Below are 57,671 nucleotides of genomic sequence, written 5' to 3'. Positions count from 1 at the left end.
GAGCGAAAAATCGTTCATGAAAGGCTTAAATCCGTTTCAGGTGTTGTAACAGAATCAGAAGGAAAAGGGGCAAACCGACATATTGTCATTAAGCCTCAATAGAAGAAAAAGTCCTCGAGGCTGTTGAAAAGGGAGAAGTTCATCCTTTTTCAACAGCCTCTCTTTTATGGAAGCCATTGAAAAAGGTATAAACCAACCCTTTTCAATGCCTCGATTCAATAGCAATGGCTCCTCGTGCTGCGAGCAAGTTATGAAGAAACCATTCATAGCTTGCTCTTTAAAAAAGGCAGCAGCTCCGCACATTGCTTCGAGGAAACTGAAAAAGAAAAAAGACTTTTTCTTTTTCAGTTTCCTCTCTTTCATGGTAGAGGATTTTTGTATAGAGAGTATAATGGAACTTAGCTTATCTCTTTTTATTTGCTATATCTTCTTCTATAATAAAGTTTTTATTTAAAATAAAAGAACCGTCGTTTATAGGCTATATGAATTGTAAAGTAAGTCGATACTAATAAAAATAAGAACAAGTTCGTGACAAATGAGGTGAGAGGTAATGGAGTTTGATACAATAGCAGCAATATCAACTGCGCTTGGGGAAGGGGCTATTGGAATAGTTCGATTAAGTGGTGATGACGCTATTCGAATAGCTGACAAACTGTATAGTGGAAAAGATAAGCTTTCTAATGTTCCGAGTCATACAATTGTTTATGGACATATCGTTGACTCATCATCAAATGAGCAGGTAGAAGAAGCGATGATCTCGGTTATGCGAGCACCAAGAACATTTACTCGTGAGGATGTAGTTGAAATCAATTGTCATGGTGGGTTGCTTTCTGTTAATCGAGTTCTTCAATTGGCACTAAGACACGGAGCTAGACTTGCCGAGCCAGGGGAATTCACAAAGCGGGCTTTTTTGAATGGAAGAATAGACTTATCTCAAGCTGAAGGGGTTATTGACTTAATTCGTGCAAAAACAGATCGCGCGATGAATGTCGCACTAAAACAGGTAGACGGGCGTTTGTCGAAAAAAATTGGCGTTTTGCGTCAAGCTTTGCTAGAGACTGTTGCACATGTCGAAGTCAATATTGATTACCCTGAATATGATGCTGAGACGATGACACATGGTATGTTACAAGAAAAAGCTACTTTTGTTATAAATGAAATTGATAAGCTGCTCGGAACGGCCAAACAAGGGAAAATACTGCGTGAAGGTCTATCTACAGTTATTATCGGGCGTCCAAATGTAGGGAAATCATCATTATTAAATAGTCTTGTTCATGAAAACAAGGCGATTGTGACAGATGTGGCAGGAACAACAAGAGATATTATTGAAGAGTATGTAAATGTAAAAGGTGTGCCATTAAGGCTTGTTGATACAGCTGGAATTCGCGAAACAGAAGATATTGTTGAACGTATCGGTGTTGAACGGTCGAGAGAAGTGTTAAAAAAAGCAGATCTTATCCTATTAGTGTTAAACTATGGAGAGGAGTTGTCTTCAGAAGACGAAGCGCTGTTTGAAGCGGTAGAAAAAATGAACGTCATTGTCATTGTTAATAAAACGGATGTTGAGCAAAAGATTGATCTAGAGAAAGTGAAAAAGCTAGCAGCAGACCGTCCGTTAGTTACTACCTCACTCCTTCGCGATGAGGGAGTCGATCAGCTTGAACAAGCAATTGCTGATTTGTTTTTCGAAGGTGAAATTGAAGGTGATGATGTTACGTATGTATCCAATACAAGGCATATTGCTTTACTAGAACAAGCGAAGTCAACAATTGAAGATGCGGTTGGTGCAATCGAAATGGGTGTTCCTATTGATCTCGTTCAAATAGATGTTACAAGAACATGGGAACTGCTTGGTGAAATAATTGGTGACAGTGTTCAAGAGAGTCTAATTGATCAGCTGTTCTCTCAGTTTTGTTTGGGGAAATAGCTGGGTGTGTTTGAGTTAGTGCAAGTGAACAACTTTACAATTTTTAAGCATAAAATATATATTTGATTCAAAGTGAAAGGTGCCAGGACAACTGAGCATTCTTACTAAGGAGGTTAGTTTTGTGAATTATCAAGGGGGACAATTTGACGTCATTGTTGTTGGTGCTGGGCATGCAGGGGTTGAAGCTGGACTTGCAGCAGCAAGAATGGGAGCAAAAACGTTAATGTTAACGCTGAACTTAGATGCAGTTGCTTATATGCCTTGTAATCCATCAGTTGGTGGTCCTGCAAAAGGTATTGTTGTACGGGAAATTGATGCATTAGGTGGTGAGATGGGAAGGAATATCGATAAGACCCATATTCAAATGCGAATGCTCAATACAGGAAAAGGACCTGCTGTCCGTGCATTACGTGCACAAGCAGATAAATACCTCTATCAACATGAAATGAAGAAAACAATAGAGGAAAATGAAAATCTTCTATTACGTCAAGGAATGGTTGAACGATTAATTATTGAAGACGGTGTTTGTAAAGGGGTTATAACGAATACCGGTGCTGAGTACAAAGCTAAAGCAGTCGTTATTACGACGGGGACTTACTTAAGAGGGAAAATCATAATAGGTGATCTAAGTTATGAAAGTGGACCTAATAACATGCAGCCATCTGTGCAGTTATCATATCATTTAAAAGAGCTTGGATTTGATATGGTTCGTTTTAAAACAGGGACACCTCCTCGTGTGAATGGAAGTACGATTGATTATGATCAAACTGAGATCCAACCAGGTGATGATAAGCCGCGTGCATTCTCTTATGAAACGACAAAATATATTACAGATCAGCTTCCTTGTTGGTTAACATATACAAGTGAAGATACGCATCAAATTATCAACAATAATTTAAGTAGATCACCAATGTATTCAGGTATGATTGAAGGAACAGGGCCGCGTTATTGTCCCTCAATTGAAGATAAAATTGTCCGTTTTAATGATAAACCGCGCCACCAAATTTTTCTGGAGCCAGAAGGAAGAAATACTTCAGAAGTGTATGTTCAAGGCTTATCGACAAGTTTACCTGAGGATGTGCAGTTAGAAATTTTAAAAACGGTTCCTGGTCTTCAAAATGTAAGAATGATGCGCCCTGGTTATGCGATTGAGTACGATGCGATGGTTCCGACACAACTATGGCCAACTCTTGAAACGAAGAAGGTTCCTGGTTTATTCACAGCAGGGCAGATTAATGGAACTTCTGGTTACGAGGAAGCGGCAGGTCAAGGTATTATGGCAGGAATCAATGCTGCAAGAAAAGCACAAGGAAAAGAAGGAATCATCCTTGACCGCTCTGAAGCGTACATTGGTGTACTCATTGATGACCTTGTAACAAAAGGTACAAATGAGCCGTATCGTTTGCTTACTTCACGTGCAGAGTATCGATTGCTACTCCGTCATGACAATGCGGATCTACGTTTAACGGAAAAGGGCCATGAAATCGGTCTGATTTCAAAAGAGCGTTATGAGCGTTTCTTGAAGAAAAAAGAACAAATTGCAAATGAGAAGAATCGCTTAGAAGGAATTATTGTTAAGCCTTCCGAACAGGTGAAAGAAATACTCGAACAGGTTGGTTCTGCGCCAATGAAAGAAGCAACAAGTGCCGCGCTGTTGTTAAAAAGACCAGAGATAACTTATCCAGATGTAGCCAAAGTAATTGAAGCTCCTTTAGAACCACTACCTGAGGATGTGACAGAGCAAGTGGAAATTCAAGTGAAGTATGAAGGGTACATTGGCAAACAACTTCAGCAAGTAGAGCGCTCGAAAAAAATGGAAAACAAAAAGATTCCTGAGGATCTAGATTACTCTGCTATTAATGGTTTAGCTACAGAAGCCAGACAGAAGTTAGCTGAAGTCCGCCCACTTTCAGTAGGGCAGGCCTCAAGGGTATCAGGTGTAAATCCTGCTGATATTTCTATTCTCCTTGTGTACCTAGAACAAGGGAAGTTAGCGAAAACCCAATAAGTGAATATGGAGAGTCGTTATGAGTAAAAAACAATTCAGTTCTTTATTGCAAGCAAAAGGAATTCAGCTTTCGGCTAAACAAGAGCAACAGTTTCAATTGTATTATCAACTGTTAGTTGAGTGGAATGAAAAAATGAACTTAACAGCCATCACAGAAGAAGATGATGTGTATTTAAAACATTTTTACGATTCAATTGCAGCGAGTTTTTATTATGATTTTGAGGATGGAAAGAAATTAATTGATGTAGGTGCAGGTGCTGGGTTTCCAAGTATTCCCCTGAAAATAATCTATCCAGAAGTGCATGTTAGCATTGTTGATTCTTTGAAAAAACGGATTGGTTTTTTAGAGCATTTAGCAAATGAACTTGGGTTAGAAAAGGTTTCGTTTTACCATGATCGAGCAGAAACGTTTGGTCAAAATCCGCAGCATCGAGAACAATATGATATAGCAACTGCACGTGCAGTTGCTAGACTTTCCGTACTTACCGAACTATGTTTGCCCTTAGTAAAAGAAAAAGGCGACTTTATTGCATTAAAGGGTGCAGGGGCATCTGAAGAATTAAAAGATGCTGAAAAAGCAATAAAAGTACTAGGCGGGAAAGTAAAAACAGATGACTTATTCTTATTACCAATTGAAGAGAGTGAGCGCCACATTATTCAAATATCAAAAGTGAAATCAACTCCTAAGAAATACCCAAGAAAGCCAGGGACACCAAATAAATTGCCTTTATAAGCTATGTTCCACGTGGAACATAGCCCTAAGGCTATACTTAAGACAGTAATAGTTTGGATAATGAGGCTTTGTTAGAAGTCTAGTAAAATAGTATAATGTTATTAGTTTAGTAGCTTCACCTATTTTTTGGAACAGAACGTTCACTTGACGATGTATGGTGTGCAGGCTATAAATGAAGTATGACTAAAAGAAGGACTAAAGCACGTGAATGTCGAATTAAATTTTAGACGGTTACTATCAGAAGGTGGTGTCAGGCGATGAGGCAACCGTTTTCACGCCTTTTTGGCTTTAGTGACAAGCAGGCGGAGGTTGAAGTTAGTGGAAACGAAGAAGCAAATGAAGGAAGCAGCAATGAAGAGGTTAGGGAAATAACTGTTTCAGATATAGTACCAAATCGTTTTCAGCCGCGAACAGTATTTGATGAAGAACGAATTGCTGAACTGGCTCAAACGATCCGAACACATGGAGTTATTCAACCGATTGTGGTACGGGAGAGGGACGGTAAGTTTGAAATCATTGCAGGTGAACGTAGATGGCGAGCGGTAACAAAGCTCGGTTGGGGGAAGATCCCTGCGCTCGTTAAGGAATTCAATGATTCTCAAACTGCATCTGTTGCATTAATTGAGAACCTTCAAAGAGAAGGATTAACAGCAATTGAAGAGGCGATTGCTTATGCAAAACTAATAGACTTGCATGGCTTAACACAAGAGAGCTTAGCTCAGCGTCTCGGAAAAGGTCAGTCAACGGTTGCTAATAAATTGCGCTTGTTGAATTTACCAGAAGCTGTCCAAAATGCAATACTGGAACGCCTGATTTCTGAACGGCATGCACGTGCATTGCTATCATTAAAAAACGAAGAACTACAAGTGAAATTGTTAGAAGAAATTGTAGAAAAACAATTGAATGTAAAGCAGACAGAAGAAAGAGTAAAGTTTCTTCTAGAAGGGCAACCCAATCAGAAAAAGAAACCAACACGCAAATCGTACTCAAAAGATATGCGTATTGCGATGAATACCATTCGTCAGTCAGTTGATATGGTAGTAAAGAGTGGGTTACATGTAGATACAAATGAAGAAGAGCATGATGAATTCTATCAATTTACAATACGAATTCCTAAAAAATAATAATCTATCTGCAATGTTATACTGTTGCGTGCCCTATTATGGGAATATGAGTCATATATTATTGTCTTGTGTTTTTAACGTGAGTTCTTTTGAAACACTACTCATAACGGTCTTTAAAAGCATGCGACGGCTTAGCTCATTGCTTCTGAGGATCTATCAAAAGGTTAAAAACGAACCTTTTGATAGATCCTCTTTGTTTTTTCGATATTTTTATAAAAAAGATTGCGACAAATTGTGTTAAAATAAAAGAGTTCGAGTTATGGATGGAAAGTAGGTGACAGCGTGGCCAAAATCATTGCTGTAGCAAATCAAAAAGGTGGCGTCGGCAAAACGACGACAGCTGTCAATTTAAGTGCTTGTTTAGCGCATATTGGTAAAAGAGTTTTGCTTGTTGACATTGATCCACAAGGAAATGCAACAAGTGGGGTAGGTGTTGAAAAAGGTGATGTCGATGAGTGTGTCTATGACATTCTTGTCGAAGATGTTGAAGCGATTGATGTGGTCAAATCAACATCTGTGGAACGCTTAGATGTTTTACCTTCTACCATTCAATTATCAGGTGCAGAGATTGAACTTGTTCCAACAATTTCACGAGAAGTTCGTTTGAAACGAGCTCTGTCAACAGTATCAGAAAACTATGATTTTATTTTTGTTGATTGTCCACCTTCTTTAGGTTTATTGACAATTAATGCTTTAACGGCGTCAGATTCAGTTTTAATACCCGTTCAGTGTGAATACTACGCACTAGAGGGTTTGAGCCAATTACTAAATACAGTTCGTCTTGTTCAAAAACATCTAAATACAGACCTTGAAATTGAAGGGGTTTTATTAACGATGTTAGATGCACGAACGAACCTTGGAATACAAGTTATTGACGAAGTGAAAAAGTATTTTCGTGAAAAGGTGTTCGATACGATTATTCCTAGAAATGTTCGCTTAGGTGAAGCGCCAAGTCATGGACAACCAATTATAACGTATGATGCTAAGTCACGAGGTGCAGAAGTGTATTTAGATCTAGCAAAGGAAGTGGTGGCGAGTGGCGAAAGGGTTAGGTAAAGGGTTACAAGCGTTTTTTCCTGAACCGGACGAGGAGATCCAAGATAAGGTTGAACAAATTGCAATGTCGCAGTTACGTCCAAATCCTTATCAACCTCGGAAAACTTTCACAGAACAGGCAATAGTAGAGCTTTCAGAATCTATTGCTGAGCATGGTATTTTGCAGCCGATTATTGCGAGGAAAAGCATAAAAGGCTATGAAATTGTCGTTGGTGAAAGGCGCTTTCGTGCAGCAGAGAAAGCTGGCTTAAAGGAAGTTCCTGTTGTCATTAAAGACTTAGATGAACAAAAGATGATGGAGCTAGCTCTTATTGAAAATCTTCAACGCGAAGATTTAAATCCTATTGAGGAAGCAACTGCCTATGAGAAGTTAATGGAGCATTTATCGCTGACTCAAGAACAGCTTGCAGCTCGCTTAGGGAAGAGTCGACCTCATATTGCTAACCACCTACGTTTGTTGAATCTTCCTAAATTAGTTCAAGAGTTTATTTCAGATGGCAAACTTTCAATGGGACATGGACGAGCTTTATTGGGCTTGAAAGATAAGCAGAAGTTGTCAGCTCTTCTTGAGAAAATATTGAAAGAAAAGTTAAGTGTCCGTGAAGTTGAAGAGATAGTCAATCAAATCAATGAGAGAGTTCCACGTGAAACAAGTCGTAAAAAAGTGACGCTTACTCCTTTTCTAAAAGAGAGACAAGATGTACTTAGAACTCGTTTAGGGACATCGGTTGCTATTAAACCAGGTAAGAAAAAAGGGAAAATAGAGATTGATTATTTTTCAGAAGAAGATTTGGAACGGATAGTTCAATTGTTAGATTCTGAGAACCGTTCATAACAGTATAGAAGGGATCTTAGATTCTGTTCTACGATAATACAAGAAAGTGGAAACTTTGGAGGGCACTGAAATAGTCTCTTTTAGCAAATTCGAGGAAGCAACAATGGCTCCACTCGTTGCGCGCCTGCTATGAGAAACCCACTCATAGCAGGCTTAAGACAAAGCAACGGTTCCTCTCATTGTTTAAAGACCACTGAAAAATAGGTAAAAACCCTACCTTTTTCAGCGGCCTCGAAACTTGGTGCTTCTTGTATTATCGTAGAAGAAGGTGACTTGTCGGGTCACCTTCTTTTTATATGATTAAATGGTAAAGTGTGCTACTGTTAGTGCGTTCACTTGATTAATGGAGGAAAGGACAAAAGCAAATGATATATTTTGATCATGCTGCATCATCATATCCGAAGCCAGAACAAGTGGCTATAGCTATGCATGAAGCTGTTACTAGCTATAGCGCGAATCCTGGTCGTGGCGGGCATAAGCTCGCTGAACAAGCGAGACAGGTTATCGAACAAGCGAGAAAGAAAATAGCGACGATGTTTAGTGCGCCAAATAAAAAACATGTTTGGTTTTATCAAAATGCAACAATGGCTCTTAATCAGGCAATACTTGGTTTCCCCTTTAAAGAAGGAGACCATGTTGTAGCAACGATGTTTGAACATAATTCCATTATAAGGCCACTTGAAAAACTAGCTTCAGAAAAAGGGATTACTATTACATATGTTGAGCCTAATGAAGAAGGGGTCATTTCAGTAGAAGAGTTTAAAAAGGCTTGCACTGAGAAAACACGTATGTTTGCTATTTCTCATGCATCCAATGTAACTGGTGCTGTCGTTTCAGTAAGTGAGGTGACGAAGATTGCTAAAGAGCAAGAGATTGTCGTTTTGCTAGACGCTTCTCAAACAGCTGGAACGATTCCTATTGATATAGAAAAGGAAGGAATTGATTTACTAGCTTTTGCTGGACATAAATCTTTATTAGGGCCACAAGGGACTGGGGTTTTAATATCAAAAGACGATTATAATCTATCTCCATTAGTGGTAGGAGGGACGGGAAGCGAATCTGAGCTTCTTCATCAACCACAAAGTTGGCCTAATCGGTATGAGGCAGGTACGTTGAATACACCAGGAATTGCTGGTCTTTCAGCCGGAATTGATGCAGTCGTTGAGATGGGAATAGAGGCTATATGGAAACATGAAAAAGAGCTTATGGATCACTTCTTAAAAGGACTTGCGGGCATTTCGGGATTAACTAGCTATGGACCATCTGATTCGTCAAAGAGAGTTGCAGTCATTTCACTTGAAATAGATGGGATTGATAGTCATGAAGCAGCGATGATCTTAGATGAACATTATCAAATTGCTGTTCGAGCTGGAATGCACTGTGCGCCAAAAACTCACCAAGCATTACAAACAAGCGAGAATGGACTTATTCGCGTAAGTTTTGGCCCGTATAACACGATAAAAGAAGTGGATACACTTTTGGAAGCTATAGAAGAGATTAGAATGGCATTTTTGTAGGCTAGGAGAAGAGAGAATGGTTTTAACGGGAACACTTGTCAATGGTCTTGCTATTGTGGTAGCGGCTGTTGTAGGATTATTAGTTCGAAACATACCAGAAAAAATGAAAACAACGACAATGCAGGGAATTGCTCTTGCTGTTGTCGTTTTAGGAATTGGAATGGCTCTTAAAAGCGAACAGTTTCTCATTGTCATTGGTAGTCTTGTTATTGGTGGTATTATTGGGGAGAAAATAGATATAGAAGAACGTTTAAATCGAGTAGGCGCTTGGATTGAGACGAAAGTAGGAGCAACAGAAGATGGAGCGATTGCGAAAGCTTTTGTCACAACAACATTAATTTACGTTGTTGGTGCGATGGCAGTTCTCGGTGCATTAGATAGCGGTTTACGTGGTGATCACTCTGTTCTTTATACGAAGTCATTGCTTGATGGGTTCTCAGCTCTTATTTTCACTTCGACATTAGGAATAGGTGTGATCTTCTCAGCTATACCAGTTGTACTTTATCAAGGTGGAATTGCACTACTTGCAACTCAAATCAACCAATTTGTACCGACCGTTCTAATGGACAACTTCATTGTTGAGATGACAGCTACTGGAGGAGTCATGATTATTGCAATTGGTTTAAATATATTAGGGATTTTGCAAATAAGGGTAGCAAATCTACTACCTAGCATTGTAATTGTAGCAATTCTTGTTATCGCTATGCATTACATTGGTTATTAGCCTAATAAAATGAAACGCCTCTGTAGACAAATTCCTACAGAGGCGTTTCATTTTTGGAGCGCAATAAAATTTGTGGCTTTAAACGTAATGATTGCAAAAGAGATGTAGAAGCAATTTGTTCAGGAAGGCGTTGGTCAGTTGCTACGATCGTCTCTGCCATTGTCTCTGCCATTTGCATCACGGTGTGCAACCTTGTATTTTGTAAGACAAAATACTCCATCATCCCCCCGATGTTGACAATACCTGTCATATGAATATCACCAATAGAAGGGAGTTTCTTTTGAACAGCAGCACCTGGTTGTACAGGGCCGTCCGCTAGTGAGATCTTTCCAACACTATTCATCCTGCCAAGACATGCATCAATGGCTAAAATAAAAGGTCTGGAATGGTTTTCTTTTATTTCTGCTAAACGCTTTTCTAAATTAACAGCATGCACTGGATTTTCTAACGTTCCATAAACATGGAATCTCTTCAAGTGAGCAGATTCTAACTTTGTTCCAATTAATGGACCTAGTGAATCACCAGTAGATCGATCAGTACCGATACAAACAACGACGAGGTCGCGCTTACTATGAATTTCCGTCATATTAAAAAGTTGATCAGATAATTGCTTAACCGCTGTTGCATCTTCCATATGAACACGGATGGGAGAACTTTTTTTTCCAAACAGACGATGGTTTGTACTCATAACCTCGCCTCCTTTGCCATAGTAGTAACAGTATACGGAACTTTTTTCCTTTCTATACATAAATAGTTCACAATATCCTACATACACTTTTATACAGCACTTAGTAGAGGACGAGGAGAGGATTTTATATGGTGGGAAATGGGTTAAAATGGATGTTTCTTATAATAGGTACAATGATTGGAGCTGGTTATGCTTCTGGAAGAGAGCTATGGGAATTTTTTGGTGCTGAAAGTGGACTAGCAATTATTCTTTTTGCCGTTCTTTTTATTATTTCAGTGAAAGTTATCTTAAACATTAGCTATGAAAATAAGTCGAAACATTATTTACCTGTGTTACAAGTATTGATGGGAAAGCGTCTCTCTCAGATGTATGACGTCATGATTATCATTTATTTATTTTCAACAACGGTTATCATGCTCGCTGGTGGTGGGGCGACGTTAGAAGTTATTCATATCCCGTATTGGCTAGGTACTCTTATTATAGGTGGAATGGTGGTCATACTTTTTCTATGGGATACGAAGGGAATGACATCGATGAATGCTTTCATAATCCCTATTCTCATCGTTTTTTTAATTGCTATTTTACTAGCATTTCAATATTTAAAAGGATTTCCTATTGAATTTAAGATAGATGCACAGCATAATTGGCCGTCTGCTTTAACGTTTACAGCACTAAATATTTTACCTCTAATTGCTGTTCTTGGTGCGATTGGTCACGAAATAAAGCACAAGGGAGAGATGTGGATTGCTTCATTAGGGAGCGGGATTATCTTAGGTTCGATTTCATTTTTGTATAACGAGTCATTGCTTCAAGTAGCCAGCGATATTATGTTGTATGAAATCCCGCTATTTGCAATTCTGAAACATTACCCATATTTTATGATGTTAATTATGTCAGCTTTATTATGGCTTGCTATTTATACAACAGCAGCAGCTGGTGTATTTGGATTACTATCAAGGATGAGAGCCTGGGTAAAAGGGCCAGCTTGGTTAATAGCTCTTTTGTTAATTGCAATTATGGCACCACTGACGACATTTGGTTTTTCAACTCTTATTTCTGTTCTTTACCCACTCTATGGCGTGTTAAACTTATTTGTTTTGGCTTCCATTTTGTTGTATCCGATTATGAACCACAGGGCGCTGCAGTCAAAGTAGGGAAACAAGAAAGGGAGTCTAGTTAAAATCAAGTTCTCCTTCTTTTCTTTGAATTGAAATGTTGTAGTATATCTATCCATAAAGATATAGGTTTCTCGACTCAACTAGCCTTTTTCGTGTATAATAACAACCAATAAAAGGCTGTTTGAAAAAGGAGGCATCCTGTATGGTTAATAAAGAGTTTGCTCTCCATGATGTTGTAGAGATGAAAAAGCAGCATCCTTGTGGGGAAAATCGTTGGAAGATCATTCGAATGGGGATGGATGTCCGTATTAAGTGCCTCGGTTGTGAGCATAGTGTCATGCTTCCTCGGAAGGATTTTGCTAAGAAACTAAAAAAAGTAATAGAGCAAGGGTCTTAATAAAGTAAGTCGATAAATAGGTGCACGTCCCTAATTGGAGGCCACTAAAAAGGGAAAAACCAACCCTTTTCAGTGCCTTGATTATGTAGAAATGGCTCCGTACGTTGCGCGCCTTCTATGAGTGGTTTTCTCATAGAAGGCTTTTTAAATGATTGCAACGGCTCTGCACATTACTTAGAATGCACTGAAAAGGTAAAAAACGACCTTTTTCAGTGCCCTCCTATATTGCCTTGTCTTTTTATTGTGTAATCACTATAATTGGTATGGTTGAAAAGGTTTCTTATTTTTTTATTCACACAAAGTTTTGCTCTTATTGCTGTTATTTACGTTCATATAATAGAAGAAGGAAGTGAGTATTTTGGCTTTAACAACTGGAATCGTCGGTTTGCCAAATGTGGGAAAGTCGACTTTATTTAATGCAATTACACAAGCTGGAGCTGAATCAGCAAATTACCCTTTTTGTACGATTGATCCGAATGTGGGAATCGTAGAGGTACCTGACCATCGCCTGCAAAAGCTAACAGAACTCGTAGAACCGAAAAAAACAATCCCTACTGCATTTGAATTTACGGATATTGCTGGAATTGTGGAAGGGGCAAGTAAAGGAGAAGGGTTAGGAAATAAATTTCTTTCGCACATTCGCCAAGTGGATGCAATTTCTCATGTTGTTCGTTGTTTTGCCGACGATAACATTACTCACGTTTCTGGAGGAGTTAATCCGATTCGTGATATTGAAGTGATTAACCTTGAGCTAATTTTGGCTGACTTTGAGTCGATTGAGAAGCGTATTACACGTGTAGCTAAATTAGCAAAAACAAAAGATAAAGAAGCGGTCGCTGAGTTAGAAGTACTAGAACTTCTTCGCAATGCATTTGAAGAAGAAAAACCAGCCCGCAGCATTGATTTTACAGATGAACAACAAAAAATTGTAAAACAACTTCATCTTCTTACAAGTAAGCCAGTTCTATATGTAGCCAATGTAAGTGAAGAAGATTTGCTTTCACCAGAAGATAATGATTATGTAAAACAAGTAAAAGAGTTTGCTACAGCAGAAGGCAGTCAAGTTATTCTTGTTTGTGCCAAAATTGAATCAGAAATTGCCGAGCTAGAAGGCGAAGAAAAGGAAATGTTCCTTGAAGAATTAGGAATCAAAGAGTCAGGACTTGATCAATTGATCCGTGCAGCATATGACTTACTTGGGTTACAAACGTATTTCACAGCAGGTGTCCAAGAAGTACGAGCATGGACTTTCAGAAAAGGAACAAAAGCCCCTCAAGCAGCAGGAATTATCCATACAGACTTCGAACGTGGCTTTATTCGCGCAGAGGTAGTATCATACGATGACTTAGTCGACGCAGGAACAATGGCTGTCGCTAAAGAAAGAGGAAAAGTACGCCTAGAAGGAAAAGAATACGTCGTCCAAGACGGAGATGTAGTCCACTTTAGATTTAATGTATAAGAGCAACAAGAAAAAGGCCACGCACTTAGGCCTTTTTCTTGTTGCTCGAAGCAATGAGCGAAGCCGCCGTAAAGGTTTTAAGCTTTTTGAGTGGCCTTCTCAAAAAGCGCACGGCGAGAGGAGCCATAGCCATCAACGAGTAAGCGTGGGAAGGTTTTTAAAAGGCCACGCACTTAGGCCTTTTTTTGTTTCTAAATGCTCTGTATAAAATATAACAAGCAACTTGAGGACTTCAAGTTACTGATAGTATAATAAACAAAAGAATTTTCGACCCAACTCTACATTTTTTTGACAAAATGTAACATCAATTTAAAAACACCTTGCAGTAGGAAATTCAGTCTGTTATAATCGATAAATGCGAGTGCAATGACTCATATGATTTAGAGTTAATGCTCCTTGCTCCGATCATGGAGCCGCTAGACCAAAAGGAGGTGGACCGGAATGCGTAAGTACGAAATTATGTACATCATCGCTCCAAACCTAGAAGAAGCAGCTACTAAAGAAGTTATCGAGCGTTTTAATAACGTTTTAACTACTAATGGTGCTGAAATTGAAAAGGTTAACGAGATGGGTAAGCGTCGTTTAGCATATGAAATCAACGATTTTCGTGAAGGTTTCTACGTATTGTTAAATGTACAAGCTAACTCAGAAGCGATTGCAGAATTCAACCGTCTTATTAAGATCAACGATAACATTATTCGTGTTCTTATTACAAAAGACGAAGAATAATTTATTTATGAAGTGGGAGGGGTTCGAATGCTGAACCGAGTCGTGCTAGTTGGGCGTTTAACACGCGACCCAGAACTACGTTACACACCAAATGGAGTAGCAGTTGCTAACTTTACATTGGCAGTAAATCGTCCATTTTCTAATCAACAAGGTGAGCGCGAAGCAGATTTTATTAACTGTGTCATTTGGCGCAAGCAAGCAGAAAATGTTGCTAACTATTTAAAAAAAGGTAGCTTAGCAGGTGTAGATGGCCGAATCCAAACACGTAGCTATGACAACAATGAAGGAAAACGCGTTTTCATCACAGAAGTTATGGCGGAAAGTGTTCAATTCCTTGAGCCACGAGGAGCCAATTCTAACTCCAATCAAGGACAAGGAAATGATTACTTTGGTGGTGGATCTGCTCCAAGTGGGAACGACTTTGGTGGTAGGCAGCAGAACAATAATCAAAACCGTTCATCTGGTGGATTTAATGAGGATCCATTTGCAAATGACGGGAAGCCGATTGATATCTCGGATGATGATTTGCCATTCTAACGACCTCTCTTACTGCTTGTAGGAAAATAATGGGTTTGATAAATAATAATCTGAAAGGAGTGCTGTCTCATGGCTCGTCGTGGTCGTCCAAAGCGTCGTAAAGTTTGTTTCTTCACTGTAAACAAAATTACGAAAATCGATTATAAAGATACGGATCTTCTAAAACGTTTCATTTCAGAGCGCGGTAAAATCTTACCTCGTCGTGTAACTGGAACTTCAGCGAAGTACCAACGTCAATTAACAATTGCTATTAAGCGTTCTCGTCAAATCGCTTTATTGCCTTATGTTAATGAAGTAAACTAATTATTTAAAAGCATGACAGAAGTCTTTTTCTGTCATGCTTTTTTAATTTTACAGTCCAGTGCACTCGACAAAGTTTTGCCATGATTTGTTGGATCGTTCTAGCATGATCTGAGTCAGCGCTTTAATTTTAAGAGTAAGTACGCTAAAATAGATCAAGGACTATTTATATTAGTGAATTGACTGTTATTAGTTGAAGACGAGGTGTCAGTATGAAGAACACAAGAGTGTTAACAGAAGGAGCTTTGCTTGCTTCTGTGTTTGCAATACTTTTGGCTATAACTACTTATGTCCCTCTTTTGGGTATGATAACGGTGTGGGCTTTGCCATTGCCGTTTATTGTCTACACATATCGAAGAGGATTAAAGGCTGGATTGTTATTTTGGGTTGTAGCCTTCTTTTTAGCGTTTGTGGTTGGAGGTTTGGTGACAGTTCCAAGTACCTTCATCTTTGGTAGTGGAGGTATCATTGTAGGTGAGCTCTACCGACGTAAACTATCAGGGTTTGGCGTGCTAATTGGGGCTGGTTTGGTTTATACGGTTAATGCATTGCTTATGTTCTTAGTGCTTGTCCTTATAATTGGGGAAAATCCAATGCAAATGGCAATCGATTTAACGAGAGAACAAATGGAATTAGCTCAATCAACATTAGGTTCGTTTGGACAAACTACTGATCAACTTGAGCAAGCATTTGAATTAATTAATAACCTTGTCTATTTGGCACCTGTCATGATTGTAGGAATGGGGGTTACTCTTGCTTTAATTACGAAGCTACTTAGCTATTTTCTTTTGAAAAGGTTAGGCCATAAGGTTAATCCGTTGCCGCCTTTTCGTGAGTGGAGTTTCCCTAAAGCATTCCTATGGTACTACTTAATTATTTTAATTTTAGCAATGATTGGTGCAGAAGAAGGTACAACGATGTTTATGGTGATTTGGAACCTGTTCCCTTTGCTTGAAATGATCATAGCTGTTCAAGGGTTGGCTGTTATTTTCTATTACTTCTATCAAAAAAAGGTGACAACAGTCGTTCCGATTGTTATTCTCGTTGGTGCAATTTTGTTGCCGCCATTACTTTATATCATTAGAATCATTGGAATTATTGATTTAGGCTTTGATTTACGAAAGCGTATTTCAAGCCAGAAAAAATAGGAGCTGACAATATGCCAAAGTTTTTATTGAAACGGTGGCACGGCTACCATATCATTATTCTATTTGCTGTGGCTTTTTTGTTTGTTAGTGTCTTAACATGGTACCAATGGCAAATTGGAGTAATTGGTTTTGTTATATTAGGTGTAATTGCTATTTATGCTGTTCAAGCGAGAATTTATTTTGAACGTGACTTAGAAAAGTATATTTTGACCTTGTCTTACCGAGTATCAAAAGCGGGCGAAGATGCTGTGACAAAGATGCCTATTGGAATGTTGCTTTTTAACGAAGAGAGGAAAATTCAATGGGCAAATCCATATGTCACTTCTGTTATTACGACAGATGTTATTGGAAAGCAAATTGAGGATATAAGTGAAGAAATTCAAACATTATTAGATGATGGGATTAGCAGTGAGACAATAAAAATTGGAGATTTGGTTTTTCATGTGTCAATTGAAGCGGATGAACGACTCATTTACTTTTTAGATGTTACCGAGAAAGAAGAGGTAAAAGAACGTTTTGAAGAAACGCAAACAGTTGTAGCTTTTATTTTACTTGATAATTATGATGAAGTAACGCAAGGAATGGAGGATCAACTCCGTAGTCGTTTAGTGAGTCAAGTGACATTGACGCTTAACAATTGGGCAAATGAAAAACAAATCTTTTTAAGAAGAACAGCATCGGATAAGTTTATTGCTATTATGAATGTCAAGGCATTAAAAGAGGTTGAGAAGAATCGTTTTGATATTCTTGATCAAATCCGGGAGATAACTGGAAAAGAAAAAGTACCTATTACATTAAGTATTGGAGTGGGTACAGGTGAAGATTCTTTAAGGGAACTAGGATTATTAGCTCAATCCAGTTTAGACTTAGCATTAGGACGAGGCGGCGATCAGGTTGCCATTAAGAGAAAGAATGGAAAGGTTACCTTTTACGGTGGGAAATCCAATGCACTTGAAAAACGGACAAGAGTAAGAGCGCGTGTCATTTCGCATGCATTGCGTGATTTTGTTTTAGAAAGTGAGCAAGTGTTTATTATGGGGCATAAAAACCCTGATATGGATGCGATTGGTGCATCTATCGGTGTCCAAAAAATAGCTGAGGTAAATGAAACGGAAGGATTTATCGTCTTAGACCCTAATGATATTAATCATGATGTGCAAAAGCTTATGGAAGAAGTTGAAGATCATGATGATTTATGGTCAAAGTTCATCACACCAGCTGAAGCGTTAGAACAAATTACATCTGAAACTCTATTAATTGTTGTTGATACTCATAAACCTTCACTTGTAATAGAAGAGGCGTTGCTAAATAAGGTCGAACGAATTATTGTTCTTGACCACCATCGTCGGGGTGAGGAGTTTATTAAAGATCCAGTTCTTGTCTATATGGAGCCCTATGCTTCTTCAACAGCCGAGTTGGTAACTGAGCTGTTAGAATATCAACCGAAAAAGTTGAAAATGGATCGGTTAGAGGCAACGGCCCTATTAGCTGGAATAATTGTAGATACGAAAAGTTTTGCCGTTAGAACAGGAGCACGTACATTTGATGCAGCATCTTTTTTACGTTCAAATGGTGCAGATACGGCTTTAGTTCAAAGACTTTTGAAAGAGGACTTGGACCATTATGTAAAGCGTGCTAAATTAGTAGAAAGTGCTGAGTTTTATCATAATGGTCTTGCAATTGCCACAGCTAGTGAAGAGGAAATATATAGTCAGATTCTTATTGCTCAAGCTGCAGATACCTTACTTACGATGAAAGGGATCGTTGCATCCTTCGTCATTTCAAAACGAAAAGATGGCATTATTAGCATTAGTGCTCGTTCATTAGGCGAAGTAAATGTCCAAGTAATTATGGAACGAATGAATGGCGGAGGCCATTTGACTAATGCTGCCACTCAGCTTGAAGGCATTACGATGATCGATGCAAAAGAACAATTACAACTTGCTATAGATGATTACTTAGAAGGGGGAAAATCATAATGAAAGTTATCTTTTTAGCAGATGTGAAAGGCAAAGGGAAAAAAGGGGAAACAAAAAATGTGTCTGAAGGTTATGCAAGAAATTACTTGCTTCCGAACCAGCTAGCTGTTGAAGCTACTCAAGGGAACCTAAAAAACTTGGAGGCACAGAAAAAGAGTCAGCAGAAAAAAGCGGACGAGGAGCTTGAGCAAGCAAAAGCATATAAAGAGGAATTAGAGGCACTAACGGTTGAAATTAAAGCAAAATCAGGTGAAGGCGGCCGCCTGTTCGGTGCCATTTCAACAAAGCAAATTGCTGAAACATTAAAGAAGATGAAGAAAAAAGTCGACAAGCGTAAAATTATGCTTGATGATCCAATTCGTGCATTAGGCTACACAAATGTGCCAATTAAGATCCATCCGGACGTCGTTGCAACAGTGAAAGTCCATGTTGTTGAAGAAAAATAAATGTTTGGCTGATGAGGGTGTCCTAGTAATGGACACCCTCTATGCAATGACAATCGTTAATCTAGGAGAGGAGAGAGAGCATGAGTGACTTGTTTGCAGACCGTACCCCACCACAGAATATTGAAGCTGAGCAAGCAGTCTTAGGTGCTATTTTCTTAGCAGATGAAGCGCTCGTTACCGCTTCAGAACGATTATTACCAGATGACTTTTACCGCGCAGCTCATCAGCGAGTTTATCAAGTTATGCTTGATCTGGCTGAAAAGGGAGAACCTGTCGATCTCGTTACTGTAACTTCAGAGCTACAAGATAGAAAGTGGCTAGAAGAGATCGGTGGGGTTGCTTATTTAGGTGATTTAGCGAACGCAGTTCCAACGGCAGCAAATGTCGATTATTATAGTAGAATTGTTGAAGAAAAGTCTGTATTACGCAGGTTGATAAAGGTAGCAACAAATATTGCTGCAGATGGGTATGCGAGTGAAGAAGAAGTCGATACGATTTTAACAGAGGCTGAAAAAACAATTCTAGACGTTTCACAACGAAAAAATACGAGTGCGTTTATATCAATTAAAGATGTTTTAATAGAAACGTACGACAAAATTGAAGAGTTGCAAAATCATTCAGGTGAGATCACAGGGATTCCAACTGGCTTCGTAGAGTTAGATCGAATGACAGCTGGGTTCCAGCGCAATGATTTAATTATTGTTGCCGCTCGTCCATCAGTTGGTAAAACGGCTTTTGCACTTAATATTTCACAAAATGTCGCGACAAGAGCGGGAGAGAATGTAGCCATCTTTAGTTTGGAGATGGGGGCGAGCCAGCTTGTTCAACGTATGCTTTGTGCTGAGGGGAATATCGATGCCCAAAGGATGAGAACAGGGGCTCTAACCTCTGAAGACTGGCAAAAGTTAACAATGGCAATGGGGAGCCTTGCTAAAGCTGGTATATACATTGATGATACGCCTGGGGTGAAAGTCAATGATATTCGTGCAAAATGCCGTAGATTAAAACAGGAACATGGCTTAGGGATGATTATGATTGATTACTTGCAGCTTATTCAAGGAAACGGCAAATCGGGTGAAAACAGGCAACAGGAAGTATCAGAGATCTCCCGTACGCTAAAGCAAATTGCCCGTGAGCTTGAGGTTCCTGTTATTGCCCTTTCTCAGCTTTCTCGTGGGGTAGAATCGCGCCAAGATAAACGTCCAATGATGTCAGATATTCGTGAATCAGGAAGTATTGAGCAGGATGCTGATATCGTTGCTTTCTTGTATCGTGACGATTACTATGACAAGGAAACAGAGAACCAAAACATAATTGAAATTATTATCGCAAAGCAACGTAACGGTCCAGTTGGGACAGTAGAGCTTGCCTTTGTAAAGGAATATAATAAGTTCGTTAACTTAGAACGACGTCATGATGAGAGTAATATGCCACCAGGAGCGTAAAAGATTTAGAACAAACAGGGCGAACTTCCCTGTTTGTTCTAAATCGAAGCGATGAGCGGAACCGCCGTAATGTTTTAAGCCTTTTAGGAGTGGGTTTCTCCTAAAAGGCGCACGGCGAGAGAAGCCATCGCAAGCATGTTCGCACTGTTAAAAGACAAACAGGGCGAACTTCCCTGTTTGTTCTAAATCGAAAAAGAGTGTCACTAATTAGATTGACACTCTTTTTTAGTAATGATGGATGGGGCTAAAAAACTTCTCTAGGACGAAAATAAAGGGAAGTAGCAGATAAAAAGCTATAAGACATACTTCCTTTTTGAAATTGAATAACTAAAACGAACAAAAAAATAAAAACTAATTTTGAACGTTCGTGTTTTGCATTGACGCACGTTTTCCAAGTTGGTATACTTATCAGTGGCTTTGGAAATAGTTAAAATAATTATGTAGATACAGTAGTGAAGGTGGAGGTGCATCACATGTCATCAGTTGTTGTTGTAGGTACACAATGGGGCGATGAAGGAAAAGGAAAGATTACTGATTATCTTTCAGAGAAAGCGGAAGTGGTTGCTCGTTACCAAGGTGGTAATAACGCAGGACATACGATCGTTTTCGGCGGGACGAAATACAAACTTCATTTAATTCCATCTGGGATTTTCTATAAAGATAAAGCTTGTGTGATTGGTAACGGTATGGTTATTGATCCAAAAGCACTTGTTGAGGAATTGGCTTATTTACATGAGCGTAATGTAGATACAAGCAATCTTCGCATTAGTAACCGTGCTCACGTTATTCTTCCATATCACCTTAAGCTAGACATTGTTGAGGAAGAGCGTAAAGGTGCTAATAAAATTGGTACAACGAAAAAAGGAATCGGTCCAGCTTATATGGACAAAGCTGCTCGTATTGGAATTCGAATTGCTGATTTATTGGATAAAGAAGTGTTTGAAGAAAAATTAGAGCGCAACCTTCAAGAGAAAAATCGTCTTTTTGAAAAGTATTATGAAGTAGGCGGGTTCACAAAAGAAGAGATCCTTGATGAATACTTCGAGTATGGTCAGCAAATTGCTCAGTATGTATGTGATACATCTGTTGTCCTAAACGATGCTTTAGACGAAGGACGTCGTGTTTTATTTGAAGGTGCTCAAGGGGTAATGCTTGATATTGACCAGGGTACATACCCATTTGTTACATCTTCAAACCCAATTGCTGGTGGAGTAACAATTGGTTCTGGGGTAGGTCCTTCAAAAATTAATCACGTTGTGGGTGTATCAAAAGCATATACAACACGTGTAGGTGACGGCCCATTCCCAACAGAATTACATGATGAAATTGGCGACACAATTCGTGAAGTTGGAAATGAGTACGGAACAACAACTGGTCGCCCGCGTCGTGTTGGTTGGTTTGATAGCGTCGTTGTTCGTCATGCTCGTCGTGTAAGTGGGATTACAGATTTATCACTAAACTCGATTGATGTGTTAACAGGTATTAAAACATTAAAAATTTGTACATCTTATAAATACCGTGGAGAAGTAATGGAAGAGTTTCCTGCGAGCTTAAAAGTTCTTGCAGAGTGTGAGCCTGTATACGAAGAGCTTCCTGGTTGGGAAGAAGATATTACTGGCGTGAAAACACTAAGCGAACTTCCAGCTAATGCACGTCACTATATTGAGCGTGTATCACAGCTAACAGGTATTCCTTTAACGGTCTTCTCAGTAGGCCCAGACCGCAACCAAACAAACCTCGTACGTGGGGTATTTGCCTAGATTTTAAGAAAAAGGGTGGGTTTCCCCTTTTTCTTAAAATCGAAGCGATGAGCGGAGCCGCCGTAATGTTTTAAGCCTTTTAGGAACGGGTTTCTCCTAAAAGGCGCACGGCGAGTGGAGCCATCGCAAAGCATGTACGCACTGGCTAAGATAAAAGGATGGTTTCCTAATCAAATTAAGGGTGCAAATGATAACTGCACCCTTCCATTTTGTCGAAATGTATAGTAAGAAAATCCGACAAAAAAACACTTTGAATTTTTTTAGAAAAACACTTGCACTAAGAAAAATGCTATGGTATTATAAATCTTGTCGCTGAGAGAAAAGACAAGCGACAAAGAAGTAAAACAGCAAGAGCCATTAGCTCAGTTGGTAGAGCATCTGACTTTTAATCAGAGGGTCGAAGGTTCGAGTCCTTCATGGCTCACCACTTTTTAAATAAAGTGGCCCGTTGGTCAAGCGGTTAAGACACCGCCCTTTCACGGCGGTAACACGGGTTCGAATCCCGTACGGGTCACCATTTACAAAAAAAAATTGGTCCGGTAGTTCAGTTGGTTAGAATGCCTGCCTGTCACGCAGGAGGTCGCGGGTTCGAGTCCCGTCCGGACCGCCATTTAATTTCATATATTTTTTGTGGCTCAGTAGCTCAGTCGGTAGAGCAATGGACTGAAAATCCATGTGTCGGCGGTTCGATTCCGTCCTGAGCCACCATTTTGTTTTTGCCGGCCTAGCTCAATTGGTAGAGCAACTGACTTGTAATCAGTAGGTTGGGGGTTCAAGTCCTCTGGCCGGCACTTTAATCCGTGTGGAATTTTCCATGCGGATTTTATTTTGTTTTGTGACTAAATTCCCTAAAATAACCAAAAATATGACAACAGTATTACAATCTGTTTTTAGGCCGATTTTTTTGTTCCTTTGTTATTAGAATATGCTAGAATTAAAAAGGTTGCCGAATCTTGTCAAAAAATATCATTCTATTACATAGAGGTTTTGTTTTTAAGTAGGAGGAGAAAATGTTAGTTCAGGAAAATCAAAGCAAACAAGAACAACTACAAATTGAATTACCCCGAAAGAAATACATTCAAACAATTCTAGCTTTTTTATTAACTATACTGGTTTCTTTTGCTTTTACAAGTCAGATTGAAGCAGATGAACGATCTGTTCTTACCATCTATCATGTGTATGTCGATGATCAACATCTCGGGGTTATCGAAAACGATGATCCAATCTATGAATATATGAATGAGTTAGAAGAGAAGCATGAAGAAAAATTCCCTGATTTATCGCTGTCTGTAGGGGAAAATGTTCGAGTGATTCCAGAGTTCGTTTTTAACAAAGAAGACGAAGATGAAGAAGTGTTAACGAAACTAGAAGATGAATCAATCGTTCAAGCAGAGGCTGTTGCCTTAGTCATAAATGAAAAGCCAATTGTCTATGTAGCGAGCCTTGAAGAAGCGGAAGAAGTATTACAATTGCTTATTACACAATATGTGGATGAAGAAAAATATGAGCAATTTTTAGATGCCGAAAAAGAAGATGGTCAATTAGATGTTGGTGAAAAGCAAATTACGAGTGTGACTCTTACAGAGGAAATTACTGAGGAAGAAGTATTGGTTTTTCCAGAGGAAGTTGTTTCTGTTAAAGACGCTATTAAAAAGTTTAACAAAGGTGTATTAGAAGAGCAGCCATATACCGTTAAAGAGGGCGACGTACTAGGTACGATAGCAAGTGATCATAACCTTACTACTTCAGAGCTTCTAGAGCTAAATTCAGAGTTAGATAGAGATAGTGTCATACGTGTTGGTGATGAGATGAAAGTACAAGCTTATAAACCAGTTGTCAAAGTTCTATCAACTTATGTAACAAAAAAAGAAGAAGAGATTCCTTTTGAGACAGAAGTGCGAGAGGATGACTCGATGTTTAAAGGCGACCAAATAGTAACGCAAGAAGGTCAAGCCGGTGTGCAAGTGATTGAATATGAAGTAACAGAAGAAAACGGCAGCCTAACAAAGAGAAGTGTTCTTTCTGAGGAAGTTACAAAAGAGCCTGTGAAGAAAGTAGTTACAAAAGGAACAAAAGTGATTCCGTCGCGTGGGTCAGGAACACTGGGTTGGCCTGCAGTTGGTGGCTATATTTCAAGTTATCAAGGAAATCGCTGGGGCAGGTTCCATCGTGGAATTGATATTGCAAGACCTAGCAATTACAATATATTAGCTAGTGATAACGGTACAGTTACATTTGCTGGGACTCAAGGTGGTTATGGGAATCTTGTTCGAATCAACCACAATAATGGAATGGAAACGTTGTATGCTCATTTAGCTTCAATTGATGTGAGCGTTGGACAAACAGTTTCTAAAGGACAAAAAATTGGTGTGATGGGGCAAACAGGGAACTCCACTGGAATCCATTTACACTTTGAAGTCTATCAAAATGGTCAATTAAAAAATCCAATGGATTTTCTAAATCGTTAAGTAAGAGACGTTCCTCTTTTTGAGGGGCGTTTTTTTGTAAGTGATTTTGTGTGAAAATAGCTGGATTACCAGTCGTTCCTATCAACGCAGGGTACTTACATATGTTAGAATGAATAGTAGACTACAATGGACGGGAGAGATCTGCATAATGGATAAACGTATTTTAGTTGTAGATGATGAAAGACCAATAGCAGATATATTAAAGTTCAATCTTGAAAAAGAAGGATATGATGTCATTTGTGCCTACGATGGTTTAGAGGCCATTGACCTTGTTAATAAAGAAGAACCTGATTTAATCTTACTAGATATTATGCTTCCGCATAAAGACGGAATGGAAGTGTGCAGAGAGGTCCGGAAGAAATTCGATATTCCAATTATTATGTTAACAGCTAAGGACTCAGAGATAGACAAAGTATTAGGACTAGAGCTTGGGGCAGACGATTATGTGACGAAGCCATTTAGCACGAGAGAATTGTTAGCTCGTGTGAAGGCGAACTTGCGCCGTCATAAGACAAGTGGAGAAGAAGCATCAAATCAAAAGGAAATAGCCGTTGGAGACTTAATAATTTATCCAGAAGCATACCAAGTAAAGAAACGCGGCGAAGCTATTGATTTAACTCATCGTGAGTTTGAATTGATTCATTATTTAGCAAAACATCTTGAACAAGTCATGACACGAGAGCATCTATTGCAAGCAGTATGGGGCTATGATTATTTTGGAGATGTGCGGACAGTCGACGTAACGGTTCGTAGACTGCGTGAAAAAGTAGAGGACAACCCTAGTTATCCTATTTGGATTATTACAAGACGAGGGGTAGGGTATTATTTATCATCACCTGAACCAAAGGAGCAATCATAAATGGATCGAAAAGTTGGCTTTTTTAAGTCGATCCAGTTCAAATTAATCATTATCTATGTATTGATTATATTTATTGCTATTCAAATTATTGGTGTGTACTTTACGAGGCAGTTAGAAAGTCAACTTGTTTCGAATTATTTTGAAATGCTAGATGATCGCGCCAACTTATTATCATTCAACCTTGCCCAGGAAATGACGAAAAACAAAGACGATCGTAGTGCATTGACATCCAATATTAACAGTCTGCTTCGTGATACATTTACAATTGATCAGTCAGAGGTTCAGGTAATTGATCAGAATCGTGTCGTTATAAGTACATCTAATCTATCAAATCGCCATATTGTTGGCCAGCAAAGTACAGAGGTTCGAGTAAAGCGAGCATTACTCGGAAATAAGTTCGAAGATGTGCTGCGTGATCCGGTAACAGGTCACAGGATGCGTGTACTTGCTGTGCCTATAAAAACGGATGATGGGTCTATTGGTGCTTTATATATTGAGGCATCGATGGAAGATATTTATAGCCAAATTGGACAGATTAATAGCATTTTACTTAGTGGGACATTTATTGCCTTAATTATTTCTTCAGTGTTGGTTATTCTTGTTGCAAGGACCATTACATCACCAATCATGGATATGAGAAAGCAAACAATGCGAATGGGCCGAGGCGATTTTACAAAACAAGTAAAAGTTTATAGCGCTGATGAGATTGGGCAGTTAGCTTCATCTTTTAATGATCTAACGATGAAGCTTCAAGATGCAACCTTAACCAGGGATCGCGAGCAGAAACGGTTAAAGTCTGTGTTGACACATATGACTGACGGTGTAATTGCAACCGATCAAAATGGAAGAATTATATTAATGAACAAAAGAGCTGAAGAACTATTAACTGTCTCTAGTCATGCTGTTATGGGTCAGTTGCTGCCAGATGTTCTTCGTTTATCGGATACATTTGCACTATATGATTTATATGAACACTCGGATTCTGTTCTTCTTGACTTTAGTACGTCTGAAGAAGAGTATTTGCTTGAAGCGAACTTCTCGGTCATTCAAGAAAAGGATGGACCAATTAATGGTCTTATTACTGTTTTACATGATGTCACTGAGCAAGAGAAAATTGAGCATGAACGTCGTGAATTTGTAGCGAATGTTTCTCATGAATTACGAACGCCGCTTACAACAATGAAGAGTTATTTAGAAGCTCTAGAAGATGGTGCGATGTCTGATAAAGAACTAGGACCGCGGTTTTTAAGTGTAACTCAAAATGAAACAGAGCGAATGATTCGACTAGTGAATGATTTGCTGCAGCTTTCTAAAATTGATACTAAAGATTATAAATTGAAGTTCCAATCTGTTGATGTTGGATTGTTCCTTCATGATATTATCGATCGATTCGAGATGATTGCTGAAGAAAAGGAAATCACCTTTACTAGAAAAATACCAGCAAAACCTACGTATGCTAAAATGGCGGCAGATAAGATGACACAAGTGATTGATAATGTTATTTCAAATGCGATGAAGTACTCACCAGAGGGGGGCAATATTACAATTGCTATGCTTCATCAAGGACATCAATTGCAAATTAGTATTTCCGACCAAGGGATGGGAATTCCAAGAGAGAGTCAGGCGAAAATATTTGACCGTTTTTATCGTGTTGATAAAGCAAGAGCAAGGAGTGTTGGTGGAACAGGTCTTGGATTGGCGATTGCTAAGGAGCTTATTCATGCCCATAAAGGAGAAATTTGGGCTGAAAGTGAGTATAGAAAAGGAACAACGATCTTCTTTACATTGCCATATTATGCAATGAAGGAGGGGGAACGATGAACTACGAGCATATAAAATCAACCATTCTAATTGGATTGATTGGGATAAGTATCATTTTGACTTGGCAGCTCTATACCTATCAGCCAGAAATAGCCCTTCTTGATGATACCGTATCAAGATATGTTCCTGACTCTATGAATGAAGAACGTGAAGAGCGGACGATTTCAGAAGTAATTATACCTGAACAAATCATTGTTCATCGTGACGAAGAGTATGCCATGATTCCAAAAGATGCAAACGAGTTTGAACAGCTATATAAAAAGCTGTTTACAGCAAACTTTTATGAAGTGAATATGCTTTCAACTGATAGTTTCCCGACACAAGAAACAAACAGTGGAGTTGAGTTTATTTTTCCTGACGCCATTCCAATAGCAGTCTTTCAAAACGTATTTGGTTTAAATGAAGAAGAAGTCGTCTTTCCATCTATTGAGGTTGATCGCTTGTTTCTTTATGTAGAAGAGAACGATAAAATTCATATGCAAATTTTATCAAGTGAAGAAGGTCGATTAGTAGAATTTGAAACTAGCTTATCAGTTCGAGAGTTTGAAGAAATATATGTTGGAAAGTTTGAAGAGTTCATTAAAGTATCAACTGTATTGAATGAGTCAGAGTACGCGGATCGTCTTAATGAGAATGTTTATGTACCATCTGAGCCTGTAATAGCTGAAAGATTATCTTTTGCTACTACAGCTTTGTCTGCTGAATTTTATAAACAATCTCTCTTTACAGATCCAGGTTCAGTAAAATTTTATCAGCAAACGGATGGTGAAGATTCATATACAGATGGAAATCGAATCATTACGATGCAAAATAATGGCTTATTTATGGAGTATTTCAATCCTGTATTCATTGAAACACAAGAGCGAAATACGAAGCATATTGTTCAAAGTAGTTACGAGTTCATTAATGGCCACGGGGGCTGGACGAATGATTATTTCCTCTCTAGCTGGAACACATCGGATATTCGCGATGAGGCAACGTATCGAATGCATGTGAACGGGTTACCTGTAATTACGTTTGAAGGACAAGGAGATATGGCTTTACACATTAGTCGTTCAGGGAATCAGATTGTTAGTTACACAAGGCCCTTATTTGAGCTTGATTCGTTTCCGATTGATGCAAGAGAGCAAATACAGCTACCTTCTGGTAAGGAGGTACTTGAACAATTAAAGAAACAAGAGTTCTTTGATGAAAGAAGATTAACAAAAGTAACGGTTGGATATGAGATGGTCACAAGAAGTACCTCATTTGTGACCATTGAGCCGCATTGGTTTATTAACTACGGCAACAGGTGGCAAAAGGTAACCTTTGATAAGGAAGAAGGTGACGCCAATGGATTGGAGTAGAACAAAAACTATTTTCATTATCACCTTCTTGCTTCTGAATGTGTTCTTATCGTGGCAATTGATTGAAACACATAATATGAATCAGATTAGTATGATAACAGAAGCAACGATTCAAGAAGTATTACGAGAAAATAATGTGACAATAGAAGTAGATTTACCAGAAGAAGATTCTTCAGGACTGCTAGTCGTCGGAAAACATACCGATTTGTCGCAAGAAGATGTTCCAGCTCTTGATGAACAAGCACTCGATTTAATTGATAAATACACACTCTTGTCTGAGTTAGAAGAACCTTTTGCGTTATCGCGTGAGGATTTTTCATCAGAACTGAGTACATTTTTATCAACTTATGTATTTGAGGGAGACGAATACCGACTTGGTGGATTTGATTCAGAGAGAAATCGTGTATTTTTGTACCAATCGTTTGGAGATAAGACTGCTTACACATTGGATGATGAACCACTCATTCTTCAGCTTGATGAACACCTGCAAATTGTCAGCTATCAACAGCGTTATTTTCAGTTTGAAGAACAAGACGGAGAAGAACGTGAAATGCTTTCAAGCTTAAAAGCGATTGAAGTTCTATTAAATGACCAACTAGTGCGACCGAATCAAACGATTACGAATGTCCAATTTGGTTATTATAGCTTTTTTAGTCCAACAGGTGATGTTCAAGTGTTTGCTCCAATGTGGCGTGTTACAGTCGATGAAGAAACGTATTTAGTTCATGCCATAGGTGGGTCTGTACAGCAGCTCACATAAGTTTTGGTGAGGGGAATGATTATAAATGACATTACGCTTTAGTGTACTGGCAAGCGGCAGTACAGGCAATGCTGTCTATGTAGAGACAGAAGAGCAGCGTTTACTTATAGATGCAGGTTTAAGTGGAAAGAAAATGGACGAGCTCTTTCAAAGGATTAATCGAGATCCTAAAGAGTTAAATGGAATTCTCGTAAGTCATGAACATTCAGACCATATTAAAGGGGTCGGAATATTTGCTAGAAAGCATAAGCTTCCTATTTACGCGAACGAAAAAACGTGGAAAGCAATGGAAGGTCAGCTTGGGACGATTGCTACTGATCAAAAGTTCACGTTCGCAACAGGAGAAGTGAAGACGTTTGGAAACATCGATGTCGAATCATTTGGTGTCTCGCATGATGCAGCAGAACCGATGTTTTTCACGTTTCACCATGAAGGGAAAAAGCTTGTTTTAGCAACAGATATGGGCTATGTAAGTGACCGGATAAAAGGAACGATTGATAAGGCAGATATTTTCATTTTTGAATCGAATCATGATATGAATATGCTTCGAATGGGACGCTATCCGTGGAGTGTGAAACGTCGAATTCTAAGCGACGTAGGACACGTGTCTAATGAGGATGCAGCGCTTGCTCTATCAGATGTGATTGGAGACAATACAAGCCGTATTTATTTGGCTCATTTAAGCCTTGATAATAATATGAAAGATTTAGCTCGTCTCTCGGTTGAACAAGTGTTAAAAGAGCAAGGAATGGCCATAGGAGAGCAATTTGAGCTATATGACACGGACCCACAAAGCCCAACTGCATTAGCAGTAGTTTAGGAAAAAGCAGGAATTTAGTATAGAGGTCATTGAAATAGGTCAAAACCGTACCTTTTTCAGTGGCCTCTTTCTTTGGTATTTTTTGTAGAAAAGATGAGTACAGCAGTGGTTTTCATGACTATGCGGCAATTTTGTTGGGAATTATAGAAGAAGTGTAAAAAATATATGAAAAACGTTTAAGTCACTATTTTTTAGGCAAATTCTTATTATAATAAGAAGTAAATATGACTAATTAATTAGGAAAAAAGGGTGGTGTTACAAAATGGGTTATTATGATGATCATGTAACAGAGCAAGTAAGTAGACGCAACAATCGGAATCGTGGAATTCCTATCATCACAGCGTTTATTGGATCAATCATCGGGGGATTGTGTGTATTATTTTCAATTCCTATTCTATCTAACTTTGGACTATTACCATATAATTTGAACACCGAGCCTGAGTCGGTAGCTGTATTTGATTCAGAAACACCGCAAGAGGGACTGCAAACGGTGAGTCTTGATGTAAATAGCAACGTCACACAGGCGGTAGACAGAGTTTCTGATGCCGTTGTTGGAGTGATTAACATGCAACAATCCAACTTCTTTTCTTCATCTGAAACGAACGAAGGAACAGGTTCTGGTGTCGTTTATAAGAAGAGTGGAGATAAAGCGTATGTTGTGACAAATCACCACGTCATTGAACGTGCGAATGAAATTGAAGTAAGCCTAGCAGATGGTACTAGAGTACCAGCAAAATTACTAGGAACAGATGTCATCACAGATTTAGCTGTTCTTGAAATTGACGGTGAAAATGTAGAAACAGTGGCAGAGTTCGGTAGTTCAGAGACGTTACGTGTAGGAGAGCCAGCTCTAGCAATTGGAAATCCATTAGGTCTGCGTTTTTCTAGTACAGTAACACAAGGAATTATTAGTGCAACAGAGCGTAGTATTCCAGTAGACTTAACAGGAAATGGCCAAATCGATTGGCACGCAGAGGTACTGCAAACAGATGCAGCGATCAACCCAGGAAATAGCGGTGGTGCATTAGTGAATATTGAGGGGCAGGTTATCGGTATCAACTCAATGAAGATTGCGCAAAGCTCTGTTGAAGGGATCGGCTTTGCGATTCCAACAGCCATTGCTCTTCCTGTTATAGAAGACTTAGAAAGCATTGGTGAAGTACGTCGACCGCAATTAGGGGTTGGAATTCGTTCATTAAATGAGATTCCTAGTGCTTATTGGCAAGAAACATTAAAGCTTCCTGAAGATATCAAAGGTGGAGTCGTCATTACAAGTATTGCACCAACATCCCCAGCAGATCGTGCTGGACTGCAAGAGTATGACGTCATTGTAGAAATTGACGGAGAAGAAATAGGAGACGGACACGACTTACGAAAATTCCTCTACACAGAAAAGAAAATAGGCGATGAAGTAGACGTCACCATTTACCGAAACGGAAACCGCGAAGTCATCAAAGTACAACTAGCAGAACAACAAAGTTTTTAAAGACTTAAAGGAAAAAGGTCGGTTTTTACCTTTTTCCTTTAAGTCGAAGCACTGAGCGGAGCCGCCGTAATGTTTTAAGCCTTTTGAGTGGTCTTCTCAAAAGGCGCACGGCGAGAGGAGCCAGTGCAACCCATGATCGCACTATTAATGATAAAGGTCAGTTTGTGACCTTTTTCTTTATGGCGAAGCACTGAGCGAAGCTGCCGTAATGTTTTAAGCCTTTTGAGTGATCTTCGCAGGAAGGCGCGCAGCGAACGGAGCCAGTGCAACCCATGTTCGCACTATTCATAATGAAAGGTCGCTCTTTGCCTTTTTTTCTTTATGGCGAAGCACTGAGCGAAGCCGCCGTAATGTTTTAAGCCTTTTGAGTGATCTTCGCAGGAAGGCGCACGGCGAGAGAAGCTAGTGCAAATCATGTTTGCACTATTAATGATAAAGGTCGCTCTTTGACCTTTTTTCTTTATGGCGAAGCACTGAGCGAAGCCGCCGTAATGTTTTAAGCCTTTTGAGTGATCTTCGCAGGAAGGCGCACGGCGAGAGAAGCCAGTGCAAATCATGTTTGCACTATTTATCGATAAGGCACTGCACAGTCATGCAGTCAGTAAATGTTACGTTAGAGCAGATGAGAACCCCATTTCTCACTGCTCTCTTTCTATCTCGTTTATCCACAGCTCCAAAATAGGGTATGCTATAATGGAAAATGCAATAAGGAAGGACGTTATAATATGTATTATGCTTGCAATGAACACATTGAAGTGGCAATTGATATGGTAGTAGATGAGGCTGAATTAGCACCAGTTGTTGAAAAAGTAGAAATAAGTAAGGAGTCATTATCCACAAGCTGTAGTTTTTGTGATAGCGCAGCCATCTACAGTGTGGATACATAAAATGCTTATCCACTATGTTGATATGTGGATAACTACTGTGGATAAATGTTAGGAGGTTATACACATTGTGAATATCCAAGTTGTTACGGTCGGGAAATTAAAAGAGAAATATTTAAAGCTGGGGATAGATGAATACATAAAGCGGTTGGGTGGTTACGCAAAAATAGAAGTGATAGAGGTAGCAGATGAGAAAGCGCCAGAACAAGCTAGTGATGCAGAAATGAAACAAATAAAGGATAAAGAGGGAGAACGGATTTTAGCAAAAATTCATCCTGATACACACGTGATTGCTCTAGCAATTGAGGGAAAGATGATGACATCAGAACAGCTCGCAGATAACCTCGATAAGCTAGCTACTTATGGAAAGAGTAAGGTAGCCTTTGTTATCGGTGGATCGTTAGGATTAAGTGAAGATGTGATGAAGAGAGCAAATGAGAGTTTGTCGTTTTCAAAAATGACGTTTCCCCATCAATTGATGAAGCTTGTATTACTGGAGCAGGTTTATCGAGCTTTTCGGATAAATCGGGGTGAACCGTACCATAAGTAAATGAGGTTTTAAAAAAAATAGTAACAGCATCGTCCTGACAATAGAGAATAGTAATAGATAGTTTCGAAAAACATTCAACAAGACTTTGGAAACTACAGCAAGAAACTTCATTAAGAAGTAGCCTTAATTCTATACTTTGTGAATTGAGGCTACTTTCACCTTTGAGGAGGAAAAATGGAAAGTAGAAATGATAAAACGTAAATCTATTTAAAAGTAAAACAGAGACGGGTTTGTTAGTATTGTCGTTCCTGTTTTTGGGAAATTCATATCATAATTACAAGCAGTATATTAGATTCGCTTAACTGAAATGGCTTCACGCATTTTTTTGAGAGCGTTTTGACCTTCAATTCCTTTATTTATTAAGATGTTTACGTAAAGTACGTCAATAAGTGTAAGTTGAGCAAGGCGTGATGACAACGCTTCAGAGCGGTAGTCGGTCTCCTCAGAAACAGTATATAAAGGAATATCTACAGCACTACTAAGTGGAGACTTTGCATAGTTTGTGATCGCAACAGTTTTGGCACCAGTAGATTTAACCACGTTTAAGACATGTAAAATGTCCTTTGTTGATCCAGAATGAGAAATAAATACTGCACAATCTTTCTCAGTCATTTGTGAAGCTTTTAATAATTGGAAGTGATTATCCGTTACGGTATTTACTTTTAAACCAGTACGTATTAATTTGTGATAAGCATCCATAGCTATAATACTTGAGCCCCCACTCCCGAAAAAATCAATAGAATTAGCAGAAACAAGGGCATCTACGGCTAACATCATTTGTTCATCATTAAAAACTGCCAAAGTGTCTTCAATTGTTTTTATATTGGAGCGAAACACTTTTGAGGAAATTGTCTCCGATGTATCGCCTTCATTTACTTTTTCATGAATATCAGTAAGGGGTGTTACAACTTCTGAAGCAAGTGCAATTTTCATCGCTTGATAACCTTTAAATCCAATGCGAGTACAGAAACGAAAAACCGTAGAATCTGCAACATTTAAAACTTCTGCTAACTGATTAATTGAAAAATGTATAATTTTTTTGGGATTATCTAGTATATAATCTGCAATTTTTCTTTCCGTTACACTAAATTTAGGATAGTGTGAGCGAACACTGGCTAAACATAGCTGTTGATTTTTTTCCATCGGTATCTCTCCTATAATTACTTTCTTTATATTATACTAGAGTTGAGATGTAAAAAAAATTTCTAGTATTACTTATGGAGAAAAAATTTTTAAAAGGTGCTGCTTAAGAGATGATGACAGTTGTTTTATCACAGGGTTAAAAATCTTATTATGAATAAAAAGGTAGTGAATGTACGTGTCAAATGAAATGTTAATTCTCGTTGCTTCAGCAGGTTTTTTTTTCCTCTTATTTTTAATCGTTAAAATAAAATTACATGCATTTGTTGCTTTATTATTAGTTAGTCTAATTGTTGGTATTTTAGCAGGCATGCCTTTAAACGATGTAGTGTCCTCAATGCAAGTTGGAATGGCTGGAACTCTTGGATACATAGCAGTTGTCATTGGCTTAGGCGCCATGTTTGGTCATATGATTGAAATTTCGGGTGGAGCTGAACGTATAGCTCAAACTATGATTAAAAAGTTTGGTGAAGGTAAAGCACAATGGGCACTTGGTATTACAGGATTTTTTGTTGCCATTCCAGTATTCTTTGATGTTGGTTTTATCATTTTAATTCCTATTGTTTATAGATTGGCAAAGAAAACAGGTAAATCATTATTATACTATGGTTTGCCATTGTTAGCTGGTTTAGCTGCAACACATAGTTTTATTCCTCCAACACCCGGTCCAATTGCTGCAGCTAATTTAATTGGGGCAGAGTTAGGTTGGGTTGTTCTTTTTGGAGTCATCGCCGGAATTCCTGCTATGATTATCGCAGGGCCGCTATTTGCTAAATTCATCTCAAAAAAAATACAAGTAGATGTTCCAGAATTCATGAATTTAGAAGAAGTGGAATATGAAAAACAATTACCGAGCTTTAATCTGGTGGCCACTCTCATTCTCATTCCTTTAGTTTTAATTTTATTGAATACAATTTCAGGTTTATTAATGGAAGAGAGAAGTATAATACGTGAGATCTTAACCTTTCTTGGTCATCCATTTGTTGCTTTAATCATTGCAACGATACTAACATTCATTTTTCTTGGTACAAAACGAGGATATTCTCGTCAAGAAATACATGATATTGCTTCTAGAGCGTTAGAACCGGCAGGTATGATTATTTTAATAACAGGTGCTAGTGGAGTTTTTAAGCAGGTATTAATGGATTCAGGCGTTGGAGATGTACTAGCGATAATGATGGCAGATTCAGCATTACCACCGATCATCCTTGCTTTTTGTATTGCTGCAGTAGTTCGAATTGCAATAGGTTCAGCAACAGTTGCAATGGTAACAGCTGCAGGGTTAACAGCTCCTCTAGTGTCGACTCTAGGTTTAGATGGCCCAGTGCTAGGGTTATTAGTTATTGCTATTGCCTCAGGAGCAACTGTACTCTCACATGTAAATGACTCTGGCTTTTGGTTAATTGGGCGTTTCCTTGGATTAAGTGTAAAAGATACATTAAAAACTTGGACAGTTATGGAAACAATAATCGGCCTTGTCGGGTTTACGGTAGTTTTATTACTTGCAATGATTATTGACTAATTTCATATTCTTTTCATTGTACTAACGATAAGAGTAGTCTTTTGCTTTCAAATATTTATATAAACATTATGATCAAATTTAACTTTGTGCATAGTGTTATTTCGGTGAACCGTACCATAAGTAAATGAGGTACTTTAAAATTGAGAAGGATTGATTTATTACTAACACTTTTTCCAAAAGAAGAGAGTGAAGGGCTTGCAGATAGGTACGCATAGCCCTCTATCTGCAAAGCAACTTCAATCCTCACAGATCCCCCTTTACCATTCCTTTGGTTCATAGTTTAATTCTCTAAATAATTGTGTGCGCTCTTTCTTTGATAAATCTCTCCATTGTCCAGGGGGGAGATTTCCTAAATGGATATTCATGATTCGAGTTCTTTGCAATCGGTAGACTTCGTAGCCTAACTCTTCACACATACGGCGAATTTGACGATTTAACCCCTGTGTTAAAATAATTTGAAAATCAAATTTTGATAGCGGTCTTACTTCACAAGGAAGTGTTTTAGTACCTAATATTTTTACACCTTCAGACATATTCTTTACAAATTCAGGAGTGATAGGCTTGTCTACTGAAACGATATACTCCTTTTCATGCTTATTTTCAGCACGTAAAATCTCATTAACGATATCACCATCATTTGTTAGGAGGATTAAACCTTCTGAATCCTTATCTAATCTCCCGATATTAAAAACTCTTAATGGATGATTTACTAAATCAACAATATTTCCCTTTACTTTCTTTTCTGTTGTACTTGTAATACCTACAGGTTTATTTAAGGCAAGATAGACATTATTTCTAGCTACCCGAACGGGTGACCCATTTACTAGAACATCATCCCCAGGCTCGACTTGATCGCCTATTTGTGCACGTTTTCCATTGATTGTGACTCTTCCTTCAGTAATTAATTTGTCCGCACCTCGCCTTGATGCTTTTCCAGCTTCACTAATAAATTTATTGATGCGCATGTTAATCACGACCTTAAGTTTGATAATTGTTTATTCGCGTATCAAATATACCTTATTTTAAAGAGCGAATCAAAAACCTTATTTAATATATCACGGTGAACCTTACCACAAGTAAAATAGCAAAAAGTAAATATTACTTTTGATGAGATAGCGTTAGAAAATATAAAAAGGGTAGTTAAAGTGGTGATAACTACTTTTTTTATTTTATTTTTCCTTGTAAAATATTGTCACAACAGCACCTGTTTCGGTGTTCAGTAACCGGAACAAAAAAAGTATCATCGCATTAAGAGAGGAAATTATGATCAAGTGTAGAATAACTATTGTAGAAAGTAAGAAGAAAGCAGTGAGGGGGATAACATGAAATATCCATCTTATATTAATTTAACTAATGACTTAGTCAATGGTATTGGTGAATACTTGCAAAAGAAAAGAGTCTCACTTGATGAAGTTGTAGAGGTTTTTGCAGGTGATGGAAAATTAGGGTTACAGTTGGGGTTAAGGGAAAATTGTAATATATCAGATTTATTATTATTTTCCAGTAAAGATTATAAAGACGCTGTCAATCAAAATTGGGGAAGCGATCCAGTAGGGGTTGTAGCCGAATCAGCCTATGAGACAGTTATTCGATTTCGTGCTGAAAAAAATAGAATACGCTTACTAATTATGGGTGCACCTCCGCCAGCTAATTCATATTATTGTCCATCTTATGATGTACTTAAGGCACTTCATTATTGTTTTGACGGGGAAGTACTATATATTGGTGAAATGAATAGTTATTATTTTGCTTCTCCAAAGTTCTTTAAGCATGTAAAAGTGGTGGAGGATGATAATAAGCGGTCTTTTACTAACCTAGTAGTTAAAAATTATGATAATTCAAATGGCTATTTTACAAGTCGATGGTTTGAAAAGCCAGCAGAGGTAAAACCCTATCTACTAAAATTCAAATCATGTATGGATGAGACATGTGATTGTCTAGATAATTCAAAAATTATAAGTGATATACATGCTTATACTTGTAAAGCCTAACAGGAATTACTTGGAAACCTAAAATTATTAAGTATACTTAGTTCAGATGATGAACAAACAAAGTAATGACTTTTTGTCATGATTAATTAAAATTTGGAGGGTTGAAAACGAAAACGGTAGTAATAACAGCTGGAAGCGGTTTGCTAGGTTCAGCAGTGATAAAAGAATTTTTAGATCATGGTTATGAAGTCATTAATGCAGATATTAAGTATCCAAAAGAAGCACTTTGCAGGACAGTCATTACAGACTTAACGAATTTAGGTGAAGTCTATGGGGTATTAGCAGGTGCTGATGCAGTTGTCGATCTTGCAGCTATTCCGGTAGCGTATTCACATCCTAACGAAGCAACCTTTCAAAATAGTGTCATGTCCACTTATAACATTTTAGAAGCTGCAGGGAATTTAGGAATTAAGAAAGCGGTAACATCTTCAAGTGAGTCCTCATATGGTATATGTTTTTGCCCTTAATATTGGGGCGGATGAGACAAGTATGGATATTGAGAGTAAACAATTAATGGAAATATGCTTTCCTGATGTAAAATACTTTAGAAAAGATTTAACAGGTTTTGACCCTCTATTAAATAATGAAATGGCTAAGAAACTCTTAAATTGGAAGCCTATTCATAAATGGAGAAATTGTGTGAATCTATAATTCTATGTTTAAAATTTTTATATAGGGAGAGATAAACAAAATGGGTAGCATACAAAATACAACCACATTACATAACGGTGTAAAGATGCCATGGTTGGGCTTTGGTGTTTTTAAGGTTAAAGACGGGGAGGAAGTTGTGAATTCAGTAAAGACGGCTCTAGAAATTGGCTACAGAAGCATTGATACTGCAGCCATTTATGGAAATGAAGCAGGAGTCGGTAAAGCCTCACCGAATTGCTGAAAATGCAGATGTTTTTGATTTTGAACTATCACAAGAGGACATGGACAAAATTAATGCCCTGAATCAGGATCAACGTATGTTTGCGGATCCAGATGATTTTGATAGAGTTTAGGTTTTGTTTAAATTTAAACGGAGTAGTGGGGCCTGAGGTAGAAGCCCCAACAGGTTATGACAATTAAGAAGCCTGGTCTACCGAATCCATAGTGTATTCGTTGATGATTGACATCAATTATTCCCTTATTAAATGCTTCCCGTCTACCCAAAAATGGATAATTAGTCAAAGCAAATCCCTACTATTTATTTTATATACTTAAGGTTATGTTTAAGTAGCTTAATAGGGCTGGGCATATGCATTAATACTAAGAAATTAAAACAAATGAGTTAGAATTCGCGGTTTTAAATCCAATTTTTGGTTTAAATTTGATTTAGATTTTTTAAGTGAACAATATCATAAGTAAATGTATATCTAATTGCACTGCTAAATGTGGTGCTTTTTGCATAAAAATAGCCCAGTTATTAATCTGAGCTCTTATGTTTTTTTCAATCGCATCTTCAACAAGAATAATACATATTGGTTTGCTGAAATACTTTTTTCCATGCCTTTTTGTCTGTTTTGGGTCGTCATCGATATTATGAAGCTCGTTCCGCTGTAAATCTAGGCTGTATGAGTCGTCATCGGCATTATGAAGACCTTTTCCCATGCTTCTCTGAACTGGTTAGGCCTTCATCAGCTTTCTGAAGGGTATTAGCTTAGTCAACTCTTTGCTCTGTTGAACCTGTTAGTCTCAAAAAGGCTGTTTTTGACCTTTTGAGACACCTCCGAAGCAACTTTTGTAAGTAGGAAGGATCCCTTTCCTTCAATCCATGTATCTACAGCTCGCTCACTCCCGCGTATTCCTCTATAGCCCGAACCTACCGTAAAACGAGTAGCAAGTATTCCCCTTCCTTATCATATGAATTTAAATATAAATCCATATAATTCGAAGAAACCATCACTTCGAATCAAATGAAATGGGGAATGACATGATACAAGTAGCTGGAAGGCCGTTTTCACTAGACAATACGATGGACTTCGGAAGGATAGAAAGAATTACTATTCAACAAATGCTCAATTCGCCTGAAATGTTTTCCTATCCTTCCATGAATGAATTTAGATTTGAAATAAACATTAGAAAAAACATTATGGAAAGTGCAAAAGAGATGAATGAGAGTCAAGTGACGTTTACGATCTTTGAAAGCGCATATTGTAATCCTACATACTGGGATTTAACAAATGCTGGAGGATTTTTGTTAAGACCTGGTGTGCGACCATCTGATGCCATTGTCGATATTTATCGGAACGGTTCTCTTTATGGATTTGAATGCGCGACTGCCATCATTATTATCTTTTACCAGGCCATCTTAAAAAGTATCGGGAGACGTCATTTTAATTTTATTTTTCAAAACCTTTATTTATATAGTTGGCATACTGACCCTGACTTACAATTACACATCTTCAACTCGAATCGTTTTTTGCCTGGGGATGTTGTGTATTTTAATAATCCTGATTATCATCCCAATACGCCATGGTATCGAGGAGTAAACGCCGTCGTGTTGAGCGATGGATCGTTTTTTGGACATGGGGTTGGGATCGTGACGGCTGAACAGATGATAGAATTTTTAAATTCGGAAAGATCGCCAGGAAGTATGCAGCCTGCATACTTAGCCAATTTAATCACAAGAATTTCCCCTGCAACGTTGCTGGTATTAACTTTACAAAGTCATCGTAATTTCTATAAAAAGCAAAAAATTGTCATACACCATAATCATTGTTCCATCTCCAGTATTGTTTATCAGTTTTATCTGGATAACCATAATGACTAATTCCTTGCCAACTGTAACGAACCGGGACATCCACCCATTTATTAGGTTGACAGGTTCATATTTCAACTAGGTGAGTATAATGTAGTGTAAATATACTAACCGAAAAGGAAGTGTTGAGATATGTATGGTAACTCAAATATCCCCCCTAATATGATGGCTGGAGCAAATGTACCACCGAATATCCCTCCTAGCATGGTGGCAGGAGTAATGGATACACCTATGCCGTATTCTCCTGCTTATGGATATGGTTATGTCGCTCCTACTCATGGAAACGGCTTTGTATTAATTGTTGTCTTGTTTATTTTATTAATCATTGTAGGATCTAGTTTCCCTAAATGCTAATATAAGAGTCAAAAAGTCAGTTGTTTAAGTCCGTATAAACAACTGACTTTTTATTGTTCATGTTGTTATTTAGAAGTTTATTATTCCATTAAATAAGGTCCTTTATTAGGAGAGTTTCCAATAGTGAAGATAGTGAGTATACATATAGAAAACTGAACAACATGAGCTAATAAATGAACCGATACTGGACCAATAAAATGGACTATTTTCATATAGGGTATTAGGGTTGATATTGAATTTTAAAAAAAACTCAATTAGATACACTACGGTAAACCGTACCATAAATAATACTAAGCTGATAAAATAATAATTAAGTGACATTTGAACGAAATTGTTATGAATCATCCGTAAAATTAATAAGTAAGGGAGTCATAAAATTGAAGCTTACAAGAAGTTTGTTATATGTTTTTTTGTTCGCAAATATCTTTGGATTGCTTTATTGGATTACTATAATGTTATCAGACATTTTTAATCAATAATATGATTTAGGAATTACTAAATAAGCTTTCTTTTTTAGAAGATGAAGAGACGTTTTTTTCTTTTTTGTTTAGATAAATAGCGAATAAAATATTTAAACTAAAATACTTATCAAGACTGAAGTGATATATATTTTTCCTGAAAATAATTAATGAAAATGCATTAGTATAAAGAATGAGGCTTATTAAATTCATATTTCCTGAAAGAATAAAGTTAATATGCATAAAGAGACAAACAAGAATTGAAGGTAGGGTGAATAAACCTACTACAAGAAATATTCCCAGTATAATTTGAGTAATTGGTATTACATAGTTGAAAATCATCACATGCTCTAAAACCACATTCTCTACAAAAATTTTATAAAAGGTTGGGACATTAGGATTTTGTAAGGATTCTAATAAATATTCATTTAAAAAAAACCCTGGTTCTTTAAACCATGAGTTTTCGGTAAGTTTAGTTACCCCTGCTAATAACCAACCTATTCCAAAAAGAACACGTATTAAAACAATTAGAAATGGAAGCACTCCTATATGTTTAAAAAACTTCATTTACTACTCCTCCTTAGTATCATAGTTTCCTTAAGGAATTTATTTTTCCTTAGGTAAACTTTTTGTGTAAAAAAATTACTTGAATTTCTTTGTTTAAGATAGAAGATTTTATTTTGTTATTTACTTTAATGAATTCTATGCATTGTAGATTAGGATGTTTCCTTTGTATTAAAAAGTTTACCAAATGCAAAAAAATATGTAAATAACTATTTTAATAAATGAGTTCAAGTGATCAAGTAGATCTCATACTGTTGTGGGGGTAATGGTTATATTATGAGTCTTATCATAAGGCAATACATAATTTGTTGTTATTAGTGAATATTAACTACATAATTACAAGTTAATGATGGAGTGAAGAATTCAATGGAAAATAACCAACATATAGGTCTGACTTCAATAGAAATGGGTGCTCTGTGGAGTGCATATTTTTCAGAAACTACAACAAAGTGTATGATTATTCATTTTTTAGAGAACGTTGAAGACTCAGATATTGAGTCACTTTTAATAAATGCATTAAACATCTGCAACAAACGTATTCCTAAAATTGAGGATTTGCTTTTGAAAGAAAATTTCCCCATCCCTCAAGCATTTTCTGAAAAGGATGTATACTCAAATGCTCCACGTCTTTTTTCTGATCCCTTTTACCTCTATTATATTTGGTTTATGAGTAGTATGGAATTACAAGCTCATTCATTATCAATGGCATTGTGTGCCAGATCTGATGTGAACGATTTTTATCGAGAAGTTTTAAATGGCTCTGCTGACACAGACGTGAAGTCACGAGAATTAGCTTTAAAAAAAGGGTACTTTATTCGTGCACCATACATTCCGACTCCACAAAAAATTGACTTTGTAAAAAAGAAAAGTTTTTTAACGGGATGGTTTGGTGAACGCAGGCCTTTACATGCACTTGAAATAACTCATTTATTTAAAAATGCGATGACAAATACAATAGGCCAAACATTAATAACAGGATTCAGCCAAGTAACCAAATCAAAAGACATTCGTCATTTATTTGTAAGAGGAAAGGAAATTGCAGCTAAGCATACTAACATTTTTACTTCAATCTTAAAAGAAGAAGAACTTTCTTCCTTTGAGTCCTGGGCTGCATATGTAACTGATTCAACTAATCCACCATTTTCTGAGAAGTTGATGTTATATCATATCACTGCATTAAACGCTGTAGGTATAGGCAACTATGGAGTATCTATGTCAGCTAGTTCAAGAAGAGACCTTGGGACTCATTACACACGTTTAATGGGAGAAGTAGCACTGTTTACAGATGATGCAGCAAATCTTATGATTGAAAAAGGTTGGCTGGAACAACCTCCGCAAGCAGCTGATCGAGATCACTTAACAAGATAATTTGTAAAAAGTTATTTTAATGTAATATTTATAAATTAACAAAGGGGGTGTCTCAAAAGGTCTGTTTTTGACCTTTTGAGACACCCCCGAAGCAATGAGCGAAGTCGCTACATCTTTTAAAAGCCTTGAGAGGAGTGGGTTTCTCCTCTCAAGGCGCGTAGCGAACGGAGCCATTGCCACCTCTGTTCCGGACTATTGAGACACCCCCTAGTTATAAGTAAAAGTGAAACTGTCGCACCTGTAAAATAGGATCTCAATATCATTCAAGAAACCTTACTTCATATTATTTCCTTAAATAAGCATGTTTCCATTCATGAAGAATTATGCTCTAATATTGATAGAACAAGATGTTCATTCTGTTCTAAGAAGTGAAAGAAGTGAGGAATGAAGGTTGAAAAAGTTTAAAAAGTTTTATTTAGAGATTACAAGTATTTGTAATCTTGCTTGTAGCTTTTGTCCCCCAACAGAACGACAGAAGCAGTTCATATCTGTAGAGGATTTCTCTAAGAGATTAGACCAAATTAAACCTCACACAGACTACATTTATTTACATGTAAAAGGTGAGCCGCTGCTTCATCCTAAAATAGATCAACTGTTAGACTTAAGTCATGAAAAAGGTTTGAAAGTTAATATTACTAGTAATGGAACATTAATTAATAAAATCAAACACAAATTATTAAATAAACCTGCACTAAGGCAGATGAATTTTTCACTTCATAGCTTTGACGGGCATGTTGGTTCTACTGATAAAGAAGGTTATGTGAAGAGTATCCTTTCTTTTATTAAAGAAGCGACAAGTCAATCAGAAATGATTGTTTCGCTAAGGCTATGGAATCTCACACAAGATAATATGACGAATCTTGAAAGACAACGAAATCGTAAAATCCTTGAAATCATTGAGAAAGAATTTGGTTTAGATTACAAAATTGAAGAAAAAGTGTCCCCTGGAAGCGGTGTGAAGATAGCTGATCGGATCTTCATTAATCAAGATTACGAGTTTCAGTGGCCAGCTTTACACGAAGAAGAGGATGATGGAAGAGGCTTCTGCCATGGCCTTCGAAACCAAGCAGGTATTTTGGCGAACGGAACAGTTATCCCTTGTTGCTTAGACGGAGAGGGAGTAATCAACCTTGGAAACATTAATGAGAGCTCATTTTCTGAGATTATTGAAGGAGATAGAGCCCAAAAGCTTGTAGATGGTTTTTCACGAAGAGTGGCAGTAGAGGAACTGTGTAGGAAGTGTGGTTATCGTAAGAGGTTTGGGAAGTAGAATAAGTAAACGTTGCAGTTAAGGATGCTAGCACATGCGAAAAATGTAAAGGGGGTATCTCAAAGGTCAAAAACAGACCTTTTGAGATACCCTCTTACATTCAATAGTTCTTTTAAATTACTTTCACATTAGAACCGGACTTGCCATTTTGCACGTTTTTTCGGAGAAAAGAAACTATTTCTGCTTTTTCTTGATTCAATTCTACTTTCACAAATATCATTTGCTGCTTCAATGGTCGTAATATTTTTTGCATTTGCTTGTGAAAATACTTCGAGCAGGGAATGGTAAATGGCTTTTGTTTTATTTAAAACTCGATCTTTGTTTGGTGTATATAATTCATCTGTAACTTGAATAATTCCGCCACTATTTACAATGTAGTCAGGAGCATATAATATGCCTTTTTCCTTTAATTTTAGAGCACATTCTTCATGGAGAAGCTGATTGTTAGCTGCACCTGTAACTCCCTTTACCCGTAGTTGATCAATCGTTTGTTCATTGATAATACCGCCAATCGCACATGGTACAAAAATATCTGCATCAACCCCATAAATTTCTTCACCTTTAACTGGTACAGCTGTTCTCCCCATTTTCTTAGCCTTTTCAACTAAGTGATTTACTGTTTCTAAATTAACATCTGTTATATATAAATCAGCGCCTTCTGCTAATAGATGCTCTGCAACCTTAAAACCAACTTTCCCCAAACCTTGGATAGAGAAGCGTTTTCCTTTTAAATTTTCATTACCATATAATGTGTTTGCTACCGCTTTAATACTATAAAGAACACCGAGAGCAGTTGGAATGGACGTTTCGCCCCCACCACCATATTCTTCTGGTAATCCGGCAATACAGTTGGTTTCTTTATAAGAGTGAACAAAATCTTCTAATTCTGTACCCATATCAGTCCCTGTATAGAACCTGCCATTTAGCGATTCAACGAATTGTCCGTATGCTCGAAACAATTCAGGTGTTTTATCTTTCGCTGGATCACCGATAATCACTGCTTTTCCTCCACCAAAATCAACATCAGCTGCAGCACATTTATAAGTCATGCCTTTTGACAGTCGTAATACATCCTCTAGCGCTTCTTCTGTAGTTTCATAGTCTCTCATTCTAGTTCCACCAATGGCTGGTCCTAAAGTTGTGTCATGTATTGCAATGATTGCTTTTAAACCTGTTTCCGGATCATTGCAAAATAAAATCTGTTCATGTTCCTGCATCTTTTCAAATAAATCCATTGAAATTGTTTGCGCTGTTTCTTCGATGTTACTTTTTGTTAGAATAGTTTTCATTCCTAATTACCTCCAGTTATAAGTTCATTTGTACCAAAATGGTAAACACGTTTTTAATTAAAAGCGGTCGTTGATTTAACCGCTTTCATTAATTTGGTTTGAAAAAACGATATTAGCTAGAACTAGTAAGCTCTTTATAAGGCATTGGATTTGCACATTCAATTCTTGTCTTTTCTATATACTCAATGATGTTCGGATATAGGTCACTAACATCATCACAAGTAATATTCTCCCCATTAATGAGAGAAAAAGGTTGTACAATACATTGCCCACAATAGTTTAGACATTCATCTTCTATAACATTGACAGTAGGTAACTTGTTTAAATGAAGTTTCGCTTCCTGTAATTCATTTTTAAAGTTATTTGGGCAAAATTTCACTTTATGTTGCATTTTCAAACCCTCCTTACAAATTTAATGGTGATGTAGTGATTATAGTTACAGGTGAAAAACTTGTGCAAGTATGGATGTGAAAGCACAACCGCACTATCGCAATAAAGTAGTTTGTCCGTTATCAACATTCATATAGAAAAGAGAGATCAGAGATAATGTAAGATGTTATATCTTTATTCATCTACTAGTTTCATGCGTTAAAGTAAGCGTTTGCAAAGGGTTATACAAAATATTATTCTTTTTACAGATCCAAACTTCAATTCAAGGGGGACCTAACAATGGCCAAAGATGTAACGGAATTAAATAACCAAACAAAGAAGGATGTTTTTCCAGTAGAAAGTTTTCACCACTTGGAGCTCTACGTTGGCAATGCGAAACAGTCTGCTTATTATTTCTGTCATGCATTTGGATTTGAAATAAAAGCGTATTGTGGACTTGAAACTGGAAGTCGCGACCGTGTTTCCTATGTACTTGAACAAGGAGCCATTCGTCTTGTTGTTACAGGTTCATTGACAGATCAAACGGATGTTTCATCTTTCGTGAAGCTACATGGTGAAGGGGCAAAGGATATCGGTTTAAAGGTATCAAATGTGGAAGAAGCCTATTATGGAGCAGTTGAACGTGGGGGAATTCCGATTCGAGAGCCTTGGACAGAAAGTGATGAGAATGGTTCGGTGAAAAAAGCGGTTATCGGTACATACGGAGATGTTATACATACGTTAATCGAAACTCAAGATTATCAAGGATGTTTCTTACCAGGTTATCAACTATATGAGGGAACGAATTCCTCTACGTCATCAGGACTTGTAGGAATTGACCATGTTGTAGGAAATGTTGAAAGTATGGACGAGTGGACCACATATTATGAGAAGGTTTTTGGTTTTAGTGTACTAAGACATTTTGATGATGAAGATATTTCAACAGAATATTCAGCATTGATGTCCAAAGTTATGACAAGTGGGACTGGTCGTATCAAATTCCCAATTAATGAGCCTGCTGAAGGGAAACGAAAGTCACAAATTCAGGAGTACTTAGATTTTTATAACGGGCCTGGTGTACAGCATCTAGCTATTCTAACAAATGACATTATTACAACGGTAAGATCGTTACGAGAAAATGGTGTTGAATTTCTTGAAACACCAAATACGTATTATGAAGATTTAGTTGCTCGCGTTGGTGACATTGATGAAGATGTTAAGAAACTGCAAGAACTTAATATTTTAGTAGATCGTGATGATGAAGGTTATTTACTTCAAATTTTCACAAAACCAATTGTTGACCGTCCAACGTTATTTATTGAAATTATTCAACGTAAAGGTGCAAGAGGCTTCGGAGAAGGGAACTTTAAAGCATTGTTTGAATCAATTGAACGTGAGCAAGAGCGAAGAGGGAATATTTAATTTGAGATAATTGTTTAAGTAAATAATAGGAAGAAAGGAGTGTCAAAGTGAGTAAAAATTGCTTCAAATCTAGTAATGTAGCATTTTTATCTAATTTAATTGATTATGCCGGATTATTTCCACCTGCACAACTGCCTTTAGAGCGAGCAATACAAAATTACGCCACTTATAAATCTTATGAAGATTCATGGATGTTAGGACGCTTTGTCATACCTGCAACTAGATTAGATGAACTTGATTCTTATGTATCTTTATTCTCAGTAGAAGAGAGATTGAATATTTCAGCTATCGGTGGGCGAAGTATAGGATTTGAGGATTGTCTTCACGGTCTAGAAGTAGACTTGGCGAAACTAGCTAATTTTTGTGCAAAGCATGGAGAAGCTGTTGGGATTGATGTGTTCGAGATGCCACTTCCTCCTATCTTACCTAACCAGAAGTTACTTGAGGAGATTGCAACAAAGACAGCTAACTATAACCTGCAAACTTTCTGTGAAATGACAATGCCTCTAGGTGAAGAGTGGGAGGAGAAAATGCTCAAAACTCTTGATGAAATCGCTCAATATAACCTAAAGAATGGACCTGTGCTGGGTGTGAAGCTTCGCACAGGTGGTGTTACAGCCGATACATTCCCAACTCCGGAGCAGGTGGCGACTGTCCTAGTTGGTTGCAGTGAACGAGGCATTCCTCAGAAGTTTACAGCAGGATTGCATCATCCTATTCGGATGTATCGTGAAGAAGTCAAAACAAAGATGCATGGGTTTCTAAATGTCTTCACAGCAGGTATGTTAGCGCGGATTTACAATTTGGATAAAACTACTATAGCAAAAGTTTTAGCAGATGAAGAAGCTTCCAATTTCACTTTTACTAATAAAGGGTTTACGTGGAGGGACATGATAGTCGAAGCTTCAGACATAGAGCAACTTCGTCGGAAGGCACTTTGCTCCTATGGAAGCTGCAGCTTCGATGAACCACGTGAAGATCTTCGAACACTACAATTAATTTAATAATGGAAAGGGCTGTTGAGAATTGATGAAGTCTTTTATTAATGTCGATCCAGAATCTCACTTTCCGATTCAAAACATACCCTACGGTGTATTTAGACCATTAAGTGGGGGATCACCTCGAGTCGGAGTGGCAATTGGTGAGTATGTCTTGGATCTGTCTGTGATAGAGTCAGCTGGATTTTTTAAAGAAGTAGGGATTGAAGAAGAGGGGATCTTCAATCAACCTTCACTTAATAAATTTATGGGCCTTGGAAGCAAAGTATGGAAAATGGTGAGAAGGGAAGTTCAACAGCTTCTCATGGAGGATGAGCCGGCTTTACGTGATAATGCACCCCTTCGTAAAAAAGCTATTATTAGTTCAAATGACGTCGAGTTATTATTACCGGCACAAATCGGCGACTATACGGACTTCTATGCATCAAAAGAACATGCTACAAATGTCGGAACGATGTTTAGAGGAAAAGAAAATGCACTGATGCCGAACTGGACCCATTTACCAATAGGGTACCATGGGAGAGCGAGTTCAGTTGTAATAAGTGGTACGGATGTGTATCGACCAAAAGGACAAATGAAACCAGCTGGTGAAGAAAATCCCATTTTTGGACCGACCAAACAACTTGATATTGAGTTAGAAATGGGCTGGTTCATTGGACCAGGGAATGAACAAGGCAAACCGATTGCCATTGCAGATGCTGAAGATCAAATCTTTGGACTAGTATTGGTAAACGACTGGAGTGCTCGCGATATTCAGGCTTGGGAGTACCAGCCACTTGGGCCATTTTTGGCTAAAAATTTTGCAACATCGATATCGCCATGGGTTATTCCCCTTGAAGCACTGGACCCATTTCGAGTTGAAGGGCCAAAACAGGATCCAACTCCATTGCCGTATCTTCAAAAAGAGGGAGCAAGCTCGTTTGATATTAATCTTGAAGTCTATTTAAAGGGAAAAAGGATGGAAAAGGCACAAAAACTCGTCTCAACGAATTTCAGCTATCTCTACTGGAGTATGGCCCAGCAAATTAGTCACCATACAATCGCTGGATGTAATCTACAGCCAGGAGATTTACACGCATCTGGAACAATAAGCGGACCTGAGAAAGAACAACGTGGCAGCTTATTAGAATTGACTTGGCGAGGAGCGGAACCAATTCAATTGGAAAATGGCGAACAACGAGTATGGGTTGAAGACGAGGATGTCTTAACGATAACTGGTTGGTGTCAAGGAGAAGGATATCGAATAGGATTTGGAGAAGTAACTGGGCGAATCCTTCCAGCAGTGGATTAACATAAGTTTAGGTTGTATGTATCAATCATTTAAGGAGGGTAAATTAATGCCATTTTATAAACAAATGGGAGAGATCCCTAATAAAAGACATACGGTTTTTCGTAAAGAGGATGGGTCATTATTTCGTGAACAAGTGATGGGGACGAAAGGGTTTTCTGGCATACAATCGATTTTGTACCACCACAATCCACCTACAAGTATTGTTAAATCAGATTTGCTAGAGGATTGTAGAATTCAATATGAGGAACAAAGTAACCTAGCTCCACGTCATTTACATTCTCATCAATATAATGAATCAACAGATGCAGTGTCGGGAAGGCAATATTTACTCGGAAACGAAGATGTCCTCATTGGTGTTGTGAACCCTACTAAACAGATGGATTACTTCTATCGAAATGGTGATGGCGATGAAGTGTTATTTGTACATTTTGGGTCAGGTAAGGTTGAATCGACATTTGGAACTGTAACGTATAAACCTGGTGATTATATTGTTATCCCAATCGGGACGATTTATCGAGTAGTCCCAGACGTTGGTGAAACTAAGTTTCTAGTGATAGAAACGAATAGTTGGATTACAACACCAAAGCGATATCGGAATGTTCATGGACAATTACTTGAACATAGTCCGTTTTGTGAAAGGGATTTCCATGGACCAGAAAAGTTAGAGACACATGTCGAAAGTAATGAATATATCGTTAAAACAAAATCAAGAGGATTTATGCATTTACATACGTTTGGTCATCATCCGTTAGATGTTGTTGGATGGGATGGCTATCTCTTCCCTTATACATTTAATATAGCTGATTTTGAACCAATTACTGGACGAATTCACATGCCACCACCAATTCACCAAACGTTTGAGGCTAATAATTTTGTTATCTGTTCATTTGTGCCAAGGATGTATGATTATCATCCAGAGGCGATTCCGGCTCCATATTACCATAGTAATGTCGATAGCGATGAAGTTCTTTACTATGTAAAGGGGAATTTTATGAGTCGAAAAGGTGTGGGAGAAGGTTCGGTTACATTGCATCCTTCAGGAATTCCGCATGGCCCTCATCCAGGAACAATTGAAGCGAGCATCGGAAAGAAGGAGACGATTGAATTAGCGGTGATGATTGATACATTCAGGCCACTAAAAGTTGTAAAACAAGCACATCAATATGAGGATAAAGATTATAAGTATAGTTGGAAATAAAAGGAGAAAAGTATTTTGTATTAATCTAAGGTTTTGAGTACCTATAATGAACGCAAGGGCTCGTAGATGTAAGAAATCTAGTTGGCCCTTGCGTAATAAAGAGTTAATCCATTGGTTTCATTTTCTCTTTTATATTATTGTAAAATACCTTCTGTACAAATTGCTGAGTATCACCTATAATGGATGATATTGTAAGAAAGAAAACTCATATTGGTCTGTAATGGTATTTCAATACAAGAAAGCTTATTTTCACTTCAAAACAATCAATAACAGTGGCTTTATTTTGGGTTGTATATTTTTGGTAGCGTTTACAACAAATTTATTTTGGAGGAATAATATGACGAATCGTACCCCTTCTTTTTTCATGTCTGTTCTGTTGATAATCTTTATTACGTTTATACTAGGTGTTAGCATTTTGTACTATCAGGTAGCACCACAGATTCCGATTGTCATTGCTGCTACTGTAGTAGCATTGTATGGCTATATACTCGGATATAGATGGAAAGCGCTCGAAGGAGCAATGGTTAAAGGAATCTCGGCTGGTCTTCCTTCGATACTAATTTTATGCATAATTGGTATTGTCATAGGGGTATGGGCAATGAACGGTACGGTACCAACAATGGCTTATTATGGGCTCCAATTTTTATCACCACAGTATTTTCTTGTTTCATCGGTTATTCTTTGTGTAATTGTCTCAGTAATGACGGGTAGCTCATGGAGTGCTATTAGTACAATGGGGGTTGCACTAATGGGTGTTGCCTACGGAATGGATATTTCACCGGCGATGACAGCTGGTGCAATTGTATGTGGTGCGATATTTGGAGATAAAATCTCTCCACTTTCAGACACAACGAATCTTGCTTCAGCGATAGCAAAAGTAGATGTATTTGAGCACATTCGTTATATGTTATGGACAACAGTCCCAGCTCTGATCATTACACTAGTAATTTTTACGTTTATTGGTCTTGACTCACGATTCGTCAATCCTAATATTAGCCAAATTGAAGAAATGACTCATACATTGAGTGAGCAGTTTCCTCTTACAGTGATAACCCTACTTTCTCCGCTTGCGATCATTGTTTTAGCTTTAAAAAAAGTTCCACCTATACCAACATTAATGTGTAGTTTATTTATTGCGGTCATCACAGGATTGTATACAGTACCAGATGCTTCAATTGGTGATTTAATGGTAACTGCTCACTTTGGTTTTGCAGCTGAAACAGGCGTTGACGCAATTGACAATTTACTATCACTCGGTGGTTTGTCAAGCATGATGTTTGGTGTATCGATTATTTTAATAGCGCTTGCATTTGGTGGCCTCTTTCAGTTAATTGGGTTTCACCAAGTTATCATCGAAGGAATCGCCAGCTTTTTAAAACGGAAAGGAAATGTTATTTTGACGACTGTTTTATCTTGTATTGGTGTTAATGCTATCATTGGGGAATTATATTTATCCATTGTGTTACCTGGACAAATGCTAGAATCGTCATATAAAAAAGCAGGACTACATCCGAAAAATTTATCAAGAACGCTTGAAGATGCTGGTACAGTGGTTCATCCACTAATTCCTTGGGGTGTAACAGGGGCATTTATAATGTCTACATTAAATATTGGTGTTGAATACGTATTATTTTGTTTTATGTGTTTCATTACACCTATCATTGCAATCATTTATGGGTACACTCGCTTTTTGACGGTTCTTCCAGACAAAGAAATAGATGAATACGATGAACTAGGAAACAACAAAATGTCACTTTAATTTTTTATCTTTTTGTTTTTTATAGAAAGATTGGGGGAATCGGTATGAAAATAGATAAAGAAAAGGCGAATAGAGAGCTGTTTTTTAAGGCACTGCTCTCACTAAATACCGTTAAAGAATGCATTGACTTTTTTGAGGATTTAGCGACTGTGAAGGAGTTAGAGGCATTTATGCAACGGTTTCAAGTAGCAGAAAGGCTTCTAAACGGAGAAACGTATGAAGAGATTGAATTAGAAACGAATGCTCGGTCGAGTATGGTATCACGCGTGAAAAGATGTTTAGAAAAAGAGCAAAGCGGCTTGAAAAAGATTCTGGAACGGTTGGCTGAGGTTGAGGATCTCGAACAATCTGAGACATGTCAGTTCAAATAAAAAAGTGTGCAAAAATCACTCTATCGTTTATCGAGCTTGGACTTGTAGCTTTAGCCTATAATGAGGAAGCGAGTGGTGACTGACCGCTAGTCGCAAGAAAATGAAAAACTAAAAATCACGGAGGCCAGGGTAATCAGGTCTCCGTGATTTTTAGTTTTTCAGACCTTTTGGGGGAGTGTTTGCGACAAAATTCATCCAATAAAGGATTTTTCAAATCGGGAAATAATATTGCATAATTATACAAACTGATGATATATTAATTATTATCTAAAAAAAGCAATGTGATGAGAAATAGAAATAGTAGGAGAGAACATACATGGAAGTTGGGAAAATAAAAAAGGTAGAGGAAATTAGTAAGAAAAAAGAGTTTACAGCAAAACAATATATGAAGTTTTGGCTGCCTTCATTAATTGGAGTGTTACTATTTCTCGTGCCTATTTCTGTAAATGACAAGGTGACAATCGGATTAGGAGTATTAGCAGATGCCTTGCAGGGTGCGATAGCTGATTACATTCCTTTGATTATGACAATCATCCTTTGTGTATCTGCTATTGGTAGTTTAATAGTTAAATTTACAAAAATCGAATCTATTAATAATAGCCCATTTTTAAGTAGTTTATTTGATATTACACCATTCTGGATAACCTTGAGATGTACTGGTGCGGTATTTGCTTTTGTTACAATGAACGAGATAGGTCCTGAATTTATCTGGTCAAGTTTTACTGGTGGGGTTGTCCTCTTTGATCTAATACCGGTATTAATGGTTTGGTTCTTATTTGCTTGTTTATTTATGCCTCTTTTGCTTCAGTTTGGGTTGATGGATTTTATCGGAACGTTAGTACGTAAAATCATGTTTCCTTTATTTAAACTGCCTGGACGTTCATCTGTTGATGCATTGGCATCTTGGATGGGAAGTGGAACAGTCGGAGTTTTATTAACGACACAACAATATGAATCTGGCTATTATACAAAACGGGAAGCTTCTGTTGTTGCAACGAACTTTTCCATTGCATCAATTGCCTTTAGCCTTGTTATCGCGAAGTTTTTAGACATTGATCATATGTTTATTCAATTTTACTTTACAGTTATTGTCACGGGGATTATTGCTGCTGTTATTTGTCCGAGAATCCCGCCGCTCTCATTAAAAAAAGATGTGTATTATGAGCCGGTTGGGAAACAAATTGATGAAGTTGTTCCAGAAGGGGTATCAAGTTTCCGCTGGGGGGTCCAGCAAGCTGTTGAAAAAGCGAGTCAAGTGAAGAGCTATCGCAGCGTTGTAAAAAGCGGGGTCCAAAATGTTATTGATATTTGGTTCGCTTTAATACCACTAGTTATGGCGTTAGGGACGATTGCCCTTATTATTGCGGAGTTTACTCCTATTTTCACTTATTTATCGTATCCTCTCGTTCCATTCCTTCAGTTATTGCAAATTCCTGAAGCTCATGCTGCTGCACCAGCTATGGTTGTTGGCTTTGCAGATATGTTCTTACCAGCTGTAATTGGAAGTGGAATTGAGTCAGAACTGACACGCTTTGTCATAGGTGTTATGTCTTTAACACAGTTAATTTACATGTCTGAAATTGGGATTTTATTATTAAAGTCAAAAATTCCACTTTCGTTTGTTCAATTATTTATTATCTTTCTACAAAGAACGATTATTACGTTACCAGTTGCTGCAGCAATGGCACATTTTTTATTCTTCTAAAATAGGGTAAAGTAATACTGCTAATGACCAATTTGAACTGTAATAACATTTTAGTTTAATATAGTGAGAAAGCATTGGTGTCTACCAATGCTTTCTGCTCGTACATAAAAATACCTTGTTCTGAATATGTCGTCAGGAAATTGAATGGAAAGGTGAATGATAAAGTGAATATCGAATCTTTTTTTTCTGAAAATATAAAAGCAGCTCTTAAGAATGATCCGCCTGGTGAGTGGATGCCAACCCTGCCAGACGATTGTATCCGGCTAAGCTCCGGTTATCCAGCGCCTCATCTTGTCCCTGTGGAGCAACTTAAGGAAGCTGTTGTCAACCTCCTTAAAGAAGAGCAAGATCTGCCACTCCATTATCTAGGAAGTCCTAAAATGGCAAAGCTGACGGAGCAGATTAAAGAAAGGTCAGTAGAACGCGGGATGCGTGTGTTAGAAGATGAACTTTTAATCACATCTGGTGCATGTCAGGCGATTGATCTCATTGCTCGTATTCTCATTGATGATCAAACACTCGTAGCAATTGAATCTCCAACGTATATGGAGGCGTTAGAGATATTTCAAAACTATACAGAGCATTTTATAAGTATTCCAGTTGATGAGCATGGACTCCAAACGGAACGATTAGAAGAAGTACTAGAAGAAAGAAAAAGGAAAGGTCTCAGCCTTCCACGTTTTTTATATACCATCCCTACGTTTCAAAATCCAACAGGTACGACGATGACAGAAGGGCGAAGGAAGCATGTATTAGAGCTTGCGACCAAATATAATTTTCTTATTTTAGAGGACGATGCATATGGAGAACTATACTTTGATGAGCATTCAATTCCATTAAAAGCAATGGATAAGGAAGGCCGTGTTCTTTACGTCGGTTCTTTATCTAAAGTAGTCGCACCAGGAATGCGAATTGGATGGGTAGCAGCAGCACCTGAGTTTATTACTGTTCTTGCTTGGTTTAAAAAGGATTTAGATCATCCATTAGCTCAAGCGACAATGGCTTCTTATCTAGAAAGTATTGATTTTAAAAAACGACTTAACATGTTAAGAGACACGTATCAGGCTAAATGTAACGTGTTGCTTTCTGCACTGGAACAGTACTTGCCAGAATCAGTTTCATGGTACGTTCCAAAAGGCGGTTACTTTGTGTGGCTTAAAATTGTAGGTGTCGATACTTCGCAATTGTTAGCTCATGCCCTAAAAGAAGGTGTCTCCTATGTTCCTGGTAAGTATTTTTTCTTAGATCAACAAGGTGGAACGGAATTCCTCCGTCTTTCTTTTAGTTATGCTGATGAAAGTGAAATTGTCGAAGGGATTCAAAAGTTGGGTAAAGTTATACCAAGGAACTAGGTTTTTAGTGGGGCTATGTTTTTTCAGTGAAAATAGTTTAAGAATTCAAGAGTGAGTAAATGGTGTGTTTACTTAGGATTTGTGAAGAGGCTCTCTCAAAATAAAGTTTTACATCTGTTTGAGATGCCTCGTAAAGTTAGATTTAGCCTTTAATAAATATCAACTGTATTGATTCCTTTATTATGGGTTTCAGTACGGTTTCTTTTTTTATCTATAAAGCGAATTCCTGCAATAAACAAGCGAACGATCCAAAATGTAAAAGAAAGAACAGCGACAGTGTAATACCCATTCCAGCCTTTTCTAAATTCAACTAGCTTTGTGTTTTTTTCAATGATGTTTTCTGTAAGAGCCATTGGTACACTGAAAAGGAAAACACTTAAAAAAGTTTTCAGTGGCTTCATTTTATAAGTGAATTGGTTGTACATCACACAAGACAAAGGAAACAAAATGTAAAGAAATACAATATTAGAATCGAAAAGTTTAGGTAAATATCGTTCTGGATATATAACATATTTTCTTTTAATTACAGGGCCATCCATTAAAGTAGAAACTAATGTTTTAAACAAATAAATGAGAAGCCAGTCTTTAAAGTAGTCTTTTCGACGGAGTAAAATAGAACAACCTGTTATGCCTAATATTGTTATAATATGTAATATTGTTCGATCCTTCATATAATCGCCTCCTTTTTAGTAAAGTGCTCTTTTGTAAGTGATTTATTCCAATTGAAATTTATTTTTTGTTTCCTTTTAAAAAAGAGAGCACCTTATCAGACACTCTCAACTAAAGTATTTCATTGCCACCTTTTCCGCTGTTCGTGTTGCTAAAGCTTGAGTAGTTAGCGTAGGGTTTGGCCCACCGATTCCATTAAAGTGGACACTGTTATCAGCAATAAAAAGCCTTTTCACTTGGTATGCTTCACAAATATCATCAACGACATAACCCATACGCATAGTCGATTCAATATGGACAAATAAATGTCCGGGCCAATTTGTTCGTAGTATTTTTTTTGCTCCAGCTTTTCGCAAAATCTCGGCGGAAATTTTTACTAATTGATCTCTTTTCTTTTTATCTTCCTTGCTTGGTGCATAGCGGATGACAGGAATTGGTCCATGTTCATCTTTTAGAAATGGGTCAGTGGTTACACCATTTCGTTTATGTGGCTGGTCATCAGTGAGTATCATGATACTTAATGTATTTGGATAATTGTGCATCCATTCTTTCAATTCATCTCCAACAATTCTACCTTGTAAATCCCAAGGATCAGTAGGAGATTGCTCTTGTTTGAAAGAGTAACCACTCTGACTGAACCCGAACGTTAACGCTGAAAATAAACCTGGGCTTAAGCCAGATGGTTGAATACATCCTAATCCAGGGTAATCAAGTCTGCCACCGGATGTTGGACCAACAAATGGGTTAATATGTTGTTGCCCTAAAATACCCATAATGTCTTTTTCATCAAATACACCGGTAACCCAATCCCAATAATGGTTAGTCAATCCTCTCCCGACCCAAGAATTCATTGGCAGTTGTGAGTTAAGCCAGAGCCTTGGGCTTTCAATGCAGCCTGCTGCCATCACAATTAC

At 37.8% G+C, this 57,671-nt stretch carries 52 protein-coding genes, 5 tRNA genes and 3 pseudogenes (2 of these 60 cut by a window edge); 51 read left to right on the top strand and 9 right to left on the bottom strand.

The features are described 5' to 3' along the window. The 9 genes from jag to AC1FXP_RS11745 all read left to right on the top strand — a co-directional run. Positions 1–102 carry the final stretch of an RNA-binding cell elongation regulator Jag/EloR gene (jag, locus tag AC1FXP_RS11785; protein ID WP_480061575.1) on the top strand. 516 nt of this gene lie to the left of the window's left edge, so 102 of the gene's 618 nt are visible here — the last part of the coding sequence; its start codon lies off the left edge, out of view; it ends in the stop codon at positions 100–102. Between the two features lie 448 nt (positions 103–550). Continuing rightward, a complete protein-coding gene (gene mnmE, locus AC1FXP_RS11780; RefSeq protein WP_480061549.1) occupies positions 551–1,927 on the top strand; it encodes a tRNA uridine-5-carboxymethylaminomethyl(34) synthesis GTPase MnmE in 1,377 nt (458 codons plus the stop codon). Between the two features lie 121 nt (positions 1,928–2,048). Continuing rightward, on the top strand, positions 2,049–3,935 hold the full coding sequence (gene mnmG / locus AC1FXP_RS11775) for a tRNA uridine-5-carboxymethylaminomethyl(34) synthesis enzyme MnmG (RefSeq protein WP_480061547.1): 1,887 nt from the start codon (positions 2,049–2,051) through the stop codon (positions 3,933–3,935). Positions 3,936–3,954: 19 nt separating this feature from the next. Beyond that, entirely contained in the window at positions 3,955–4,668 is a 714-nt protein-coding gene (gene rsmG, locus AC1FXP_RS11770; RefSeq protein ID WP_480061545.1) for a 16S rRNA (guanine(527)-N(7))-methyltransferase RsmG, read from the top strand. A gap of 257 nt (positions 4,669–4,925) precedes the next feature. Then, complete coding sequence (noc, locus tag AC1FXP_RS11765) at positions 4,926–5,792, top strand: nucleoid occlusion protein (protein WP_480061543.1); 867 nt, start codon at positions 4,926–4,928, stop codon at positions 5,790–5,792. Positions 5,793–6,074: 282 nt separating this feature from the next. After that, entirely contained in the window at positions 6,075–6,848 is a 774-nt protein-coding gene (locus AC1FXP_RS11760; RefSeq protein WP_480061541.1) for a ParA family protein, read from the top strand. Next, positions 6,829–7,683 carry a ParB/RepB/Spo0J family partition protein gene (locus AC1FXP_RS11755; protein WP_480061539.1) on the top strand — a complete coding sequence of 285 codons (855 nt, stop codon included), beginning with the start codon at positions 6,829–6,831 and terminating at the stop codon, positions 7,681–7,683. Before AC1FXP_RS11760 ends, AC1FXP_RS11755 begins: the two co-directional genes overlap by 20 nt. Before the next feature lie 365 nt (positions 7,684–8,048). Continuing rightward, entirely contained in the window at positions 8,049–9,200 is a 1,152-nt protein-coding gene (locus AC1FXP_RS11750; RefSeq protein WP_480061537.1) for an aminotransferase class V-fold PLP-dependent enzyme, read from the top strand. Positions 9,201–9,216: 16 nt separating this feature from the next. Then, entirely contained in the window at positions 9,217–9,924 is a 708-nt protein-coding gene (locus AC1FXP_RS11745) for a DUF554 domain-containing protein (protein ID WP_480061535.1), read from the top strand. A gap of 34 nt (positions 9,925–9,958) precedes the next feature. Here AC1FXP_RS11745 and yyaC read toward each other — a convergent pair whose 3' ends face one another. Continuing rightward, entirely contained in the window at positions 9,959–10,612 is a 654-nt protein-coding gene (gene yyaC, locus AC1FXP_RS11740; protein WP_480061533.1) for a spore protease YyaC, read from the bottom strand. 128 nt (positions 10,613–10,740) lie between these two features. Between yyaC and AC1FXP_RS11735 the strand changes: the two genes are divergently transcribed. The 25 genes from AC1FXP_RS11735 to rlmH all read left to right on the top strand — a co-directional run bounded on the left by AC1FXP_RS11735 (position 10,741) and on the right by rlmH (position 32,924). After that, complete coding sequence (locus tag AC1FXP_RS11735; RefSeq protein ID WP_480061531.1) at positions 10,741–11,766, top strand: YkvI family membrane protein; 1,026 nt, start codon at positions 10,741–10,743, stop codon at positions 11,764–11,766. Between the two features lie 166 nt (positions 11,767–11,932). Beyond that, a complete protein-coding gene (locus AC1FXP_RS11730; protein WP_250096389.1) occupies positions 11,933–12,127 on the top strand; it encodes a DUF951 domain-containing protein in 195 nt (64 codons plus the stop codon). Between the two features lie 358 nt (positions 12,128–12,485). Next, the gene (ychF, locus tag AC1FXP_RS11725) at positions 12,486–13,586 is read left to right on the top strand and encodes a redox-regulated ATPase YchF (RefSeq protein WP_480061529.1); all 1,101 of its coding nucleotides are present in this window, start codon (positions 12,486–12,488) and stop codon (positions 13,584–13,586) included. Positions 13,587–14,027: 441 nt separating this feature from the next. Continuing rightward, positions 14,028–14,315 (top strand): 30S ribosomal protein S6, encoded by a 288-nt coding sequence (gene rpsF / locus AC1FXP_RS11720; RefSeq protein WP_480061527.1) that lies wholly within the window; start codon positions 14,028–14,030, stop codon positions 14,313–14,315. A gap of 27 nt (positions 14,316–14,342) precedes the next feature. Further along, positions 14,343–14,852 (top strand): single-stranded DNA-binding protein, encoded by a 510-nt coding sequence (ssb, locus tag AC1FXP_RS11715; protein WP_034628905.1) that lies wholly within the window; start codon positions 14,343–14,345, stop codon positions 14,850–14,852. 69 nt (positions 14,853–14,921) lie between these two features. After that, entirely contained in the window at positions 14,922–15,155 is a 234-nt protein-coding gene (gene rpsR, locus AC1FXP_RS11710) for a 30S ribosomal protein S18 (protein ID WP_227936911.1), read from the top strand. A gap of 209 nt (positions 15,156–15,364) precedes the next feature. After that, positions 15,365–16,300, top strand: coding sequence for a YybS family protein (locus AC1FXP_RS11705; RefSeq protein WP_480061525.1), 936 nt, complete (start codon positions 15,365–15,367; stop codon positions 16,298–16,300). Positions 16,301–16,311: 11 nt separating this feature from the next. Then, a complete protein-coding gene (locus AC1FXP_RS11700; protein WP_480061523.1) occupies positions 16,312–18,279 on the top strand; it encodes a DHH family phosphoesterase in 1,968 nt (655 codons plus the stop codon). Beyond that, positions 18,279–18,725, top strand: a complete 447-nt coding sequence (gene rplI, locus AC1FXP_RS11695) for a 50S ribosomal protein L9 (RefSeq protein ID WP_480061521.1) — start codon at positions 18,279–18,281, stop codon at positions 18,723–18,725. The genes AC1FXP_RS11700 and rplI overlap by 1 nt, the downstream gene beginning before the upstream one ends. Before the next feature lie 80 nt (positions 18,726–18,805). Beyond that, complete coding sequence (gene dnaB / locus AC1FXP_RS11690) at positions 18,806–20,170, top strand: replicative DNA helicase (protein ID WP_480061519.1); 1,365 nt, start codon at positions 18,806–18,808, stop codon at positions 20,168–20,170. Positions 20,171–20,643: 473 nt separating this feature from the next. Further along, positions 20,644–21,930, top strand: coding sequence for an adenylosuccinate synthase (locus tag AC1FXP_RS11685; RefSeq protein ID WP_480061517.1), 1,287 nt, complete (start codon positions 20,644–20,646; stop codon positions 21,928–21,930). Between the two features lie 351 nt (positions 21,931–22,281). Beyond that, positions 22,282–22,357, top strand: a tRNA-Lys gene (locus AC1FXP_RS11680). 15 nt (positions 22,358–22,372) lie between these two features. Continuing rightward, positions 22,373–22,447 (top strand) — tRNA-Glu (locus AC1FXP_RS11675). Positions 22,448–22,463: 16 nt separating this feature from the next. Continuing rightward, positions 22,464–22,540, top strand: a tRNA-Asp gene (locus tag AC1FXP_RS11670). Between the two features lie 22 nt (positions 22,541–22,562). Beyond that, a tRNA-Phe gene (locus tag AC1FXP_RS11665) sits at positions 22,563–22,638 on the top strand. A 10-nt stretch (positions 22,639–22,648) separates the two neighbouring features. Further along, positions 22,649–22,721, top strand: a tRNA-Thr gene (locus AC1FXP_RS11660). 219 nt (positions 22,722–22,940) lie between these two features. After that, on the top strand, positions 22,941–24,398 hold the full coding sequence (locus tag AC1FXP_RS11655; RefSeq protein ID WP_480061515.1) for a peptidoglycan DD-metalloendopeptidase family protein: 1,458 nt from the start codon (positions 22,941–22,943) through the stop codon (positions 24,396–24,398). A gap of 148 nt (positions 24,399–24,546) precedes the next feature. After that, positions 24,547–25,257 carry a response regulator YycF gene (gene yycF / locus AC1FXP_RS11650; protein WP_250096398.1) on the top strand — a complete coding sequence of 237 codons (711 nt, stop codon included), beginning with the start codon at positions 24,547–24,549 and terminating at the stop codon, positions 25,255–25,257. Then, entirely contained in the window at positions 25,258–27,078 is a 1,821-nt protein-coding gene (walK, locus tag AC1FXP_RS11645) for a cell wall metabolism sensor histidine kinase WalK (protein WP_480061513.1), read from the top strand. Then, positions 27,075–28,424, top strand: a complete 1,350-nt coding sequence (locus tag AC1FXP_RS11640; protein WP_480061511.1) for a YycH family regulatory protein — start codon at positions 27,075–27,077, stop codon at positions 28,422–28,424. The genes walK and AC1FXP_RS11640 overlap by 4 nt, the downstream gene beginning before the upstream one ends. Beyond that, positions 28,411–29,184 (top strand): two-component system regulatory protein YycI, encoded by a 774-nt coding sequence (locus tag AC1FXP_RS11635; RefSeq protein ID WP_480061509.1) that lies wholly within the window; start codon positions 28,411–28,413, stop codon positions 29,182–29,184. Before AC1FXP_RS11640 ends, AC1FXP_RS11635 begins: the two co-directional genes overlap by 14 nt. Before the next feature lie 25 nt (positions 29,185–29,209). After that, on the top strand, positions 29,210–30,004 hold the full coding sequence (locus AC1FXP_RS11630) for an MBL fold metallo-hydrolase (RefSeq protein WP_480061507.1): 795 nt from the start codon (positions 29,210–29,212) through the stop codon (positions 30,002–30,004). A gap of 262 nt (positions 30,005–30,266) precedes the next feature. After that, positions 30,267–31,490 carry a S1C family serine protease gene (locus AC1FXP_RS11625; RefSeq protein WP_480061505.1) on the top strand — a complete coding sequence of 408 codons (1,224 nt, stop codon included), beginning with the start codon at positions 30,267–30,269 and terminating at the stop codon, positions 31,488–31,490. A gap of 725 nt (positions 31,491–32,215) precedes the next feature. Further along, on the top strand, positions 32,216–32,377 hold the full coding sequence (locus AC1FXP_RS11620; RefSeq protein WP_480061503.1) for a CxxH/CxxC protein: 162 nt from the start codon (positions 32,216–32,218) through the stop codon (positions 32,375–32,377). 67 nt (positions 32,378–32,444) lie between these two features. After that, positions 32,445–32,924, top strand: a complete 480-nt coding sequence (rlmH, locus tag AC1FXP_RS11615; RefSeq protein ID WP_480061501.1) for a 23S rRNA (pseudouridine(1915)-N(3))-methyltransferase RlmH — start codon at positions 32,445–32,447, stop codon at positions 32,922–32,924. A 288-nt stretch (positions 32,925–33,212) separates the two neighbouring features. Here the strand turns inward: rlmH and AC1FXP_RS11610 are convergent, their stop codons facing one another. Then, positions 33,213–34,067, bottom strand: a complete 855-nt coding sequence (locus tag AC1FXP_RS11610; protein WP_480061499.1) for a MurR/RpiR family transcriptional regulator — start codon at positions 34,065–34,067, stop codon at positions 33,213–33,215. Between the two features lie 175 nt (positions 34,068–34,242). Between AC1FXP_RS11610 and AC1FXP_RS11605 the strand changes: the two genes are divergently transcribed. Continuing rightward, positions 34,243–35,586, top strand: a complete 1,344-nt coding sequence (locus tag AC1FXP_RS11605) for a GntT/GntP/DsdX family permease (protein WP_480061497.1) — start codon at positions 34,243–34,245, stop codon at positions 35,584–35,586. A 257-nt stretch (positions 35,587–35,843) separates the two neighbouring features. Here the strand turns inward: AC1FXP_RS11605 and rluF are convergent, their stop codons facing one another. Then, complete coding sequence (gene rluF, locus AC1FXP_RS11600) at positions 35,844–36,551, bottom strand: 23S rRNA pseudouridine(2604) synthase RluF (protein ID WP_480061495.1); 708 nt, start codon at positions 36,549–36,551, stop codon at positions 35,844–35,846. 357 nt (positions 36,552–36,908) lie between these two features. Between rluF and AC1FXP_RS11595 the strand changes: the two genes are divergently transcribed. The 4 genes and pseudogenes from AC1FXP_RS11595 to AC1FXP_RS11580 all read left to right on the top strand — a co-directional run. Then, a complete protein-coding gene (locus tag AC1FXP_RS11595; protein ID WP_480061493.1) occupies positions 36,909–37,577 on the top strand; it encodes a hypothetical protein in 669 nt (222 codons plus the stop codon). A 101-nt stretch (positions 37,578–37,678) separates the two neighbouring features. Continuing rightward, a pseudogene (locus AC1FXP_RS11590) lies at positions 37,679–38,228 on the top strand (NAD-dependent epimerase/dehydratase family protein). Positions 38,229–38,268: 40 nt separating this feature from the next. Then, positions 38,269–38,454, top strand: a pseudogene (locus AC1FXP_RS11585) (aldo/keto reductase); the annotation flags it as partial. Further along, positions 38,441–38,581 (top strand): annotated as a pseudogene (locus tag AC1FXP_RS11580) (aldo/keto reductase); the annotation flags it as partial. The pseudogenes AC1FXP_RS11585 and AC1FXP_RS11580, both read left to right, overlap by 14 nt. A 322-nt stretch (positions 38,582–38,903) precedes the next feature. On the opposite strand, the gene AC1FXP_RS11575 reads toward AC1FXP_RS11580, so the two are convergent. Then, positions 38,904–39,170 carry a hypothetical protein gene (locus tag AC1FXP_RS11575; RefSeq protein WP_480061491.1) on the bottom strand — a complete coding sequence of 89 codons (267 nt, stop codon included), beginning with the start codon at positions 39,168–39,170 and terminating at the stop codon, positions 38,904–38,906. 322 nt (positions 39,171–39,492) lie between these two features. Between AC1FXP_RS11575 and AC1FXP_RS11570 the strand changes: the two genes are divergently transcribed. Beyond that, positions 39,493–40,332 (top strand): protein-glutamine gamma-glutamyltransferase, encoded by an 840-nt coding sequence (locus tag AC1FXP_RS11570; RefSeq protein WP_480061489.1) that lies wholly within the window; start codon positions 39,493–39,495, stop codon positions 40,330–40,332. Between the two features lie 207 nt (positions 40,333–40,539). Further along, the gene (locus AC1FXP_RS11565) at positions 40,540–40,674 is read left to right on the top strand and encodes a YjcZ family sporulation protein (RefSeq protein ID WP_480061573.1); all 135 of its coding nucleotides are present in this window, start codon (positions 40,540–40,542) and stop codon (positions 40,672–40,674) included. Between the two features lie 485 nt (positions 40,675–41,159). On the opposite strand, the gene AC1FXP_RS11560 is transcribed toward AC1FXP_RS11565, so the two are convergent. Then, positions 41,160–41,699 carry a hypothetical protein gene (locus AC1FXP_RS11560; protein WP_480061487.1) on the bottom strand — a complete coding sequence of 180 codons (540 nt, stop codon included), beginning with the start codon at positions 41,697–41,699 and terminating at the stop codon, positions 41,160–41,162. A 363-nt stretch (positions 41,700–42,062) separates the two neighbouring features. Here AC1FXP_RS11560 and AC1FXP_RS11555 point away from each other — a divergent pair, with 363 nt between their 5' ends. Continuing rightward, entirely contained in the window at positions 42,063–43,064 is a 1,002-nt protein-coding gene (locus AC1FXP_RS11555) for a DUF3231 family protein (RefSeq protein WP_480061485.1), read from the top strand. A 391-nt stretch (positions 43,065–43,455) separates the two neighbouring features. Beyond that, positions 43,456–44,334: a radical SAM/SPASM domain-containing protein gene (locus AC1FXP_RS11550; RefSeq protein ID WP_480061483.1), complete on the top strand. Its 879-nt coding sequence runs from the start codon at positions 43,456–43,458 to the stop codon at positions 44,332–44,334. Between the two features lie 128 nt (positions 44,335–44,462). Here AC1FXP_RS11550 and AC1FXP_RS11545 read toward each other — a convergent pair whose 3' ends face one another. Then, positions 44,463–45,623: a Glu/Leu/Phe/Val dehydrogenase dimerization domain-containing protein gene (locus AC1FXP_RS11545; RefSeq protein WP_480061481.1), complete on the bottom strand. Its 1,161-nt coding sequence runs from the start codon at positions 45,621–45,623 to the stop codon at positions 44,463–44,465. 112 nt (positions 45,624–45,735) lie between these two features. Then, the gene (locus AC1FXP_RS11540) at positions 45,736–46,014 is read right to left on the bottom strand and encodes a YuzB family protein (protein ID WP_480061479.1); all 279 of its coding nucleotides are present in this window, start codon (positions 46,012–46,014) and stop codon (positions 45,736–45,738) included. A gap of 278 nt (positions 46,015–46,292) precedes the next feature. Here AC1FXP_RS11540 and hppD point away from each other — a divergent pair, with 278 nt between their 5' ends. From hppD to AC1FXP_RS11500, 8 genes are all read left to right on the top strand, one after another. Beyond that, entirely contained in the window at positions 46,293–47,414 is a 1,122-nt protein-coding gene (gene hppD / locus AC1FXP_RS11535) for a 4-hydroxyphenylpyruvate dioxygenase (RefSeq protein ID WP_480061477.1), read from the top strand. Positions 47,415–47,461: 47 nt separating this feature from the next. Beyond that, positions 47,462–48,418: a hypothetical protein gene (locus tag AC1FXP_RS11530; RefSeq protein ID WP_480061475.1), complete on the top strand. Its 957-nt coding sequence runs from the start codon at positions 47,462–47,464 to the stop codon at positions 48,416–48,418. 25 nt (positions 48,419–48,443) lie between these two features. Next, positions 48,444–49,703 (top strand): fumarylacetoacetase, encoded by a 1,260-nt coding sequence (fahA, locus tag AC1FXP_RS11525; RefSeq protein WP_480061571.1) that lies wholly within the window; start codon positions 48,444–48,446, stop codon positions 49,701–49,703. A gap of 46 nt (positions 49,704–49,749) precedes the next feature. After that, the gene (locus AC1FXP_RS11520) at positions 49,750–50,901 is read left to right on the top strand and encodes a homogentisate 1,2-dioxygenase (protein ID WP_480061473.1); all 1,152 of its coding nucleotides are present in this window, start codon (positions 49,750–49,752) and stop codon (positions 50,899–50,901) included. 337 nt (positions 50,902–51,238) lie between these two features. Further along, positions 51,239–52,660 carry a Na+/H+ antiporter NhaC gene (gene nhaC, locus AC1FXP_RS11515; protein WP_480061471.1) on the top strand — a complete coding sequence of 474 codons (1,422 nt, stop codon included), beginning with the start codon at positions 51,239–51,241 and terminating at the stop codon, positions 52,658–52,660. Positions 52,661–52,704: 44 nt separating this feature from the next. Then, positions 52,705–53,031 (top strand): YerC/YecD family TrpR-related protein, encoded by a 327-nt coding sequence (locus tag AC1FXP_RS11510; RefSeq protein ID WP_480061469.1) that lies wholly within the window; start codon positions 52,705–52,707, stop codon positions 53,029–53,031. 316 nt (positions 53,032–53,347) lie between these two features. After that, entirely contained in the window at positions 53,348–54,736 is a 1,389-nt protein-coding gene (locus AC1FXP_RS11505) for a YjiH family protein (protein WP_480061467.1), read from the top strand. A 164-nt stretch (positions 54,737–54,900) separates the two neighbouring features. Continuing rightward, positions 54,901–56,088 (top strand): aminotransferase-like domain-containing protein, encoded by a 1,188-nt coding sequence (locus tag AC1FXP_RS11500; RefSeq protein WP_480061465.1) that lies wholly within the window; start codon positions 54,901–54,903, stop codon positions 56,086–56,088. 149 nt (positions 56,089–56,237) lie between these two features. On the opposite strand, the gene AC1FXP_RS11495 is transcribed toward AC1FXP_RS11500, so the two are convergent. Both AC1FXP_RS11495 and AC1FXP_RS11490 read right to left on the bottom strand, forming a co-directional pair. Further along, positions 56,238–56,759: a CBO0543 family protein gene (locus AC1FXP_RS11495; protein WP_480061463.1), complete on the bottom strand. Its 522-nt coding sequence runs from the start codon at positions 56,757–56,759 to the stop codon at positions 56,238–56,240. A gap of 105 nt (positions 56,760–56,864) precedes the next feature. Beyond that, positions 56,865–57,671 carry the 3' end of a GMC family oxidoreductase N-terminal domain-containing protein gene (locus AC1FXP_RS11490; protein WP_480061461.1) on the bottom strand. It continues 903 nt past the right edge of the window, so the window shows 807 of its 1,710 coding nt (coding positions 904–1,710); its start codon lies off the right edge, out of view; the stop codon is at positions 56,865–56,867.

This window comes from Halalkalibacter sp. HAAS-P013 (assembly GCF_056619925.1).
This window is presented reverse-complemented; position numbering and strand designations above follow the sequence as displayed.

What these genes read in the sequence shown, in the direction of transcription:
- mnmE (WP_480061549.1), top strand. Translation starts at nt 551, where the DNA reads ATGGAGTTTGATACAATAGCAGCAATATCAACTGCGCTTGGGGAAGGG.
- AC1FXP_RS11625 (WP_480061505.1), top strand. Translation starts at nt 30,267, where the DNA reads ATGGGTTATTATGATGATCATGTAACAGAGCAAGTAAGTAGACGCAAC.
- AC1FXP_RS11495 (WP_480061463.1), bottom strand. Translation starts at nt 56,759, where the DNA reads ATGAAGGATCGAACAATATTACATATTATAACAATATTAGGCATAACA.
- AC1FXP_RS11540 (WP_480061479.1), bottom strand. Translation starts at nt 46,014, where the DNA reads ATGCAACATAAAGTGAAATTTTGCCCAAATAACTTTAAAAATGAATTA.
- walK (WP_480061513.1), top strand. Translation starts at nt 25,258, where the DNA reads ATGGATCGAAAAGTTGGCTTTTTTAAGTCGATCCAGTTCAAATTAATC.
- AC1FXP_RS11520 (WP_480061473.1), top strand. Translation starts at nt 49,750, where the DNA reads ATGCCATTTTATAAACAAATGGGAGAGATCCCTAATAAAAGACATACG.
- AC1FXP_RS11730 (WP_250096389.1), top strand. Translation starts at nt 11,933, where the DNA reads ATGGTTAATAAAGAGTTTGCTCTCCATGATGTTGTAGAGATGAAAAAG.
- AC1FXP_RS11630 (WP_480061507.1), top strand. Translation starts at nt 29,210, where the DNA reads ATGACATTACGCTTTAGTGTACTGGCAAGCGGCAGTACAGGCAATGCT.
- rplI (WP_480061521.1), top strand. Translation starts at nt 18,279, where the DNA reads ATGAAAGTTATCTTTTTAGCAGATGTGAAAGGCAAAGGGAAAAAAGGG.
- AC1FXP_RS11545 (WP_480061481.1), bottom strand. Translation starts at nt 45,623, where the DNA reads ATGAAAACTATTCTAACAAAAAGTAACATCGAAGAAACAGCGCAAACA.
- AC1FXP_RS11705 (WP_480061525.1), top strand. Translation starts at nt 15,365, where the DNA reads ATGAAGAACACAAGAGTGTTAACAGAAGGAGCTTTGCTTGCTTCTGTG.
- rluF (WP_480061495.1), bottom strand. Translation starts at nt 36,551, where the DNA reads ATGCGCATCAATAAATTTATTAGTGAAGCTGGAAAAGCATCAAGGCGA.
- AC1FXP_RS11640 (WP_480061511.1), top strand. Translation starts at nt 27,075, where the DNA reads ATGAACTACGAGCATATAAAATCAACCATTCTAATTGGATTGATTGGG.
- AC1FXP_RS11620 (WP_480061503.1), top strand. Translation starts at nt 32,216, where the DNA reads ATGTATTATGCTTGCAATGAACACATTGAAGTGGCAATTGATATGGTA.
- AC1FXP_RS11685 (WP_480061517.1), top strand. Translation starts at nt 20,644, where the DNA reads ATGTCATCAGTTGTTGTTGTAGGTACACAATGGGGCGATGAAGGAAAA.
- ssb (WP_034628905.1), top strand. Translation starts at nt 14,343, where the DNA reads ATGCTGAACCGAGTCGTGCTAGTTGGGCGTTTAACACGCGACCCAGAA.
- yycF (WP_250096398.1), top strand. Translation starts at nt 24,547, where the DNA reads ATGGATAAACGTATTTTAGTTGTAGATGATGAAAGACCAATAGCAGAT.
- AC1FXP_RS11560 (WP_480061487.1), bottom strand. Translation starts at nt 41,699, where the DNA reads ATGAAGTTTTTTAAACATATAGGAGTGCTTCCATTTCTAATTGTTTTA.
- AC1FXP_RS11510 (WP_480061469.1), top strand. Translation starts at nt 52,705, where the DNA reads ATGAAAATAGATAAAGAAAAGGCGAATAGAGAGCTGTTTTTTAAGGCA.
- AC1FXP_RS11555 (WP_480061485.1), top strand. Translation starts at nt 42,063, where the DNA reads ATGGAAAATAACCAACATATAGGTCTGACTTCAATAGAAATGGGTGCT.
- hppD (WP_480061477.1), top strand. Translation starts at nt 46,293, where the DNA reads ATGGCCAAAGATGTAACGGAATTAAATAACCAAACAAAGAAGGATGTT.
- AC1FXP_RS11595 (WP_480061493.1), top strand. Translation starts at nt 36,909, where the DNA reads ATGAAATATCCATCTTATATTAATTTAACTAATGACTTAGTCAATGGT.
- AC1FXP_RS11745 (WP_480061535.1), top strand. Translation starts at nt 9,217, where the DNA reads ATGGTTTTAACGGGAACACTTGTCAATGGTCTTGCTATTGTGGTAGCG.
- AC1FXP_RS11635 (WP_480061509.1), top strand. Translation starts at nt 28,411, where the DNA reads ATGGATTGGAGTAGAACAAAAACTATTTTCATTATCACCTTCTTGCTT.
- yyaC (WP_480061533.1), bottom strand. Translation starts at nt 10,612, where the DNA reads ATGAGTACAAACCATCGTCTGTTTGGAAAAAAAAGTTCTCCCATCCGT.
- AC1FXP_RS11575 (WP_480061491.1), bottom strand. Translation starts at nt 39,170, where the DNA reads ATGGGAAAAGGTCTTCATAATGCCGATGACGACTCATACAGCCTAGAT.
- noc (WP_480061543.1), top strand. Translation starts at nt 4,926, where the DNA reads ATGAGGCAACCGTTTTCACGCCTTTTTGGCTTTAGTGACAAGCAGGCG.
- dnaB (WP_480061519.1), top strand. Translation starts at nt 18,806, where the DNA reads ATGAGTGACTTGTTTGCAGACCGTACCCCACCACAGAATATTGAAGCT.
- rpsR (WP_227936911.1), top strand. Translation starts at nt 14,922, where the DNA reads ATGGCTCGTCGTGGTCGTCCAAAGCGTCGTAAAGTTTGTTTCTTCACT.
- AC1FXP_RS11570 (WP_480061489.1), top strand. Translation starts at nt 39,493, where the DNA reads ATGATACAAGTAGCTGGAAGGCCGTTTTCACTAGACAATACGATGGAC.
- AC1FXP_RS11700 (WP_480061523.1), top strand. Translation starts at nt 16,312, where the DNA reads ATGCCAAAGTTTTTATTGAAACGGTGGCACGGCTACCATATCATTATT.
- AC1FXP_RS11610 (WP_480061499.1), bottom strand. Translation starts at nt 34,067, where the DNA reads ATGGAAAAAAATCAACAGCTATGTTTAGCCAGTGTTCGCTCACACTAT.
- AC1FXP_RS11655 (WP_480061515.1), top strand. Translation starts at nt 22,941, where the DNA reads ATGTTAGTTCAGGAAAATCAAAGCAAACAAGAACAACTACAAATTGAA.
- AC1FXP_RS11735 (WP_480061531.1), top strand. Translation starts at nt 10,741, where the DNA reads ATGGTGGGAAATGGGTTAAAATGGATGTTTCTTATAATAGGTACAATG.
- AC1FXP_RS11505 (WP_480061467.1), top strand. Translation starts at nt 53,348, where the DNA reads ATGGAAGTTGGGAAAATAAAAAAGGTAGAGGAAATTAGTAAGAAAAAA.
- nhaC (WP_480061471.1), top strand. Translation starts at nt 51,239, where the DNA reads ATGACGAATCGTACCCCTTCTTTTTTCATGTCTGTTCTGTTGATAATC.
- rpsF (WP_480061527.1), top strand. Translation starts at nt 14,028, where the DNA reads ATGCGTAAGTACGAAATTATGTACATCATCGCTCCAAACCTAGAAGAA.
- rsmG (WP_480061545.1), top strand. Translation starts at nt 3,955, where the DNA reads ATGAGTAAAAAACAATTCAGTTCTTTATTGCAAGCAAAAGGAATTCAG.
- fahA (WP_480061571.1), top strand. Translation starts at nt 48,444, where the DNA reads ATGAAGTCTTTTATTAATGTCGATCCAGAATCTCACTTTCCGATTCAA.
- AC1FXP_RS11565 (WP_480061573.1), top strand. Translation starts at nt 40,540, where the DNA reads ATGGATACACCTATGCCGTATTCTCCTGCTTATGGATATGGTTATGTC.
- AC1FXP_RS11750 (WP_480061537.1), top strand. Translation starts at nt 8,049, where the DNA reads ATGATATATTTTGATCATGCTGCATCATCATATCCGAAGCCAGAACAA.